We start from the raw sequence: 56504 nt of genomic DNA, 5'->3' as shown, positions 1-56504 counted from the left end.
AGCTGGGGCTTCTGGTCGTGGCTGGAGACGCGGGCGTAGAGCACGGCACGTGTGCCGCCCGCCGGAGCCTCGTCAGTCACCTCGACCAGGATGGTGCCGGTCTCGGTTTGGTGCGCCGGGGCCGGCAATTTCCCCGCCTTGTACCAGTTCCACGCGGTGCGGTACGCAATCCCTTGCTGCTTGGCCCAGGCACTGAGTTTGATGCGCTTCATGCAGAACAGAATAGCGCAAAAGGCTATGTCCGTCTATTTATTTGTTCAACGGATAGAACCCTCCACATTGCCGATCCGCTGCAGCAGCGCCTCTAAGGTTGCGCAAGACCTTGATGGACTAGGCAAACTGCTCTTGATCGACGAGCGTATCGGAAGGGCCGCTATCAATGCTATCATGCTGAACACCAAGTGAGCCTAGGTGGATGATGTGATGGCCGATCTATTAGTACGCAATGTCGATGCTGATATCAGCCAGGCGCTTAAGGAGCGTGCGAGTGCTCATGGCGTGAGCGCCGAAGCGGAGCACCGGCGCATTCTGGAGGAAGCCCTGCGGCGTCCGAAGCGTCGCAGCTTTCTGCAAGTGCTCGCAGACATGCCGGATGTTGGCCACGACGAAGACTTTGCGCGCAGGCAAGACGAGACTGCGCCGCCGGTCTTCGACTGAACAACACCCGGATGTATTTGTTCGACACCAATGTTGTTAGCGAGCTGCGCAAGGGTCAGCGGGCCAATGCCGGTGTCCTGGAGTTAGTCCGCGCTTTGGATGCCGATCATGCCCGCGTCTACCTCAGCGTTGTCACCCTTGGTGAGCTCAGGCGCGGGGTTGATCTGTTGCGGTATCGGGGAGATAGATCGCAGGCACAGCGGCTTGAACGCTGGCTCAATTCGCTGATGGATGACTACGCGAACCGAATTCTGGATTTTGGCCGCGCGGAGGCGTTGCTGTGGGGGCGACTGCGCGTCCCGCATCCCGAGAACGTACTCGACAAGCAGATCGCTGCGACGGCGCTGATAAATGACCTGACCTTGGTCACCCGCAACATCGATGATTTCACTTTCACCGGCGTCAAGCTCCTGAATCCGTTCTACTCCTGAGCGTTCGGCCGGATGGATGCTCATCATCCTTCTTCTCGACAGCGACGCGCTACCGCCCTAGATGCAGCCCCTCGATAGGGCAGGCTCTCAGCACCCATGCCCAAGCTCTCCCTCGCCAAGCTCGAACGCCACCTGCTCTCCGCTGCCGACCGGCTGCGCCAAGAAGGACTGGATGCCGCCACCTACAAGGACTACATCTTCGGCCTGCTGTTCCTGAAGCGCTGCTCGGACCAGTACGACGCCGAGCGCGAGCGCATCGTCAACCGCAAGGTGGCGCAAGGGTTGATGCAAGATATCGCCGAGCAGCGCTATGGCGAGAACCCGGACTTCTACGACAGCTTCTTCGTGCCAGAACGGGCGCGCTGGACCTACCTGCAATCCAAGCTCAGCGACGCCAGCAAGCCCTTCGGCAGTCGGCTCGACGAGGCGCTCGCGGCGCTCACCGAGAGCAACGACTCCCTGACCCATGTGCTCGACCACATCCAGTTCCAGCGCATGCAGGGCAACAAGCGCGTGGTCAGCGACGATGCCTGCGCCGACCTGGTGCGCCACTTCAGCAAGCACCGGCTGCGCAACGAGGACTTCCAGTTCTCGGACCTGCTCGGCAGCGCCTACGAATACCTGATCAACATGTTCGCCGAATCCGCCGGCAAGAAGGGCGGCGACTTCTACACCCCGCGCGATCTGATCCGGCTCATGGTGCGCATCCTCAAGCCCGCCGCCGGCATGCGCGTCTATGATCCCACCTGCGGTTCCGGCGGCATGTTGATCATCAGCCGCGAGTATGTCGAGCAATCCGGCGGCGACCCGCGTGATCTGGTGCTCGCGGGCCAGGTCAACGATGCCTCCGCCTGGTCGATCTGCAAGCTGAACATGTTGCTGCATGGCGTCGAGGGCGCCGACATTCAGCTTGAGGACACACTGCTGCACCCCCAGCACCGGGAGGCCGGGGAGTTAGAGCGCTTCGATCGCGTCATCGCCAATCCGCCCTTCAGTCAGAACTACAGCCGCACCAACATGGAGTACCCCGAGCGCTTTCGCTGGGGTTGGTGCCCCACCACTGGCAAGAAGGCCGATCTGATGTTCGCCCAGCACATGCTCGCGGTCTGTCGGCCCCATGGCATGGTCGCCACGGTGATGCCGCACGGGGTGCTGTTCCGCGCCGGCGCCGAGCGCGAGATCCGCCAGAAGCTACTGCAACAGGACCTGATCGAGGCCGTCATCGGCCTGCCGCCGAATCTCTTCTACGGCGCCGCAATCCCGGCCTGCATCCTGGTGATGCGCCCGAACCTGAGCGGCCAGCCAGAGAACCCCAACAAGCCCGAGGGCCGTCGTGGCCGGGTGCTGTTCATCAACGCCGATGCCGAGTATCACGCCGGTCGCGCGCAGAACGCGCTCAGGCCGGAGGACATCGAGAAGATCGTCACTGCCTACAAGCGCTTCGAGGATCTGCCCGCCTACGCCCGCGTCGTGCCGATCGCCGAGATCGGCGACCCGAGCAACGACTGGAACCTGAACATCCGCCGCTATGTCGACAACGCCCCGCCGCCCGAGCCGCAGGACGTGCGCGCGCATCTGCATGGCGGCGTGCCCGCGGCGGAGATCGACGCCCAGCGCGCGCTGTTCGAGGCCATCGGGCTGGACCCGAGCAAGCTCTTCGTCTCCCGCGATGAGCGGCGCCCCGCTGGCAACCCAGCCGACAGCGACCAGCTCCCGCCAGCCAGCGACACCACCGGGCGCGTCACGGCGACCCGACAACTGGAGCTTCGGCTCGCCCAGAGCGCCTATCGGGACTTTGCCCCAGCCCTGACCGAACGCGCGGCCATCCGAGCGCTGATCGAGCAAGACCCCGGCGTCCAGGCCCGCCTCCAGAGCGTCCAGGAACAGCTCGCCAGTTGGTGGCGCGCGCATGCCCCCAAGCTCACCGCGCTGAGCGAGCGCCGCAACCTCAATGCCGTCCGCGCCGAGATGCTGGCCAGCTTCGCCGAGGCCCTCGCCCCGCTCGCGGTGTTGGACTATTTCAAGCTCGCCGGTGTGGTCGCGGCTTGGTGGACTGACAGCCTCGCCGATCTCAAGACCCTGATGGAGCGCGGCTTCGCCGGCGTCATCGACGGCTGGATCGACGCCATCGCCGATGCCCTGGACGACGAAGACAACACCGGCCCGGCGTTCGATCCCTTCAGCCACAAGCTGGTGCTGGCCACCATGGGCGATTACCTGGAGCGGATCGCCGAGACCCGCGCCGAGGTCGCGCGCCTGAAGGCCGACAAGGCCGCCTTCGAGGCCGACAACGCGCCCGAGGATCTGGACGAGGATGAGCTGAGCAACTGGAATCAGGCCAAGGATCTGGAGCGCCAGGCCAAGGAGCTGCGCGCCGAACATCGCGAGCCGTTGAAGGCGATTGGCAAGCTCGCGACCCAGATCGGACGGCTGAAGGCGCAGCTTGAGCTGCCTGTCGCCGACAATGCCCGTGCCCGCGCGGCGGCACGCAAGCGCGAAGAACAGCTTCGCGACGCTGAGGCGCGGCACCGGACGCTCGAGAGGCAACTGGCTCCGGTCCATGCCGAGCTGAACCGGATCAGTGAGGCACTAACGCCTTACCAGACAATCCTCGACGACCTCGCCAAGGCCCGCAAACGCTACCGCGCCCTGCTCGCCGCTTTCTTGGAGGAGCTGAAGTCACGTTGCGGGGTGATGAGCGAGGACGAAAAAGAGGAGTTGGTGTTGATGCTGTTCGCGCAAGACCTGCAAGCAGGGTTGGATGCGGCTTTGGCGGAGCAGCGAGCTGCAGCAGTCGGTTTCGCAGAGAAGACTTGGAACAAGTATCGCATCACACTGACAAATTTGCGCCAAGACCGCGCCCGCATAGAGGGGCGGATCAATTCCGTACTAGAGCAATTGGACTACACGTAATGGAAGACGGGTCAAGCCTCGCAATACTTGGAGCCTCGCAAGCCCTGACCGAAGCAGCGGCCTTAGGCAGCGCTCATGGAGTCGACTGCCCAATTACTGATATTTGTTCAGTGAATCCGGAATCCTTAGGCTCTGGCTCTGAACAACCAGCGCAGTTTCGCTACTTGGATATCTCCTCGATCAATCAGGGTGTGATCGACTGGTCCGTTACCAGGGTCTGCTCCAGGGTTGATGCACCAAGTCGAGCCCAACGCGTGGTTCGACCTGGCGACGTTCTCCTTTCGACCGTCCGACCCGGACTAAAAGCACATGGCATCATTCGCACCCCCGTCGACCTTCCATTAGTCGCGTCGACCGGCTTTGCTGTGCTGCGTCCACATCAAGAGTCAGACAGCGCATATCTGTTCCACCAGTTGTTTGGTAACGCTGTTGCAAGCCAGCTTCGCGCAAGGGAGGTTGGCTCGAACTATCCGGCGGTGAACGAGCAAGATGTGGAAGCGCTTCGCCTTTACGCACCTCCAGCAATCCAAAGAGAACATATCGGCGCTTTCCTGGATCACATGGACGAGGCAATACAGCAGTCGAATGCGGTGATTGTCAAGCTCAAGCAAATCAGAATTGGACTGCTCCATGACTTGCTGACTCGCGGCATCGACGAGAACGGCGATGTGCGTGATCCCGGAACCAAACCTGAGCATTTCGACCATACACCACTCGGTCGACTTCCCAAGCAATGGACTGTGCTTTTGGTTGAAGAGGCGGGCCAAGTTCGGCTGGGTCGGCAGCGATCACCGGCTCATGAAGCGGGATCGCACATAAGACCCTACCTGCGCGTCGCCAATGTATTCGACGGTTACATCGATTACACTGATGTTCTATCCATGAATTTCGATCCTGCGGAGCAAAAAATTTACGGCCTTGAGCCTGATGATATCCTCTTAAACGAAGGGCAAAGCCTGGAGTTGGTCGGCCGCAGCGCCGTTTACAGGGGCGATCCTGGTGCCTTCTGTTTTCAGAATACGCTCATTCGGTTTCGCTGCAACAGCAGATCCGTGCCCGACTATTGTCAAGCTGTTTTTCATCATTGGTTGCATACGGGGCGCTTTACCAGGGTAGCAAAGCAGACAACATCTGTGGCACATCTTGGCGCGGATCGCTTCGCCAAAATGCCCTTTCCGTTGCCACCGATTCAAGAGCAGGAGCGCATCGTTCAAGGCATCCGTGCCTGCGACGATACGATAAGGGCCGAGGAGGATGGAGCAAAAAAGCTTCGCAATCTGAGGGCTGGACTGTCGAAGGATTTGCTCAGCGGCCGAGTCACCCTCCCTCTGGACATGACAATGCCCTGATGCCCGGTCAACCGCCGAATCCGACGTGGGTGTATCGCCTGATCCACTTGGGCAGCCTGCCCACGCTGCTAACACGCGGGGCACTACATGCCCCGAATCACACGCCCCAGGACGGGCTACCCTACCAGGCGATCCACAACGTCGATGTCCAAGCGAGCCGTCGCGTCAGGACGGTTCGCTGCGGCCCTGGTGGCAACGTTCACGATTATGTGCCCTTTTATTTCGGTCCGCTGTCTCCGATGCTGTTGAATCTGAAGACCGGCCGCGTAGACGGGGCTACGCTGAGGGTCAGGAGTTGTTGGTCTATCTGGTCACCTCGGTTCAGGCTGTCCAGCGGTCCGGCGCCCGGTTCGTCTTCACAGACGGCCATGGCCTTGCGACTTTCACCATCTGGTATGACGATGTCCGCGAGCTGCATCAGGTTGACTGGGGCCTGGTCGGCGCGCGGTACTGGACGGACACATCGGAGGACAACGACCGGCGACGCCGCAAGCAAGCGGAGTTTCTGGTGTGGCAGTCGCTGGATTGGTCGCTCATCCGCGGCATCGGCGTCTTCGATGGGACCGTCAAGGCCCGAGTAGCGACGACGCTTGGCCGTTTTCCGGATCGCCAACAACCGAAGGTCGCCGTCAAGCGCGACTGGTACTACTACTGAGGAGGTGTCCGATGATCGAGATCGCCAAGGGCAACTTGCTCACCGTTGACGCGGACGCGCTGGTGAACACCGTGAACTGCGTCGGCTTCATGGGCAAGGGCATCGCGCTTCAGTTCAAGCAGGCATTCCCAGCCAACTTCAAGACCTACAAGCGTGCCTGCAAGGACGGGGAGATGGTGCCGGGCCGGATGTTGGTGCACGATAACGGGGGGCTCGTCAATCCGCGCTGGATCATCAACTTCCCGACCAAGCGCCACTGGCGCGGCCAGTCGCGTATTGAGGACATCGAGTCCGGATTGATGGCGCTCGTAGCCGAGGTGCAGCGGCTGGGAATCGGTTCCATCGCCGTGCCGCCGCTTGGTTGCGGCCTTGGCGGACTCGACTGGGGCGTTGTGCGGCCGATGATTGAGGCGGCGTTCTCGCGCTTGCCCGACGTTCGGGTGTTGTTGTTCGAGCCCAGCGGGACTCCGCAAGCAAAGTCCATGCCCGTCGGCACCAAGCGGCCGACGATGACCCAGGCTAGGGCCTTGTTCATCCGACTGATGGACGCCTATGCCGCGCTCGACTACAGCCGCACGCTGCTGGAGGTGCAAAAACTGGCCTACTTCCTTCAGGCCGCCGGTGAGCCACTGCGATTGCGTTACGAGGCCGGGCACTACGGCCCCTATGCGGCGAACCTGAATAAGGTGCTTGAGGTGATGGAGGGCCACTTCATCCGTGGCTATGGCGATGACCAGAAGCCCGATACCGAGATCGAGCTGCTGCCAGGCGCTGTGGAGGCGGCAACAACCTTCCTTGCGGATAAGCCAGAATCTCGGCAGCGCCTGGAGCAGGTCGTGGATCTGATCGAAGGCTTCGAGACGCCCTATGGCATGGAATTGCTCGCGACCGTGCACTGGGTCGCGCACCATCCGAGCGGAGGCGCGGGGATGCCCGCGGCGAGCATCGAGGAGGCCGGTGAGCGGGTACGGACCTGGAACAACCGCAAGGCTCGTCTGTTCAAGCCTGAGCACGTCACAGCCGCTTGGCGGCAGTTAGAAAACGCTGGGTGGCTATCTACCCCATCGGGAAGTGAGTAACGGGAGCCAGGAGGCCATTGAATCTGAATGCAAAGCGGCTCCCCGGTTCGACAGCCTGGTTGGCCACCGGGTCGCTTGGCTGCGGCAAGCGCTGTCGGGAGCCGGATTTAGCACAAGCGTTAACACAAGTAAAAACCTGGACGAAAACGGCGTCTCGACGTAAAAACAAGATCTTACCAGAGCCATGCGGCCGATTTAGCACAAGTGCGACCGAGTGGTTAAGGTACTTTTTCAGGCCATGAAGCCAGGCTTACCCTGAAACAGCAGCCTTCATCCGTCGGGGCGGCCGAGTCCATGGGTGTCAGACTGACCCAATCCGAAACAAGGAATGCCGACTGATGAGCAAGATCGAATGGGAACGGGATTTGGTGGAGCGTCCCTTCTGCCAGCAGCTCCAAGCCATGGGCTGGGACTGGATCGAGGCGGACCCCGACCTGCCCGAGTCCAGCGAGCGGACTAGCTCGCGGGAGGTCTTGCTCAAGGGCCGCCTGACCACGGCCCTGCGCGCGATCAATCTGCGCGATGGCCAGCCCTGGCTCGATGATGCGCGCATCGAGAAAATGATCCGCGACCTGGAGCAGGCGTCGGGGCATCGGGCGATGGAGGTCAACCAAGCAACCACCGAACTGCTGCTGAAGGGCACGGTGGTCGATGGACTGCCAGACTGGGATCAGGGCCGACCGCAGCCGGTGCGCTACATCGATTTCGAGCACTGGGACCGGAACGACTTTCTGGTGATCAATCAGTTCAAGGTCGAGCTGACCAGCGGACAGGGCCATGTGCTGCCGGATGCGGTGCTATTCGTCAACGGCCTGCCGCTGGTGGTGGCCGAGTTCAAGAGCCCGGCCATCGAAAGTCCCATCGCCGCGGCCATCAACCAACTGCTGCGCTATTCCAATCAGCGCCGCGAGGTCTGGCCAAGCCTCTATCAGGAGCACGAGGGCGTCGAACGCCTGTTCCGTACCAATCAGCTGTTGATCGCGAGCGATTTCTTCGAGGCCCGGGTCGGCACCCTTGGCGCGCCGCCCGATGCCTATCTGGAATGGAGCGAGACCAGCCCGGTCGCGCCCGCGCGGGTGCTGGCCGAGGTCCAGCAGGCGCGGGGGGATGCCGAGAACGGCGAGGTCAACAAGGAACTCGCATCCACCGATGCATCAGACGCGACGCTCGCCCCGGTTGCCGCCGAGCAGCTCGCGGCGCTCGGCCCCGAGCAAGCCGGACGCGCTGGCACGCCGTTGTTCTTCCGCGGCGAGGATCAGCGACCGGCGGCGGCGCGCGATGCCGCGGCCGCGCTATCGAGCCAGCAACTGTTGGTGGCGGGCATGCTGCGCCCCGCGCACCTGCTCGACCTGATGCGCAATTTCACTGTTTTCGAGCAGATCGATGGCCGCACGCGCAAGATCGTCGCCCGCTATCAACAGTTTCGCGCGGTGCACAAGATCATTCGCCGCTTGTTGGACGATGGCGCGGCGGGCTGGAACGACCAGTCCATCCGCGGCGGCATCGTGTGGCACACCCAAGGCTCCGGCAAGAGCCTGACCATGGTGTTCCTGGTGCGCAAGCTGCGCATGACGCCGGGCTTGCAGCACTACAAGGTGGTCGTGGTCACCGACCGCACCGACCTCGAAGGCCAGCTCAAGGCAACGGCGCGGCTGTCCGGCGAGACGGTGCGTCCCAATCAACAGGACCTGGCCCGTCGGCTGACGCCAACGGCGCTGACGCAAGCCATCCTGCGCGAGTCAACGCCGGATATCGTCTTTGCCATGCTGCAGAAGTATCAGGAGCGTGGCGAGGAGGCGGCGGATCGGATCGCCATGACCATCCGGCGCAAGGAGAAGCGCCCGGGACGCGAGCAGCCGGTGGTCGAGAAGGAGATCCGGCTCACGCAAGACGTGCGCGAAGAGCGCTTTCCACTGCTGAACGAATCCCGCGACATTTTGGTGTTGGTCGATGAGGCACATCGCGGCCACTCCCTGACCCTGCATCGGAATCTGCGCCAGGCGCTGCCGAACGCGGCCATGATCGGCTTCACCGGCACGCCGATCCTGGCCAAGCACAAGAAGCGCACGGCGGAGATCTTCGGCGACTTCATCGACTGCTATGTGCTCAAGGATGCCGAGCTGGACGGTGCGACAGTGCCGATTCGCTACGAGGGCCGCACCGCCGACGGATTCATCAAGGATGCGGCGACCCTCGATGACCTCTTCCTGGATATGTTCCGCGACTACGAGCCCGAGGAGCTGGCTGTCATCAAGGCCCGCTACGGCACCGACAGCGACGTGCTGGAGGCGCCGCTGCTGATCGCCCAGAAGGCCCGGGACATGATCCAGCACTTTGCCAAGGTCATCCTGCCCGAGGGCTACAAGGCCCAAGTCGTCGCCGCCAGCCGGCTCGCCGCGGTACGCTACCAGCAGGCGCTGAACGAGGCGCGTGACGCGCTGGTGGCGGAGTTGGAACAGCTACCCGCGGCCTTGCTCGATCTGTCCGAGGACGCGATCGAGGCCTTGGAGGAGCCACAGCGCGAGCTGGTGCGACTGCATCCACAGTTGCCAAGACTGCGGGCGCTGGAGGTCGCCGCGATCATCTCACCGGATCACAACGATCCAGAATCCTGGAAGAACTGGTCGGACAAAGGCAACCAGGCAGCGCTGATCCAGCGCTTCAAGCGCCGCTTCGATGCGCGGCAAAGCGACAAGACCGATCCGCTCGGGATGCTGGTGGTCTTCAACATGCTGCTGACCGGCTTCGATGCGCCGGTCGAGCAGGTGCTGTATCTGGATCGCAAGCTGGTCGCGCACGACCTGCTGCAAGCGATCGCGCGGGTCAATCGCACCGCAGGCGCCAAGCCTTGTGGCTATGTGGTCGACTACATCGGCGTCGCCCGGCATCTGAACAAGGCGCTTGAGGAGTACGACGACGCCGACGTCGCCGGCTCGATGTTGGACATCGCCGTCGAGCTGCCTAAGCTCTTGGATCGTCGCAACCGCGCCGTCGAGGTGTTCCGATCGCGCGGCATCACGGATCTGTTCGCGCAGGTTCAGCAGTGCGTTCAGCTCCTCGCGGATCTGCGCATCCGGGCCGAATTCATCAACGCGCTCCGCCAGTTTTACGAGACGCTGAATCTCTTGGAGCATCGCCCGGAGGTGCCGCCGGATGTGTTTCGCGATGCCAAACTGTTGGGCTTCATCAACAAGGTCGCGGCCAACCTTTATCGTGATCCCCTCTTGAACCTGCTCGGTATCGCCGAGAAGGTCAAGGCGCTGATCGACAAGCACGTCTCGGCGCGGGGTGTCGATCCCAAGATCCCGCCCACCACCATCACCGATGCCGCCTTCGAGCAGGTGCTGGCCAACGAGCCGAATAGCCGCGCGCGGGCCGCGCAGATGCAGCATGCGGCGCGCTTTCACATCACCGGTTTCGCCAATCAAAACCCCAGCTATGCGCGCCAGATGAGCGAGAAGCTCGCGGCCATCCTGCAACGCTTCAAGGACGACTGGGATGCGCTGGAGCGCGAGCTGAGCCGTTTCATTGATGAGCTGAAACGCGGTGACACCGCTGACTTCCCGGGCTTGGAGTCGAAGACCCAGGTTCCCTTCGTGCGCCTGATGCTCGAGTTCTGTTTTCCGAACGCCGATGCCGACGACCGCCAACGACAGGCCCTCATTGCAGCAACGCTCGACCTAGTCGAGCGCATCCGGCGCGAGATCCGCCTGGTCGGCTTCTGGCGCAACGCCGATGCCCGCGAGCGGCTAACCAAAGGGCTGGTGCGCGCCATCGATGAAACGGGGCTCTGCCCCCTCGGTCAGGAGCGGGATCTGGCCCAACGCTTGGTGGCCCTTGCCAAGGAGAATCACGAGGCGCTGATTTGCATGGGAGAGCAACCAAGCACATGAGCGAAACCCTGGAACTGGATGGTCTCACCTTCAAGGTGCGACGCAGCGCAAGGCGGCGAACGCTCGGTTTGACCGTTGATCGCGGCGGTCAATTGGTGCTGCACGCGCCCGAGGCGACTGAGCAGGGCGCACTCGCTCAGTGGGCCGCGCAGCGGCTGCTATGGGTGCATCGAACCCTGGCGCGCAAGGATCAGAACCGCCCGCGGCAGAGCGAGCCAGAGTATGTCGCAGGGGAGACCTTTCGTTACTTGGGCAAGCCCTATCCGTTGATCCTGGTCGCCGAGCAAGACAAGCCCCTGCTGTTCGACGGTTGCCGCTTTCTGCTCCATCGACCTCGACGCGCCATGGCCGAGCAAGCCTTTCGGCGCTGGTACATCGATGCCGGCAAGGCCTGGGTGCCCGAGCGGATCGAGCGTCTGCTGCCCCGGGTGGGGCGAGCCCCCAGCAAGATCGTCGTCCGCGATCTGGGCTTCCGCTGGGGATCATGCGGACCAACCGGCACCATCAATCTCAACTGGCGGGCGCTTCAGCTACCCACCCAGCTGATCGACTACCTGCTGATCCATGAGCTGTGTCATCTCATCGAGGCCAAGCACAATCCGGCCTTTTGGCAGGCCGTTGAGCGCGCCCTGCCCGCTTGGCGCGACAGGATGCAGGAACTCGACACTCAGGCCACCTCGGTGTTTTGGTGCCAGATCAAGACAGGCAACACTTCTTGTACTTCTGACCACTGCCGCAGGGACAAGGATCATTGCGTCCGACCTTGACGCTCGTCGCCGGCGATGACGGTCTGGCCGGCTGGGGCGGCGCCTGATCCCTCAGCGACGCTTGCTCCTGCCGCGCCTTGTGCCGGTCTGGGAATCGCTCAGCCTCGCGCTCCGCGGCATCGAGCTCAAAGCAAAGCCACTGTTCCATCTCCGCCACTATGTCATGGATCAGTCCAGGCTCGCGCTGCCGGGTCTCCTCCAGAGCCGCCTCCTTGCCTCTGGCCAGGTGCTGTTTAAAGTCGTGCAGGCCGATGAACCAGGTATCAATCAGCTCATCCGCATAGGCCTGCTCGATATCCTCCATCAGCTCCTCTGGGTAGAGCTCATAAGCCACCAGGACCAGGCTGGTCCAGAACGGATCGTACTCACGCTCGAGTTTGCCGCGAAACAGGGTCGCCAGATAGGCAACCGCCTCGTCACGCGCGAGTTGGCCTTCGCAAACCAGAATCGGTAGCGTCCTCAAAGCGGCCCCGCGCACATACTCGTTGACCGTCGGCGTCTCGATCAGCCCTTTGATCGGCTCAAGATCACCAGCGCAGACCGAGGCGAGGATGCCGCAGAGATCGTCGGTCACCAGATCGCCGGTGATCTCCAGGCTGATCTCGCCCGGGGTCGAAAACAGCTTGATCAGCAGCGGATAGGCGGCCGGCTCGCGAAACTGCGCCAAGAGATACATGGCATAGAGGTGCGTCATCCGCGTCGGCTCATCGACCAGGGCCTGCGGGTCATCGGCGCACTGCGCCAGTTGCTCCAATAGCCAGGGCGTGATGGCCTCGCGCTGCGCGATCGCGGCGTGCACGGCGTCGCGCGGAAATCGTGGTGTCACAAATTCAAGTTGCTGTTTGATGTCGTCGATATCCAATGCACTCTCCGAGTCCTGTGCTTAGTGGCTGCCCATTTTCTATTTCCCGATAATCGCCCTCCTTGAGCCCTCAAATCGGGAAACAGTTGATGGACCGTTTCTTAGTAGCTGTGCATCTACTTGACGCCATAGCGATCGGCGATCGGCGATCGGCCCTCATCCACCACGCAACGGCTTGCAAAGGCAGACCGGCTTCAAGGCTAGACTCATCAGGTCAGTTTGCTGATGCGCGCTCGGCTTGCCCATAATCAGCCTCATGAGCAAACGAAGCTTCATGCGCGGACGGCGGCCGAGCCTAGAGCGGCTGCGACTGCAGCTGGCGCGGCCGGATGCATTATTCTCACATGCGCTGCTTGGACTCGTCACCGGCCTCGCCACGGGGATTGTCATCGTCGCCTTTCGTCTCGCCGTGGAGGGGATGCAGGCGCTCATGCTGCCCGATCATGGCGAGAACTACGAGGCCATCGCGCCGCTGTGGCGCTTCCTGCTGCCGGTGCTGGGCGCGGTGCTGATCGGACTGCTGTTCCTGCGCTTCGCCAAGGGCCTCTATGTGCTTGGCGTCGCCCGCGTGCTGGAGCGCATGGAATACCATCAGGGTCACATGACTCCGCGTGGTTTCATGCTGCAGTTCCTGGGCGCGGCCATCGCCATCATCAGTGGCCACTCGGTCGGGCGCGAGGGGCCGCATGTCTATCTCGGCGCGGCCAGTGGCAGCCTGCTCGGTCAATGGCTGAGCCTGCCGAATAACAGCATCCGCACCATGGTCGCCTGCGGCACCGCGGCAGGGATCTCAGCCTCGTTCAATACGCCACTCGCGGGCGTCATCTTTGCCCTGGAGGTGCTGGCGCTCGAGTACAGCATCACTGGTTTCATCCCCATCATCCTCGCCGCTGTCAGCGCCAATGCACTCTCGGTGTCGCTCTTCGGCAGTGCCCCGACCTTCGTCATCCCGCCGTTCTTGCTCACCTCGCTGTCGGACCTGCTGCCGGTGTTGCTGCTCGGTCTCTTCGCCGGCGCCATCTCCGCCGCCTATATCCAGCTTTTGCAGTCGATCGCCGGTGTCAGCAAGCCGCTCAGTTTCTTCACACGCGTCTGCCTGGCGGGTCTGGCCGCGGGTGCCTTTGGTGTCCTGGTCCCCGAGGTCATGGGGCTCGGCTATGACTCGCTGGGCGACCTGCTGACGCAAACCCTGCCCTGGACCTTTCTGCTCGGGCTGCTGATCGCCAAGCTGTTAGCAACCTCAACCAGCGTTGGCCTCGGCATCCCGGGCGGCACCATCGGGCCGGCGCTCTTCATGGGTGCCACCGTCGGCCATCTGACCGGCGTGATGGCTGCCAGCTTAACCGGCGCTGATGCGTCGTACGTCAGCTTCTATGCCCTGCTGGGCATGGGCGCCATGATGGGCGCTAGCCTACAAGCACCGCTGGCGGCGTTGACGGCGGTGGTCGAGCTGACCCATAGCCCCGGTGTCATCATGCCGGGCATGCTGACCATCATCCTGGCCGCGGTCACCAGTAAGCAGCTATTCAGAAAAGACTCGTTGTTCGTGACCATGCTCAGGGCCAACGGCTTGGATTATCGCTCCAATCCAGTGGTCGCGATGCTGCGCCGCAGCGGCGTGACCAGCGCCATGAACACCCGCTTCTCGCGCCAAGAGACTCGGCTCAGCCGCGAGCAGGCGCAGCGCTTGATGAGCGAGAACCTGGATTGGATCATCGTCGACCGCGACCGCAAGCCGGCCTTTGCCATGCCTGGCATCGCCATTGCCAGCCATCTCTCACAAGCTGGGCAGGCCGAAGAGATTGACCTGCTGGAGATCCCGGCCGACCGTCTCGAGCTCACCCCGGTGCATCTACAGGCGACACTACAAGAGGCCCTGGACATCCTCAATCGCGAGGGCACGGAGGCGCTCTATGTGACCCGCCCCATCGCGCCTGGCATCAACCACGTCTATGGCGTGCTAACACGGGGCCGTATCGAGTCGGCGTATCGGTATTGAGGAGGCATCAACCTGAAGTTGGCAACAGGCCAATCGTAGGGCCTGTGATGGTCGAACGATAGCCCTCAGCTGCCGTTGCAAGAATCAAACGCTCAACGGCGCTGCGTCCGCCAGCGCTCGCTCAGCCAGCCGATAGCCAGTCTCGATGAGTTCGCGCGCACGATGAAACTCGTGCGCTTCGCAAACATCGCGTGGCACGTTGATCAGCACATCTGGCGCATAAGCGGCGAGCTTCATTGCCGAAATCGCGTTCTGCATGGTCTCGAACGAACGACTCATCAGCTCGAACATCCCCAGCTCGCGGGCTTCCACGTCGTCAGATTTCAGGCTTTCGCCGATGCCATCCAAGAACTCGAGGATGCGTCCGCGGAGATCATCGTCCCGCTTTTGGTTAGACGACCTGTTGGACGCAGATGCGGGACCGGGAGCGAGCGTTGCGGTTGACACGGGGGCCTCCTCGGGATCGCCGTTGAGGTTCACGGCGATGGTCAGATCGGTGAAATCGCGGAAGGTAGGCGCGATCGGAACCGGATTCAGCAAGCCACCATCGACCAAGGTGAGGCCGAGATAGCGATGCGGGGTGAACAGCGTCGGCACCGCGATCGAGGCGCGGATCGCATCGAAGAGCGGCCCCTTGGTGATCCAGACCTCACGCTGGCGCTCGATATCGGTCGCGACCGCGGTATAGGCGATCGGTAGTTGCTCGATGTCGTGCTCGCCCACCATCTCCCGCAGACGGTCCATGATCCGATCGCCTTTGATCAGACCTGACGAATGGAAGGCGAGGTCCAGAAAGCGCAACACATCAGTACGCCGCAGCGCGCAGACCCAGTTGCGATAACTGTCGAGCTTGCCGGCAGCATGGATGCCGCCGACGAGTGCCCCCATCGAGCAGCCGGCGATGGACTCGATCCGATAGCCCTGCGCTTCTAGCCATTGGATGATGCCGATGTGCGTCAGCCCACGGGCGCCACCACTACCGAGGACCAGAGAGACGCGTGGACCAGGCCGATCATTCATTCGGTTTGACTCCGGCCGGCCGGATACACTCGAGCGCTGAAGCAGCCTGAACGATCTGCTGATCGATGGTGGTGATCAAAACGGGGGCGAGCAAACAAAAAGGCCATGGTGCTCAAAACGAAAAACGGGTTAGCTGATTTCTCGGCTAACCCGTTATTCTAATTGGCGTCCCCACGGGGATTCGAACCCCGGTTGCCGCCGTGAAAGGGCGGTGTCCTAGGCCTCTAGACGATGGGGACATTGGTGGAGCCAGGCGGGATCGAACCGCCGACCTCAACACTGCCAGTGTTGCGCTCTCCCAGCTGAGCTATGGCCCCGTCACTGAGCCGGTTATATTAGTCACCTCTGGCCGCGTTGTCTAGCGAAAAGTGATGCAGCCATCAGCCCAGCGAACAGGCCGCATGCGCATGGCCTCTGCAGGCCGAATCTTTCCGCCGAGCGAAACCTTGTCAACTCCCTACAAAACCTGCATGTTTAGTCCGTTTTTTTCATGCAACCGACTGCTCGGCATTGGTTCTGATGACTCTTCTCAGCAATCGCCGGCTTTCCGCTGCAACACGCACATCGCGCATCGCCACCCTAGGCGGCGATGAAAGGCTTGATTCACACACCATAACGTCTTTATCAACTCGACGAGATCTAAACACCATGATGCGCATCCTTCTGTTCTTGGGCACCAACATCGCGGTGCTCGTGGTCATCAGTATCGTCTTCAACCTGCTGGGAATCGGCGGGCTGCTGGCGGCAAACAACGTTGATCTGAACCTGGGAGCCTTACTCGTTTTCGCGGCAGTGATCGGCTTCTCCGGCTCGCTGATCTCGCTGTTCCTCTCCAAGTGGATGGCTAAACGTTCGATGGGGGTGCAGATCATCGAGCAGCCCTCGACCCCGTTCGAGCATTGGCTGATCGATCTGGTCCGTCGCCAGTCCGAGCAGGCCGGCATCCGCATGCCCGAGGTCGGCATCTTCGATCAGCCCGATCCGAACGCCTTCGCCACCGGCTGGAACAAGAACGACGCGCTGGTCGCGGTGAGCACCGGCCTGTTGCAGCACATGAGCCAAGATGAGGTCGAGGCCGTGGTTGGCCACGAGATCAGCCACGTCGCCAATGGCGACATGGTCACACTGGCGCTGATCCAGGGCGTGGTCAACACCTTCGTGGTGTTCTTGGCGCGGGTAATCGGCCATACGGTCGACCGGGTGGTGTTCAAGAATGAGGAGGGCCATGGCATCGGCTATTTCGTCGTCAGCATCCTCGCCGAGATCCTGCTCTCTGTGCTCGCCTCGATGATCGTGATGTGGTTCTCGCGCTATCGCGAATTTCACGCCGATGCCGGTGGCGCCCATCTGGCTGGACGTCAAAAGATGATTGCCGCGCTGCGCGCCCTGCAGCGCGTGCACGAGCCACACGACCTGCCTGCCGGTGAGTTTGCGGCCTTTGGTATCTCGGGCAAGATTGCGCAGGGCTTTATGGCGCTGTTCGCCAGCCATCCACCGTTAGAGCAGCGCATCGCCGCGCTGGAAGCGGCAGGCTAAGTCAGGACGCACAAGCCAAGAAAGCGCCGGCCAGGGACATGGTCCGGCGCTTCGCGGAGGCGAGGCGCTCGCGAAACTGATAATGGATATTGGGAATTGGAACGACGGCAACAGGATGCTCTGCGCTAAACTCAGGAGTCTCATCCAGGGCCCTGGCAGACATCTGGCCAGCGCCCAAGACCCATTCCGACTGCCGTCGATAACGTCATGAGCGCGCTTCTCGAGCTATTCCGAAACTCGTCCGCCTACTACGGCGGCAACGCAGCCTTCATCGAGGACCTCTACGAGCGTTTCCTGAAGGACCCGGAGAGTGTCGATCTCGCCTGGCGCCAGCGCTTCGAGCTGATCCATCAAGAGGCCGCCAATGAAGTCCCACATGGACCGGTGCGGGAGAACTTTCAGCGCCTCGCCAACGAGAGTCGCAACCGTGCTCAAACGCGCTCACTGAGTCGCCTAGAGCCTGCCGCCGCTGAGAAGCAAACCGCGGTTGTACGGTTGATCAACAGCTTCCGCTACCGCGGTCATCAGATCGCAAACCTGGACCCACTGAAACTGCGACCAGCGCCGAAGGTTGCGGATCTGCTGCCAAGCTACCACGGTCTCGAAGACGCCGACCTCGACCAGGTCTTCCACACCGGCTCGCTCTACGCCCCGGATCGGATGCCACTGCGGGGCATCATCGACCTGCTGCAGCGTATCTATTGTGGTCCGGTCGGGTCTGAGTACATGCACATGACCTCGACCAGCGAGAAGCGCTGGCTGCAAAAGCGCATCGAGGGCTACCAAGCGCGTCCGGAGCTGAAGGCCGCCGATCGGCGTTGGCTGCTGACCTTGCTGACCGCCGCCGAGGGTCTAGAGAAATACCTACACACCCGCTATGTCGGCCAGAAGCGGTTTTCGCTCGAGGGCGGTGAGGCGCTGATCCCGTTACTCGACGAGCTGATCCAGCGCGCCGGACGCAAAGGCGTGCGCGAACTCGTGATCGGCATGGCGCATCGCGGCCGGCTCAATGTGCTGGTGAATATCCTCGGCAAACCGCCGCAGGAGATCTTTGCCGAGTTCGAGGGCCAAGTGCGCCTGAGTCCGCGCCAGCTCGCCGGCGATGTCAAATATCATCTCGGCTTCTCGACCGACATCGACACACCAGGCGGCATCACCCATGTCGCACTCGGCTTCAATCCCTCGCATCTGGAGATCATCAACCCAGTCATCGAAGGCTCGGTGCGCGCGCGCCAGCGCCGCCGCGGGGATCGCAGCGGTGATCAAGTCATGCCGGTGCTGATCCACGGCGATGCCGCCTTCGCTGGCCAGGGCGTGGTCACCGAGACCTTGCAGCTCTCGCAGACCCGCAGCTACGGTACCGGCGGCACCGTGCACATCGTGATCAATAATCAAATCGGCTTTACCACCAGCAACCCGCTCGATACCCGCTCGACCTTCTATTGCACCGACGTCGCCAAGATGGTGCAAGCACCGGTCTTCCATGTGAACGGCGATGATCCGGAGGCAGTGATCTTCGTCACCCGACTGGCCTTGGACTACCGTAACCAGTTCAAGAAGGACGTCGTCATCGACCTGATCTGCTACCGTCGCCTCGGCCACAACGAGGCCGATGAGCCGGCAGTCACCCAGCCGATGATGTATAAGCGCATCCGCCAGCATCCGACGGCTCGTGCCATCTACGCTGATCGGCTGATCGATCGTGGTCAGCTCAGCCGCGATGATGCAGTGGCGCTGATCGAGGACTACCGCTCGAATATCGAGCACGGGATCGTGGTTGCCCGTCCTGTCCTCTGCGGCCTCGAGCATAGCTACCGGGTCGATTGGAAGTCGCGCTTTGGCAACGACTGGCACCTGCCAGCAGACACCGGCTTTCCGCGTAAGCGGCTGCGCGAGCTGGCCGAGCGCCAGCTGCAGCTCCCGGATGGCTTCGAGCTGCATGCCCGCGTCGCCAAGGTCTGGACCGAGCGGCGCAAGATGGCACAAGGCGATCAGCTCGCGAACTGGGGCTTCGCCGAGAACCTGGCCTATGCGACGCTGCTCGACGCTGGGTATCCGGTCCGGCTCTCGGGTCAGGATGCGAGTCGCGGCACCTTCGTGCATCGCCACGCCAAGGTCCATTGTCAGCGCACCGGCAACGACTACACCCCGTTGCAACACCTCGCCGCGCCTCCCGGTCTAACGCTCGATCAGCCCGAGCAACAGGCTCCGTTCATCGCCATCGACTCGATCCTGTCGGAAGAAGCCGTATTGGGATTCGAGTATGGCTTCGCCACTGCCGAACCGAATGCCCTGACGCTCTGGGAGGCCCAGTTTGGGGATTTTGCCAATGGCGCCCAGGTCGTCATCGACCAGTTCATCAGTTCGGCGGGCAGCAAGTGGGGGCTCGACTGTGGACTGGTGATGTTGCTGCCGCATGGCCTCGAAGGACAAGGCGCCGAACACTCCTCGGCGAGGCTGGAGCGCTTCCTGCAGCTCTGCGCCGAACACAACATCCAGGTCTGCGTGCCGACCACCCCGGCGCAGATGTTCCATCTCTTGCGCCGGCAGCTGTTGCGCGATTATCGACGGCCCTTGGTGGTGATGACGCCGAAGAGCCTACTCCGGCATCGGCTCGCGGTCTCATCCCTAGACGAACTCGCGCATGGCGCCTTCCTGCCGGTTATTCCAGAGCCTGACCCGCTCGACCCGGCAGCGGTCGAGCGCCTGATCTTCTGTTCCGGTAAGGTCTACTATGACCTATTAGAGGCGCGTCATGCTCGGGGCCTGACCGATGTCGCCATCATCCGTATCGAGCAGCTCTATCCGTTTCCGAAACAGGCCTTCGCTGCGGTGCTGGCCGATTATCCGGATACCCAGGAGATCATTTGGTGCCAAGAGGAGCCCCAAAACCAAGGCGCTTGGGATCAGATCAAGCACCGCTTCCATGGGCTCATCCTGAGCGGCAAGCAGGCGTTTTACGTCGGCCGGCCCGCGGCCGCCACCCCCGCCGTTGGTCACCGCGCCGTACATGTCGAACAACAAGAGCGTTTGATCGACGAAGCCCTGACCGGGCGTATCAATCCGAACATGAATCGTCGCATCCCGATCCCGCTCGACACCGGGCTTGGATCGGATGACGATCAACCCTAACAGCCGTCCGCGCAACCCATTACTCGATCAACCGAAGCCCCATGCCCACTGAAGTTCGTGTCCCTGCCCTACCCGAATCGGTTGCTGATGCAACGGTACTGACCTGGCATTACAAGCCCGGTGATCAGGTCCGCCAAGACGAGAACCTAGTCGATCTGGAGACCGACAAGGTCGTGCTCGAAGTGCCATCACCGGCCGATGGCATCCTGCTCGACATCACTGCCGACGAGGGCGCTCTGGTCACGAACGACAGTGTTCTTGGCAGCATTGAGCCACAGGTCTCTGGGCCGGCAGACAACAAGAGCCCGACGGCCACAGAGCCGGATGCCACGGCGCATGAGACGCGCACGCCTCACGACATGAGTCCGGCGACTCGCGTCGACCGCGGCGTCGGCTCCAGTGCCGAAGCCGATGCCGGCGAAGCCGCAGGCACTGAGAACAAGGCGACTGATCCGCGCTCGGCGCGCCCTGGCGACCCGGTTCTCGCGCCCGCTGCAAGACGCCTGGTCAAGGAGATGAACCTCGACGCCAGCCGTATCCCTGGCAGCGGCAAAGGCGGACGCATCACCAAGGCTGACGTGATCGCCTGGCTCGATGTACAGGAAGCGGCCGAGCCGGCGATCGACCCCGACGCCGCAGCCCTGGCCAAGAAGCGGGCCATTGCCCATGAGCTCGAGTCCGAACCGCTCGGCAAACCCCAGTCACCAAGACTCACCGGCGAGGCAGGGCGACCCGAGCAACGGGTGCCCATGACTAGACTGCGGGCACGGATCGCAGAGCGCTTGGTCGAGGCGCAACAGACGGCCGCGATGCTGACCACCTTCAATGAGGTCGACATGGCAGCGGTACTGGCACTGCGCCATCAGTACAAAGAACGCTTCGAACAGACGCACGGCGTGCGCCTCGGGCTGATGTCGTTCTTCGTTAAAGCGGCGGTCGAGGCGCTGCAGCGTTTCCCGATCATCAACGCCTCAGTGGATGAAAACGACATTATCTACCATGGCTACTACGATATTGGCATCGCGGTCAGCTCAGAGCGCGGGCTCGTCGTGCCGATCCTGCGCAACTGCGACCAGCTCAGCATGGCTGATGTCGAGCGTGGCATCGTCGACTTCGCCAACAAGGCCAAGGACGGCTCCCTGAGCTTTGAGGAGCTCACCGGCGGCACCTTTTCGATCACCAACGGCGGGGTCTTCGGGTCAATGCTCTCGACCCCCATCCTGAACCTGCCGCAAAGCGCCATTCTCGGCATGCACAAGGTTCAGGAGCGTCCAATCGCGGTCGACGGAGCCGTCGTCATCCGCCCGATGATGTATCTCGCACTCTCCTATGATCACCGCATCGTCGACGGGCGCGAGGCCGTGCGGTTCCTTCAGACCATTAAGGACACCCTGGAAGATCCCGCACGGCTCCTACTGCGGATCTAAGCGGGGCCAGAGGAAACGAAAAGCGCCGGAAGCCTAGGCTTCCGGCGCTTGCTGTTTTCGGCCTCGCAGCCAAGCCTTAAGCCTGACCGATTCGCCGGCAGCTCATCGAATCGCGTCAGCTCGCCGGGATGACCTCGATGCGAACGGTCACTGCGACATCAGAATGCAGATGCAATTCGACATCGTAGTCACCGACGGCCCGGAACGGACCATCCGGCAGGCGAACCTCACTCTTCAGCAACTCCATGCCGAGACCGCCTTCAGTGATGGCGGCAGCGATATCGGCGGTGCCGACCGAGCCGAACAAACGCCCTTCATCGCCCGCCTTACGCGGGATCGTGACAATCACACCCTCGAGCTTCGCCTTGCGTGCTTCAGCAGCCGCGAGTGCCTCCGCGGCCTCGCGCTCAAGCTCGGCGCGACGCTCTTCAAAGGCCTTCAGGTTGTCGGCGGTGGCAGGCTTAGCAAAGCCCGACGGGATCAGGAAATTGCGGCCGTAGCCAGCGCGCACCGAGACCTTGTCTCCGAGTTCGCCCAAGCCACGTACCTTCTTCATTAGGATCAGGTCCACTGGGTATCTCCTTCGTGAATGCGTTTAGGGATTCAGCTCAGGCTCAGTGGCCGTCGGTGTACGGCAACAGCGCGACGAAACGTGCGCGCTTGATCGCCGTCGCGAGCTGGCGCTGATAGCGCGCCGAGGTGCCGGTAATACGGCTCGGAACGATCTTGCCTGACTCACTGACGAAGGCCTTGAGCAGGTTGAGATCCTTGTAATCGATCTCGGTGATACCTTCAGCGGTAAACCGGCAGTAGCGTTTGCGGCGGAAGTAGCGTGACATGGGATGCCTCGACAGAATGTAGACTGGGGATTAAGGATGCGGCTAGCGGAACGGATTGCTCATACGGAACGGCTAGGCTTTAGCCCGAAACAGGTGCTTCATCATCTGAGCTGGTGATGCACACTGTGAGTTTCCGAAAAACAAGCGCTCCAGCGTCCGAGGTGGCGATGCGTTCTATGGGTTAGTCGCGATCCGCATCGCGGTCTGAATCACGCGACCGCTCGCCACCGCGCCCCTCGCTACCCTCCTCGTAGCGTCTCGGACGCCGCTCGCCTCGGTCTCCGCCGTCCTCATCGCCTGCACTCTCACGCTCATCGCCACTCTTCAGTAGCGGCGACGGCTCGGTGACCGCCGCATCACGCTTGATGATCATGTTGCGTAGCACCGCATCGTTGAAGCGGAAGGCACTTTCGAGTTCGGCCAAGGCCTCCGCATCGCACTCAACGTTCATCAGCACGTAATGCGCTTTGTGGATCTTGTTGATCGGATAGGCTAGCTGGCGTCGCCCCCAGTCCTCCAGCCGATGGATCTGGCCGCCGCGCGACTCGATGCTGGTCCGGTAGCGATCCAGCATGGCTGGCACCTGCTCGCTCTGGCTCGGATGAACCAGAAAGACGATCTCGTAATGACGCATAATGCTCCTCACGGATAATAGAGCCCCTAGCGACGCATCCTGTGCCGTGCGTGCTATGGAGCAAGGAGTAACGCCCTTTTCGGACGTAGCCGGCTATTATGCGGGGTCGCGATCGAGTTGGTCAAACCAATTCAGCCGCCCCCTAGCAAAGAACAGGACGAACGCCACCTCAAACCGACACCAGCAGCTTTGGAGACTTTTATGCAACGCGTGACCATCGTCGGCGCCGGATTCGGCGCGCTGACGTCCCTGAAAACCCTCCGCGACGAGGGCTTCAAGGGCCAGATCACGGTCGTCAGCCCCCGCCCTGAGTTCGTCTACTATCCGGGCCTGATCTGGGTGCCAAGCGGACTGCGCAGCGGCGAAGATCTGCGGCTCGATCTCAAGCATTTCTTCAGCAAGATGGATGCCGAGCATCTGGCCGCCTCGGCAACCGGTTTGAGTGACGGCGGCCGCCTGTTACAAACCGATGCTGGCCCGATCGAGAACGACGGCCTGATCATTGCCAGCGGCGGGCGCTTCATCAAGAAGCTGCCCGGCATCGAGCATGCGATCACACCCTGTGAGGGCATTGCCGCGGCCGAGGCCATCCGCGACCGCCTGCGGGCGATGGACGGTGGCACCGTCGCCATGGGTTTCGCGGGGAATCCGAACGAGCCCTCGTCGATGCGCGGCGGACCGATCTTCGAGTTCCTGTTCGGCCTCGATCGGCAGCTACGCAAGGAGGGTCGCCGCGAGCGCTTCCGCATTGTCTTCTTCACCCCGGCCGAACGGCCCGGCAATCGGCTCGGCCCCAAGGCGGTCGACAAGCTGCTCGGCGAGATGCGGCGGGTCGGTATCGAGACGCATCTCGGACATAAGCCGAAGCAGTTCACCGCCGAGAAGATCATCACCGAAGGCGGCGAATTCCCCGCCGACCTGATCATCTTCATGCCCGGTATGACCGGCAATGCCTGGTTCGACGACACCGACCTGCCGCGCTCACCCGGCGGACTCCTGCAAGCCAATGCGCAGTGCCGGGTGCCAGGCTTCGAGCGCACCTATGTCGCCGGTGATTCAGGCAGCTTCCCGGGGCCGGACTGGATGCCCAAGCAGGCGCACATGGCGGATTTGCAAGCGCGCGCCGCCGCCAAAAACCTAATCGCCGAGCTGGCGGGCAAGACGCCGAGCGAGACTTTCAAGGTCGAACTGCTTTGCATCGTCGACGCCAACGATCGCGGCATGTTGGTCGCCCGCACACCGAAACACAACTTGGTGCTACCCAGCTCGCCAGCCTTCCACTGGCTCAAGCGACTGTTTGAATGGTGGTATCTGCGCCGTTTCCGCTAATGTCCGTCACTCGCTACCAGAGCCGGCCACACGCCTCGTGATGCGCTAAAAGCCGGCGGCGGCCGCTTCCGCAAGCTGAATCGCTGAGCTCAGAATCGCTAATACGTCAATACACGGGCTTGGCGCCAAAGCGGCGCTTCAAGTCCCTACCGAGGGGTTTGACAATGTCGTCGAGGGCGTCACGGTTACCCGACGCCTTGCCTCGGTAGCGCTTGCTGAAACCATCGCCAATGTGATTCTTGCGGTAAGCGCGTACCTGCAACAACAAGTGCTCGAACCCCCCACGACTCGGCACTGCCTCGACCACGACCGGCTCGATCAGGACCTCGACCTCCGTGCTCTGATGCGGCGAATCCAGCGGATACAGGCCGGCGAAGGCAGCCATTGGGTCAAGCCCGGCGATCAGACGACGCTGCACGACGGCTCCCCGCGCCCCAGGCGGGCGCACAATGCCAGCGGCCGCCTGGCCATCGTAGACCTCTTGTCCGGCCACCCGCGGCCCTGAGGCGCAGGCACCAAGCATGGCGGTCAGAGCAAGAGCGAGCAAAAGCCTGAGAAATCGATTCATGACAGATGCATCTTCGACGCTTGGGAGTATCGAACCATCGACACAGGGTTCGGGGGCTGAGATTTCAACATAACCCAAAGGTCGAAGCGATCTTTTGCAAGCCGTCCGCTTTCACCGCCGATGTCGATGCCGAGCCTGTCACATCGTTGAAGGCGGCAGTGCCGAGTGCCGCACAACCGCGTTTCGTGCAAGCCAGCAGCGCCTATGCTCAATCAGTATGACCGAGCAGCGGAGCGAGTACCGACCAAACCGTCTCGAGGATCATCGGCTGGGCTTCAGCGGTCGGATGCAGACCATCGGCTTGCATCAGCGCGAAATCCTCGGCGACACCAGCAAGCAGGCGAGGAACCAGGGCGACCCCTGTCCGCTCCGCAGCGGTTGCGAACAGTTGTTGAAAGCGCTCGGTGTAGGCCGGACCATAGTTAGGCGGGAGACGTAGGCCAATCAGTACCACTTGCGCATTGGCGGCTTGCGCTTGCTCAACCAGAGTCACCAGATCGTCTTCGATCTTTGACGGCGGAAAGCCGCGCAGCCCGTCATTGGCACCAAGCTCGATCAGCACGATCTCCGGCTGGTGCTCGACGAGCAAGGCGGGCAGCCGGCTCAAGCCACCGGCAACCGTATCACCCGAGATCGCGGCATCGACCACCCGATGAGGAAGACCGCGCTCATTGATGCGCGCCTGCAACAGATTCACCCAGCCCTGGTCCAAGGGCAAGCCATAAGCGGCGCTCAGGCTATCGCCGAGCACCAGCAGCACCGGCTCCTCGGTGAGCCCCGCGGCCGAGACCGACTCTGCAGCCTCGGCTCGCTCTGCGGCCTTAGCTGGTGCTTTGGCCTCGGAGACCTCCGTGGCGTCGGCGATTGGCGCCTCGGCAACGCGATCGATCTGCCCCTGATCGAAGGCACGGGCCGCCACAGGCTCGCTCGGCGATGCCTCGGTCATGGCCGCGAGGGTCAGTGACAACAGTAATGAGAGGAGAAGACGCAGCATGTTGGATCAGGCTCCCAATAACGACGGTTTCAAGGCCAATGCGAGCAAGGGTACCGACCCAGCGCCAGCCAAGCCAGGCATTGCCGCCGCGGCCGGACCGATCTGTCGCGTGCGCGGCCTGTCCAAGCAGGTCATCGGCCCGACCGGCGCGCTGGAGATCCTCAACGCGGTCGATCTTGAGGTCGCGCCGGGCGAGGCGGTGGCGATCATCGGCGCCTCCGGCAGCGGCAAGTCGACCCTGCTTGGGCTGCTCGCTGGGCTGGATCGCGCCAGCAGCGGATCGGTTGAACTCTGCGGCAGCTCGCTCGAGCCACTTGACGAAGATGCTCGCGCCGCCTTGCGTGCTGGTCGGGTCGGCTTCGTGTTCCAGAGCTTCCAGCTGATCCCGACCTTGACCGCGCTCGAGAATGTGTTGTTGCCATTGGAACTCGCCAGCGGCCTCAACGCCGGCTCAGCCAAGCGCACCGCCGAGGCCGCACTCGAGCGTGTGGGGCTGAGCGAGCGACGTGGCCATTATCCGCGCCAACTCTCCGGTGGTGAACAACAGCGAGTGGCGATTGCCCGTGCCTTTGCGCCCGGCCCCGAGGTACTGTTCGCCGATGAGCCCACCGGCAACCTGGACGAGGCCACCGGCACGCGTATCATCGATCTGCTGTTCGGACTGCGTGAAGATGCAGGCGCGGCGCTGGTGCTGGTCACCCATGACCCCGCGTTGGCCCGCCGTTGCGACCGCCGGCTCAGCATGAGCGGAGGACGCCTCGAGGTGGCGGCATGATTAGCGAGCCTCAAGACGGTAACCTCATGAGCAATCGTGCGATGTTCAATCGGGAAGCTCAAATGGTGGGGGCCGCGCCGGGCTCAATTGCCGCCTGGCGGCTTGCGCTGCGCCTGCTACGTCGCGACTGGCGCAGTGGAGAGCTGTATCTACTCGCCGCCGCGCTGATCTTGACCGTCGCGGCGATCACCGCCGTCGGCTTCTTCACCGATCGCATCGAGACGGCGATGCAACGTCAAGGTGGCGAGCTGCTCGCGGCTGATCTAGCCATCGACGCGACTAGACCTATCTCGGCCTCGCTTGCCGATGAGGCTGAGAAACGGGGGCTGAAGCTGGCGCGCACCCTGACCTTCCGCAGCGTGGTCTTCGCCGGTGACACCAGCCAGCTGGTGCAGGTCAAGGCCGTCGATCCCGGCTATCCGCTGCGCGGCGAACTGCGGCTCAAACAGCGTTCGAGCGGCCTTGACACAACTAATCGCGTCGAAAACGATGGTTCGACTGATCCCGCAACCTCAGCCCCGGCCGCACACGCAGCCGAGATCCCAGTTGCGACCGGCCCTGCGTCCGGCGAGGTCTGGGTCGAGCCGCGCCTCCTGCATGTACTGGATAAGCAGGCCGGAAGCCCGCTGACCCTGGGAGCGCGCGAGCTGCCGATCAGTGCCGTCATCGCCTACGAGCCTGACCGTGGGGGTAATTTCTTCCAGATCGCGCCGCGCGTGATGATGGCGCTGACCGATGTGGAGGCGACCGGGTTGGTCAACGAGGCGAGCCGTGTCAGCCATCGGCTGCTGATCGCCGGTGAATCAGATGCCGTGGCCGCCTATCGCGATTGGGTGGCGACGCGACTGCCACCGGATGCGGAGCTGATCGACGCGCGTAACGCCCGCCCGGAGTTTGAATCGGCGGTTGATCGGGCCAGCCGCTTCTTGCATCTAGCCGCGCTGACGACGCTGCTGGTCGCCGGCGCGGCGATGGCGTTGGCCAGCCGACGGCTAGTCGAGCGCCAGACCGATGCCGTTGCGGTGATGCGCTGCCTGGGCGCACCGCGGCATCTGCTGACGCGGGTATTCGCACTACGCTTGCTCTTCTTCGGCCTGGTCGCAGGCATGATGGGTGTTGCGCTCGGCTGGCTGGCGCAATTTGGGCTGGCAGCGTTGCTCGCGGACTGGTTCCCCGGTGCTTTACCCGCTGCCGGCAGCACGCCGGCCTGGGTTGGACTCGGCACCGGCCTGGTGGCGCTGGCCGGCTTTGGGCTACCGCCACTGCTACAGCTTGCCGATGTACCGCCGCTGCGGGTGCTGCGGCGCGATCTGGGTCCGCCGCGGGCCTCGGTCGCGGTCAGTGCCGCCGCCGCGCTAGGGGCACTGGCGTTGTTGATCCTGTGGCAGGCCGGCGATCCGGCGCTCGCCGGCAAGCTGCTCGGCGGTGTCGCAGCGGCCGTGCTGGTGCTCGGCCTGGTCGCGAGCCTACTGGTCTGGCTCGCTGGTCGCGCCACCAATCATGCCCGCGGGATCTGGCGACTCGGGCTCGCCGGGCTGTCGCGACGGCCGACGGCAGCCGTGTTGAGCATCGTCGGTCTGGGGCTCGGCATCTTGGCGCTACTGCTACTGGCCGTGGTGCGCCTCGACCTGCTGCGCAGCTGGCAAGAGACCCTCCCTGAGGGCGCACCAAACCGCTTTTTGATCAACATTCAGCCGGGCGAGGTCGATGCCCTCGCTGCCTTTCTGCGCCAGCAGGGCCTGAAATCCTCCGGCATCTATCCGATGGTGCGCGGCCGTCTGCAGGCCATCGACGGTGAGGCCGTGAATCCAGAAGAGGACTTCGAGGACCCGCGCGCGCGGCGGCTCGCAGAGCGCGAGTTCAATCTCAGCTTCGCGGTGCAGATGCAGGGCGATAACGAGATCGTCGCCGGACGTTGGTGGGCCGATGCCGAGGCGCCAAGTCAGTTCTCGGTCGAGGAAGGCATCGCCGAGACGCTCGGCATCGAACTCGGCGAGACGCTGCGTTTCTGGGTCGCTGGACGCGAGCTGGAGGCACCCGTCACCAGCCTGCGCCAGGTGCAATGGGACAGCTTCAACGTCAACTTCTTCGTCATTGCCTCGCCCTCGCTGCTTGCCGCCGAACCGGCAACCTATGTCACCAGCTTCTATCTGGCCGATGGCGAGGAGGCGCTGGTCAGCGAGCTGGTGCAAGCCTTCCCCAGCGTCACCCTGATCGATGTCGGCACCCTGCTCGAACAGGTCCAAGGCATCATTCGACAAGGGATTCAGGCGGTTGAATTCGTCTTCCTGTTCACCCTAGTTGCCGGCCTGCTGGTGATGTATGCCGGCATTCAGGCCAGCCTGGCGGTGCGGCGCGCCGAGCATGGCGTGCTGCGTGCACTCGGGGCACAGCGCCGCCAGCTGCTGTTGGCGCTCGCCGTCGAGCTAACCACAGCGGGGCTGCTGGCCGGGCTCATTGCCTCGCTGTTCGCCGAGCTGACCGGCTGGGTGCTGGCGCGCGAGCTGTTCGGGCTACCGTTTGCCTTCAACCCCTGGCTGTGGATCGGCGGCGTGCTCGGCAGCGGGCTGCTGGTCGGCGCCGCTGGCACCCTGGGCACCTATGGGCTGTTGGTGCGTCCACCCTTGGCCGCGCTGCGCCAATCGGGCTGAACGCCATGAACCGCTATCAGGATGAGCCACAGGGCAACCGAATATTCCATGAGTTCAGAACGATGACTTGCGATGCCGATAAGTGATGTCTCCGAGCCAGCTTTAGATTGACGATGGTTGTGATTACTGCAGCCATGGTCCATGCTGAGGCACGACGAAGTGTTGATGCTCACGATAGACGACTAGGCTTTGTTTACCTCCAGCCTTGCCAGTTAAGAGAACAACTGTGAACGACCTACTCAACGCCTTTTCGGAATACTTCAACGTCATCCCGGCGAACTCGCCTGACCTGTTGGAGGAGGCCTACCGGCTGCGCTTCCAGGTCTACAGTCAGGAGATCAAGCTCCCTGGCTTTGAGTCGTGGCGGTTCAGCGACCAGATGGAACGCGACGAGTATGACGGTCACGCCGTCCACTGTCTGATTCAGCATCGACCGAGCGAGCAGTTGGCGGGAGTCGTGCGACTGGTGCTGGCGAAGCCGGGCGAAGAACCTCCTCGCTTTCCGATTGAGGCCTTTGCCGAGGATTCACTCGATGCCTCGGTGCTCGTCAACATGCCCCGGGAAACGACAGCCGAGATCTCGCGCTTGATCCTGAGCAGCGCGTTCCGTCGGCGCAAGGGTGAAGCGGCGACTGAATTCGGCAGCGAGCAAGGGATTCGACCACCTGGAGACCAGTGCCGACTCCATTTTCCACATCCTGTTTTGGCTCTGATGGTAGCCACAATGCGACTATCCGTCGAGCATGAGGTCACGCATTGGCTGGCTGGCATGGAGCCTAGACTCAATCGTTTATTGGGGCGTTTTGGACTCGATCTGATGGGCCTTGATCATCGGTTCGTCCACCTGCTGCCTCAGTTCTACTGGAAGCGGCGCAAGGCACTGATTTTTTGAGCATAAAGCCGAAAAAATTGAGTAAGCCACGGGGTTATGGGCGAAGCGATGATCAAGGCCATCTGATGCCGATCGGGCCTGAGATTGAGTACCATGGCATCAGACGATCCTATTTCGGCTCGGTGTACGACCTCATGTCCCGGATTTATCACAATAACAAACCTGTGTGGGAGCTCCTGACCGATGGCGGACACCTTTTTCCGCCACCGCTACCGACGCCAACGGCGGCTTGAATGCATGCGCATCGAAAGAGGCCATTTTCCTTTTCTTAGACTCGCTCTTGGCGCGCGTCGGATAGGTCAAGTCGTTCTCTTTCTCACAAGCGTTGTTACTCATGCGGCCGCGCTTGAGATCACCGCCAATCAGGATGTTGGAGTTAGGGAGCTTGACCTCACGACCGCCCGTTTGATTTTCGGTATGCGCCTCCTGAAATGGCCGGATGGTACGCCGGTACGGGTCTTCGTCCTGGAGGGGGATTCCGATATCCACCAGCGGTTCGCCAAGGAAAAACTACAGGTCTTTGCCTATCAGCTCCAACAAGCCTGGGACCGCCTTGTTTTTTCAGGAACCGGCCAGGCTCCAAACCAGGTCGCTACAGTCGAGGAGATGCGAAAGCGTGTCACGATGACGCCGGGCGCAATCGGCTATCTTCCGGATGATTACTTGCGGGACGACGTCAGTATCATTGAGATCAAGGCACAATGAAACATGGAATACTGTTACTGGGTCTAGGGCTGATGACAAGCGTCAGTCTTGCCACCGAGATCCCAAAAAGCGTTCAGGTGCATGGCTTCGCCGCGCTCAATCCGTTGGTTACGACTGGCAACAATCTATTCGGCCAGAGCAAGGATGAATTATCGCTCGATTTCTGGGAGCTGGGGGTCAATGGCTCGTGGCGCCCGCAACAAGATTTTCTCATTTCCGCCCAGCTCACGTCTCGTAAAGCGGGCGAGAATGACGACGGCAAAGTGCGATTGGACTATGGCTTGATCGATTATTCCCCTATCTCCACGCCTACACTGAAAGTTGGCGTGCGCGGAGGGCGCGTGCTGAATCCCTTGGGTTTCTTCAACGAGACCCGCGACGTTGCCTTCACCCGCTCCAGCATCCTGCTGCCGCAATCGATTTACTTCGATCGCACGCGCGATTTTTCCTTGGCCTCCGATGCGATCCAGTTCTACAGTGACATTCGATCAGACATCGGCGATTTCTATTTTCAGGCGAATATTGGCTATCCCAGGACAGGGGCCGTGGGTGTCGAGCAAGCTTTATTGGGCCGGGATTTTCCTGGAAGGCTCGACAGCAATCTTTCGTTTCTCGGGCGTTTGCTGTACGAGCGTGACGGGGGGCGCTGGAGGCTGGGGATGTCGGGTGGCCACGTCGGTGTGAGCTATGATCCAGACGGTCTTAGCGATCCGCTTCCGTCGGGTGAAATTCTGTTCAAGCCCCTTATCTTCTCCATACAATATAATGCCGAGCACTTCAGCCTAACCAGCGAATTCGGTCCCCGCGCATTCAATACCAAGGGATTCGGCCGAGCGAGGTCGCAAACTGTTGGCGAAAGCATGTATGTGGAAGGGCTATACCGTTTCACGCCTCGCTGGGAGGGATTCCTTCGTTACGACGTCTTGTTCAGTGACCGAGATGACAGAGACGGCAAGCAATACCAGGCTACCACTGGATTGCCGAGCTATTTCAGATACGCCAAGGATCTGACAGCCGGCGTGACTTGGCGTTTCAAACAATGGGGTTTGGCTCGTCTCGAGTATCATTACGTGAACGGTATCGCTTGGCTACCTTTGGAGGACAATCCAAACCCTAGCGATATTTCTAGATACTGGTCCATATTCGGCCTTCAATTCGCCGTGCGGTTTTGAGCGCGCCCGATTTGTAATGACCGTGCACTCGCGTACCGCAGCGCACACCCTTAATCGTTGTCCTTCAGGGTAAGGGAATATCATGATGTGTTGCTTGCAACGGTGTCCGGCTCCAAGACCAAAGAGTTTAGGTTTTCTACACTTCGCCAACCGGGGCGCGCCAGCATCCAGCGCTTCACACACCTTGCAGCTCGGGCGCACCGAAACGCGCGCTACCTGGATGGAACCCTACCGCACTGAGCGACGACCTCGACTTCCTTCATGTCGCACTGGGATGAGGACCGCTGCACCTTGCGCACCGGACACGGACCAGAAACATCATGCGGCGGCACCGATTAATCGTCGGGCTGATCAAGACTCAAGAGCAACGACTCGGTCTCGACGACAATCGCAGCACTCGCGCACAACCTCCACCGCATCTTCGATGATCTCGCCATGACCCGCAACTCCATGCCTCAGGCTCATCACGCCACTGGCCTGCAGGCGAGAACGGATTTGCCGGAGAATGAGCGAGCGGCGGGCCGCTTAGCGTTCCTGCTATCATCTCAGCTTATTTTGACTGCCGGGAAACCCCATGCGCCGACTCAGGTTCTGCCGCCCCCATGCCATCGGTCTGCTTGGCGGCTGCGTCGCGGTCTTGACAACGACCGCCTGGGCGCAGCCATCGCTGAGTGAGCTCGATCTGCGTGTCACCGAGGCCGATATCGCGCCTCAGGTGCGCGTTCGTGATTATCAGAACCGCACCGTCGAGGAGTTCAGCGTCAATAATAACGTCTACATGGTGCGGATCACCCCCACGGCCGGCGCCCCCTACTATCTGGTGGATACCGACGGCTCCGGCAATATGGAATGGAACCGCGGACGACCGGGCTTCCACATGCAAGTGCCGCAATGGGCCTTGCTGTCCTGGTGAGCACTGACTAAGACCCCCGTTGCTCGCCCGCCCGGGCGCGATCAACGGAGAGCGCAGTGCCGAGAAACCTCCGTCAGCCCTTTGTTTAGGTTTTTAGGAACAGGATTCGATCAATGCAACTCACGACCTACAGGCTCCTCGGGCTTTTGCTCGTTCTGCTCCTCGCCCCGCTCGCAGCGGCCGCTGACCAACTGGATGACGTCCGCGAGCGCGGGCTGCTGCGCTGTGGCGTCAATGGCGAGATCCCCGGCCTCTCCTATCGGGATGACGACGGCGACTGGAGCGGCATCGATGTCGACCTCTGCCGCGCCGTTGCCGCCGCTGCCCTTGGCTCAGCCGACAAGGTCGAACTGATCCCACTGACCACAGCCGAGCGTTTCGATGCGCTGCGTGACGGCAAGATCGACCTACTCGCGCGTAATACCACTTGGAATCAGGCGCGCGACCTGACCCAAGGCGTCAGCTTCGCCGCCATCCTCTACTACGACGGCCAAGGCTTCATGGTGCCGCGCTCGACCAACACCCTGAGTGCACTCGAGCTCGGCGGCGCCCGGATCTGCGCCATCGCCGACACCACCAGTATCGATAGCGCCAAGCGCTACTTTCAACGCCATCAGATGCCGATGGAGCTGACGCAGTACCCGGATCTCAAGGCCGCCACCAAGGCCTACCTTGACGGCGAGTGCACGACCCTGACCAGCGACCGCTCGCAGCTCTACGCGCTACGCGCTCGGCTCGAGCAGCCCGAGAGCCAGCGCATCCTGCCGGAGGTGATCTCGCGTGATCCGCTCTCGCCCGCGGTCGTCAAGGGCGAGACGCGGATGCTGGATCTGGTGCGTTGGACGCTCTACACGCTGATCAACGCCGAGGAGATGGGCATCAGCTCGGATAATGTCGTCACCGCCAAGGCGCGTGCGCAAACGGATGCGGTGCGCACCCTGCTCGATCTCGACGGCGAGAGCGCCAAGGTGCTCGGCATCGAGCCAGAATGGAGCTATCGGGTGATCCTTGCGGTTGGCAACTATGCCGAGCTGTTCGAGCGCAACCTGGGCAAGGCCTCTGGGCTCAACATCAAACGCGGCCTGAACGCGCTCTGGACCCAGGGTGGCCTCCTCTACGCGCCGCCACCGCGCTGAGGCCGCCTCCGCCCTAAGAAACTATCCATCAACTTCTTCCCGATTTGTGGGCCATCGTTGAGCGATTATCGGGAAGTAGAAAATGGACAGCCACTAAAGCGATCGTCCCAATAAGCCAGACTGGATTGCCAATGAGCCTGATTGCACCCTTTGCCGGTCTCCGGCCGCGTGCCGAGCTCGCCGCCGAGGTGGCCGCGCCGCCCTACGATGTGATGAGCACCGCTGAGGCACGCGCGATGGTGCAGGGGCGGCCGTTGAGCTTCCTGCACATCTCGCGCGCCGAGGTCGATCTACCGGAGGGCACCGACCCCTATTCCGAAGCGGTTTACGCCAAGGCGCGCGAGAACCTAGAGCGGCTGCGCGCAGACGGCACCCTGCAACAAGATCCAACACCGCGCTACTACGCCTATCGCCTGAGCCTTGGCGAGCACCAGCAGACCGGGTTGGTCGCCGCCGCCTCGGTGGCAGCCTATCTCAACGGCCAGATCCGCCGGCATGAACTGACCCGCCCGGCAAAGGAGCAGGACCGCGTGCGCCAGATCAGCGCGCTCAACGCCCAAACCGGTCCGGTGTTCCTCGCCTATCGTGCGGCCTCGGCCATCGACAAGCGGCTGCAAGCCATCTGCCAAGGTCCGTCGGCCATCGACATCCGCGCCGCCGACGGCGTGCGTCATCAGCTCTGGTCAATCGATGCCGACGATGAGATCGCCGCCTTCGATCAGGCGTTCGCCGCAGTCGATCGACTCTACATCGCCGATGGTCATCACCGCGCCGCAGCCGCCGCGCGCGTCGCCGAAGCACGACAGCAGAGTGCGACCGCCAAGGCAACGCCAAACGCAAACGCGAACCCAACCACACATACAACCGCAACGACACAGGCAACAGCAACGGCAACGACAGACGCGACCACCACCGACAAGACAACGGCAGCCGCAACGACAGACGGCGAGGCGAAGCCGCAGCCGAGCGATCACTTTCTGGCCGTGCTCTTCGCTCATGATCAGCTCCGCATCCTGCCCTACAACCGCGTGGTGCGGGATTTGAACGGCCTCAAGCCTGATCGATTCCTCGACCGTATCGCGGCATCCTATCGCATCGAGCCAAGCGCGCAGCCGGTGGCGCCGACCGAGCGTGGAGAGGTCGGTCTCTATCTAGCGGGACTTTGGTATCGGCTCACCCTGTCGCCTGAACGTATCCCAGCCACCGATCCGATCGGTCGACTCGATGTGAGTCTGCTGCACGATCAGCTGATCGAGCCGGTGCTCGGTATCACCGATCCACGCCGCGATGAGCGGATCGACTTCGTCGGCGGCATCCGCGGACTCGAGGGGCTCAGCGCGCGCGTCGACAGTGGCGAGATGGCGGTGGCCTTCTCGCTGCCCGCAACGCGGATGGAGGACCTGCTGGCGGTGGCCGATGCCGACGCGCTGATGCCGCCCAAGTCCACCTGGTTCGAGCCCAAGCTCGCCGATGGCCTGGTCAGCCATCTACTCGAGTAAGGCGCCGATCGGCTCCATGGTCACACCGCGAACAGCCCTCCCCACGGCCGAGATCGACGACGACACCGCCGCCGCGCTCTGGCTCGAGCAGATCCCAACGCACTACGGTGAGCAGGGCCGCGCCCGCATCGCCGATGCCATCAGGCTGATGCAACGCTGCGTGGGAGACGAGCTGCTCGAGACCGGCGAGAGCGCCGCGCGCCATCGGCTTGGCACCGCCGACATCCTGATGGGGCTGCGGCTGGATACCGAGACCCTTTGCGCCGCCCTGCTTGGCGGCTGTATCGGCCGCGCCGAGATCGATGCGGCAACGCTCAATGCACACTGCGGTCCCGGCGTTTCCCGCATGGTTCAGGATCTGGGGCGCATCGCCCAGCTCGCCGAGCTGGAGCCGAAGGCGAGCAGTGGGCCGCGTGATAAACCGCGCGACAAGCCCCGTGAGCACGCGCGCCGCGAAGAGAACCTCAGACGCATGTTGCTGGCGATCGCCGAAGACGTGCGTGCCATCCTGATCGTGCTCGCCGAGCGCCTCTATCTCATGCGCGCGGCCAAGCATCTGTCAGCCGAACGGCTGCGCGAGCTGGCCAAAGACACCACGCGACTCTATGCCCCGCTCGCCAACCGGCTTGGGGTTTGGCAGCTCAAGTGGGAGCTCGAAGACCTGTCCTTGCGCTATTCGCAGCCCGGCGAGTATCAACGCATCGCGCGTCTGCTGCACGAGCGTCGTGAGGAGCGTCAGCAGTTTATCGCCGAGGTCGTCGACAGCCTACAGCGCGAGTTCAGCCGCATCGGATTGCAGGCAAGCATCACCGGCCGGCCGAAACACATCTACAGCATCTGGCGCAAGATGCAGCGCAAGCGCGTCGATATCGACGGCATCTTCGACCTGCGCGCGGTGCGCATCATGGTCGACAGCGAGGATGACTGCTATACGGCGCTGAGCGTGGTCCATAGCCTCTGGCCGTATATCCCGGAGGAGTTCGACGACTATATCTCTAAGCCCAAGGGCAACCTCTATCGCTCGCTGCATACCGCGGTCACCGGACCCGATGGCAAGGTGCTCGAGGTGCAGATTCGCACCCCAGAGATGCACCAGCATGCCGAATACGGTATCGCCGCACATTGGGCCTACAAAGAGGCCGCTGGGCATGATGCAGCCTTTCAGCGCCGCATCGTGCTGATGCGCAACTGGTTGGAGCGCACCCTGGAGGCCGAGCCGAACGGCGACGCAAGCGCTGGTGGTGAAACGAGCGCGGATGCGAGTGCCGGCTCAGGTACTGGAGAAGGCGCACAGGCCGATATTGGTGCTAGCGGTGATCCAGCACCAACCCGAGCGCGCGCGGCAGCGACGCACCAGGAGGTCGCCGCGAGCATCTATGTGCTGACCCCGCAAGCCAAGGTGGTGGAGCTACCGCCGGGGGCGACGCCGCTCGACTTTGCCTACGCGATCCATTCCGAGGTCGGTCATCACTGCCGGGGCGCGCGGGTCGATGGGCGCATCGTGCCGCTGACGCATAAGCTCGCCAATGGCGAGACAGTCGAAATCATCACGCAGAAGAACGCCTCGCCGAGCCGCGACTGGCTGAGCATTCATCACGGTTATCTGACCACCTCGCGGGCGCGCAACCGGGTGCGGCAATGGTTCAAGCAGCAGGACTTTGAGCGCCATCTGACCGAGGGCCGCAATCTGCTCGACAAGGAACTCACGCGCCTCGGCATCGATGCCAAGCCACCGCTAGATCAGCTGGCGGAGCGCTTCAACCTGCAGCGCGGCGATGACGTGCTGGCCGCGATCGGCCGTGGCGATCTGTCAGTCGGCACCGCCGCTCGTCAGGTCGGTGAGCCGCGTCACGAGCGCCGCGACGCGCTGACGGAGTCCGAGCAGGGCGCGCAGCTTGCTCAGAGCCGACGCAAGCGCCAGCACCAGGGACAGCCAGAGGTCGTGGTCGCCGGCGTGCCGGACCTGATGACCCAGATCGCGAGCTGCTGCCATCCAGTCCCCGATGACCCGATCATCGGCTTCATCACCCGTGGCCGCGGGGTCGCTGTGCACCGCGCCAATTGCAGCAACATCACCAATCTGACCGACGAGGAGCAGGAGCGACTGATCGACGTAGAATGGGCCGAACAGCCCAACCATGCCACCTACCCCGTTGACATCGTCATTACGGCGGCTGACCGCAAGGGACTCCTGCGCGATGTCTCCTCAGTGCTCGCCGACGAGGACGCCAACGTCATCGCCACCGAGACCCAAACCGATGCCACTAATGACCGCGCCAGCATGCGCTTTCGGGTCGAGGTCAGCGACATCGATCAGCTCGAGCAGGTGTGCGCCAAGCTGCGCCAGCTCAGCGATGTGATCGAGGTCCGCCGCACCGGTGGTTGACTGGGGCAGAGCATCGTAACGAATCACGCCAGCGAAAAGCGACTTCGGCCCAAGGCGCCGAGCAGGAGCATCAAGCCCGAAGTGGTATCATGAGCGTCTTGTTCAGGAAGGCTCCATCATCAGATTATGAAAACACTCCTCGTCACCGGTGGTGCCGGCTTCATCGGCGGTAACTTTGTTCACCTCAAGATGCGCCAAGGCGATGAGCGGGTGATCAATCTCGACAAACTCACCTATGCCGGCAACCCGGATACCCTCGCCGAGTTTCGCGATGATCCGCGGCACGTCTTCATCGAAGGCGATATCGGCAACCAGGCATTGGTCGGACATCTGCTGCGCGAGTATCAGGTCGATGCGGTGGTCAACTTTGCCGCCGAGAGCCATGTCGACCGCTCGATCGATGGCCCCGCCGCCTTTATCGAGACCAATGTGCTCGGCACCTTTAGTCTGCTCGATAGCGCCAAGGCCTACTGGAGTGCGCTGGATGCGAGCCGGCGCGAGGCGTTCCGGTTTCTGCACGTCTCCACCGATGAGGTCTACGGCTCGCTGGGACCGAGCGGCAAGTTCACCGAGACCACCGCCTATGCGCCAAACTCGCCCTACTCGGCCTCCAAGGCCGCTTCGGATCATCTGGTGCGCGCTTGGCATCACACCTACGGGCTGCCGGTGCTGACGACCAACTGCTCGAACAACTATGGTCCGTACCAGTTTCCGGAAAAGCTGATTCCGCTGATGATCGCCAAAGCGCTTGCCGGCAAGCCACTGCCAATCTACGGCGACGGCGGCAATATCCGCGATTGGCTCTATGTCGAGGATCACTGTCGCGCGATCGATCGCGTACTCGAGGCCGGAAGGCCGGGCGAGGTCTACAACATCGGCGGTGACAGCGAGCGCACCAATCTCGAGGTGGTCGACACCCTCTGTCGCCTGCTCGATGAGACCCTGCCCAACTCACCGCATCGCCCGCATGACCAGCTCAAGGAGTTCGTCACCGACCGCCCTGGCCATGATCGCCGCTACGCCATCGATGCGACCAAGATCCAGACCGAGCTCGGCTGGCAGCCCATTGAGACCTTCGAGACCGGGCTTGCCCGCACCCTGGCCTGGTATCTCGACAACCAAGCATGGACCCAGCGCGTAACCGACGGCAGCTATCGCGGCGAGCGCCTTGGCGGCCAGGCATAAGGAGCAAAACCAGATGAAGCGAAAGGGTATCATCCTCGCCGGCGGCTCCGGCACCCGGCTGCATCCGCTCACGCTGAGCATCAGCAAGCAGCTGCTGCCGGTCTACGACAAGCCGATGATCTACTATCCGCTCGCGGTGCTGATGATGGCTGGCATCCGCGAGGTGCTGGTGATCACCACGCCGCACGATGCGCCGGCCTTCCACAAGCTGCTGGGCGATGGCAGCCAGTGGGGCGTCCAGATCACCTACGCGGTGCAGCCGGAGCCAGGGGGGCTGGCGCAGGCCTTCATCATCGGTCGCGATTTCCTGGCCGGTGCGCCGTCCTGCCTGATCCTCGGCGACAACATCTTCTATGGCGGCGGCCTGCGCACCCATCTGCGCGCCGCCGCAGCCCACACCGAGGGCGCTAGCGTCTTCGGCTACTGGGTGCGTGATCCAGAGCGCTATGGCGTCGCCGAACTCGATGCCGAGGGGCGGGTGATTGGGCTTGAAGAGAAGCCGCCCAAGCCGCGCTCCAATTACGCCATCACCGGCCTGTACTTCTATGACGAGCAGGCCTGCGACTATGCCGCTGAGCTCGAGCCGTCGGCACGCGGTGAGCTCGAGATCACCGATCTCAACCGCCGCTATCTGCAGCAGAGTCAGCTGCATGTCGAGCGTCTGAGCCGCGGTATCGCCTGGCTCGATACCGGCACCCATGAATCGCTGATCGAGGCGGCCAATTTCATTGAAACCATCGAGAAGCGCCAAGGGCTGAAGATCTGCGCCCCGGAGGAGATCGCCTACACCAACGGCTGGATCGACGACGCGGCCCTGCGCGCAGTGGCCGAGCCCCTGCGCAAGAGCGGTTACGGCGACTATCTGCTCGGACTCATCACGCGAGGACCTGCGCCATGAAGATCACGGCCACCGCCATCCCCGATGTCTTGTTGATCGAGCCCAAGGTCTTTGGCGATCATCGTGGCTGGTTCTGCGAGACCTGGCAGCAAGAGCGGTACGCCGAGCAGGGCATCGGGCCGGTCTTCGTGCAGGACAACCAGGCCTTCTCGGGGTATGGCACCCTGCGCGGGCTGCATATTCAACATCCCCACGGACAGGGTAAGCTGGTGCAGGTGATCACCGGCGCGGTGTTCGATGTCGCCGTCGATGTGCGCAAGGGCTCGCCCACCTTTGGGCACTGGGTCGGCGCCGAGCTCAGCGCCGAGAACAAGCACCAATTCTGGGTGCCGCCGGGTTTCCTGCATGGCTATCTGGTGACCAGCGACACGGCGATCTTCAGCTACAAGTGCACCGATACCTACCATCCGGAGACGCAGTTTGCCGTGCGCTGGGATGACCCCGACATCGGCATCGACTGGCCGACAGGCATTCAGCCGATTCTGTCGGACAAGGATCGCGACGCCCCCTTGCTGCGCGAGATTCCGGCCGAGCAGCTGCCGAGCGCTGGCTGACTTCAGGCTTAATGCGCTGCACCAGCTTGCATGGTCTGCGCGAGCGTTTCAAACACCTCGCGCCAAGCGGCCAGCCCTTCAGCATCCAGCTCATCGCCTAGCGCATCACCTAAGGTCTCGATGAGGACCCGCTCGAATTTTGCATAATCCTCAGGCTGGACCCCATAGTCTGCATGGCGCGCCCCCAGGATCTCGATCAAGGGCCGTACTCGCTCAGGATGCTCGAGTGCGCTGATCACGGTGTTGATCATCGTGACAAAGAGATCGGCTTGCTCGCTGATCTCGCCCTTGAACAGCGGCCTAAGCTCGGGAAAAAGACCGAATAGGCGTCGGTAGAAATCGCAACAAACAGTTTTTCGCTGCGGCAGGATCAGCGCCCAAGATTGCCGAACGCGCGAGGCCGTATCAGGATGCATTGAGGGTCCACCGATGCTGGTTGGTGCGCTGTGGTTGCGCACTACCTTGATACTAGGCCAGCCTGAGCAAGGCTTCAACGCACGCTCGGACCGACACGCGGCGATCTGTTAGCGGCAAATGATCTATGTCGGTATTCGCCCAGATTGCAATCGGCCAAGCGAGGCACGCCGGGTTTCAGTAGCATTAGCAAGAGCATTAGCAAGAGCATTAGCAATAGCATTAACAAGCTATCAGCGTCGCCACTCAGTATAAACCGAGCAGCGATCCGACCGTCTTGGCGTGATCGCAGGTCTAGACCTTAGGAGAATTCTTGCATGGGTAAACTGCTGAAGGGGATCAGCTTCACCGACCTCGCCGGCGTCGTGCTGGCGGTCTTCGCGATCTGGCTCGCCGGGCAGGTGCCCTCGATCGAGATCGCCTGGGTGATGGCGGTCCTAGTGCTCACGGTCTTCCTGTTCGCATTCGAGGTGGTGCCAGTTGACGTGGCCGCGATCAGCATAATGGTGCTGCTCGGGCTGACCACACTCGCTGCGCCGCTCATGGGTCTGGAAACCGGTCTGGTGCCCTTGGCCAATCTCTTCGATGGCTTCGCCTCGAATGCGGTGATCTCGATCATCGCAGTGATGATCATCGGCGCCGCTCTGGACAAGACCGGCCTGATGACGCGGGTCGCCGGCTTCATCATGCGCATCGGCGGCAGTACCGAGGCGCGCATCATCCCCTTGGTCTCGAGCACCGTCGGCGTCATCTCGTCGTTCATGCAGAACGTTGGCGCCGCCGCCCTATTCCTGCCGGTGGTCAGCCGCATCTCGGCCCGCACCGGTCTGCCGATGTCACGGCTGCTGATGCCAATGGGCTTTTGCGCCATCCTCGGCGGCACCATCACCATGGTCGGGTCAAGTCCGCTGATCCTGCTCAACGACCTCATCAAGACCACTAATCAAGGACTCCCCCCAGACCAACAGATGGAGACCTTCGGGCTGTTCTCGGTGACGCCAATCGGCCTTGCACTGGTGGCAACCGGCATCCTCTACTTCGTGCTCGCCGGCCGCTTCGTGCTGCCCGCGCGCGGCACCGACAAGCTGCTGCAGGCCCGCGACCCGATGGATTATTACGCCGAGACCTATGGCGTCAGCGACTTCAGCATTCAGGAGGCGCGGGTTCCAGCCGACAACCTGGTTGCCGGACTCAGTGTCGATCAGATCGAGCGGCGTTGGAACCTGCGTATCGTCGCCGTCGACAAGGGCGACGGTGTGCGCCTCGGCGCCTCTGGGGTCGATCGTAGTCTCGGTATCGAGCAAGGCACGCTGCTTGGCATCCTGGCCACCGCGGAGCGTTTCAAGGCCTTCCTCGCCGAGACCGGGATCGAGCCACGCCCCGAACTCGAGACCTTCGCCGAGGCCCTCTCCGCGACCAAGGCCGGTATCGCCGAGATCGTCATCCCGCCAGGCTCCGCATTGGTCGGCAAGTCAGCGCGCGATGTCTATATGCGCAAGGTCTATGGCCTCTCGCTGTTGGCCATTCGGCGCGGTGACGAGACCCTGACCTATGCGACGGGTGGCGTACGCGATATGCCATTCAAGCCTGGCGACACCCTCGTCGTGCACACGGCCTGGACGGATCTGGCCCGGCTCGAGACCGACCGCGACTTCGTCATCGTCACCACCGAGTACCCGCACGAGGAACTGCGTCCGCACAAGCTACCGATCGCCTTGCTGTTCTTCGCGATCACCCTCGGGCTAGTTCTCTTCACTGACCTGATGCTCTCAGTCGCGCTGCTGACCGGAGCGGTCGGCATGATCCTGAGCGGGGTGCTATCGATCGACGAGGCCTATGAGGCGGTGAGCTGGAAGACGGTGTTCCTGCTCGCATCGCTGATTCCGCTCGGCCTCGCGGTCGAGACCTCGGGCACCGCGGCCTGGATCGCGCAGGAGACACTGGTGGCGCTCGGCGACGTGCCGATCTGGGTGATCCAAGCGGCACTCGCACTCTTGGCCACTTTCTTCACCCTGGTGATGTCGAACGTCGGCGCGACCGTGCTGCTGGTGCCGTTGGCGGTCAACATGGCGCTTGGCGCTGGCGCCAATCCTGCGGTGTTCGCGCTGACGGTCGGCATCGCCACCTCGAACTCGTTCCTGATCCCGACCCATCAGGTCAACGCCCTGATCATGGGCCCAGGCGGTTATCGGGTGCCGGACTATTTGCGCGCTGGCGGCATCATGACGGTGCTATTCCTGGTGGTCTCTTTGTTGATGCTGAACCTGGTGTTTTAAAAGTAAAGGCGCCACCAACGGCGGCATAGCCGAAGACGATGTCGCCAGTGGAGCCGCTTGCCATCCAGAGCTTGCCAATGCCATTGCGCCCGGTCTGATCGAGCACGATCTGCGCCCACCCTTCCCTGCCGTCATCGCAGCGGAGACGAAAGACGGCTTCTGTATCGCCCGCAAAGGCGTTATAGCGCCCACGACAGATCGACTTGCCGTTGCTCACTGAGAAGGCGGCGGCGAAGGGATTCGAGACATAGCTGCCGCGGTAAAGCTGCTTATCGATGAAGGCGACGAAGGGACCATCAACGGCCTCCATCGGCGCAATGTCCCGGTTTCGATGCTCGCGATAGTGGCCAACCACCGAGGTCATACAGGTATGGCGCTCGACCATCGGCTCGAGCTGACAGAGGATGCGCGCGTAGTCCATCGGCGTCACCTCAACGAAGACCAGATTGAGGTCCACCGGAGCATGACTCGCCGAGCAACCGGCAAGCGAAACGGCAAGCGCATTGACGCAGAGCAGCGCCAGTGCCAACCGCCGCAGCCATCGCCACGCAGCCTTCGCGGAGCAACCCGCGGGTGTCGTCACGTACAACCGCCCCTGGCTCCTGGATGGGACTTGTCGGCGCGCAGTCGTCAACATGGCCAGCTGCCCCAGATCACCCGCAAAAATCGAGCACTCACCCTGACGCTGGACGCTCGAACAGATAGTGCCCGACGTACCATTCCTGCCCTTTGTGAAGCCCAAACAGCTCGGCACAGGCCATGAAGAACAGCCGCCAGCGCATCCACCAGATGCCGACCTGATTCTTGCCATAGGTGGTCTCCAGGATCGGCCAGACCTCGGCCCGCGCGGCATCCATCTGCGCCAGCCAGGCGTTGAGCGTCTTCTCATAATGACGCCCATCCCAGCGCCAGCGAGCGATCAGCTGCAGCCGTTGCTGGAAGTGCAGGGGCAGATCATCGCTCGGCATGATGCCGCCGGCGAAGAAGTAGTGGCTCATCCAGTCATCCGGCCCGGTGTCCTCGTAGGGATAGGGATGGTCACGATGACAGAACACGTGCATAAAAAAGCGCCCGCCGGGCTCGAGCCAGTCGTGCACGCGACCGAATAGGGTGCGCCAGTTGCGCATATGCTCGAACATCTCGAGTGAGACAATGCGATCGAACCCCTGATCGATCGCGAAGGCGTTCATATCGGCGGTGATCACGGTGAGATTCTCGATCCCGCGTCGTTTGGCCTCGCCTTCGATGTAGGCGCGCTGCGAGCTGGAATTCGACACCCCAGTAAACTGGCTCGACGGGAAATGCTCGGCGGCCCAGAGACTGAACGAGCCCCAGCCGCAGCCCAGTTCCAGCACAGCCATGTTGCTGCCGATGCCTGCGCGGCGCGCGGTCTCGGCCAGTGACGCCTCCTCGGCCTCGGCCAAGGTGCCCACTCCATCTGGCCACCAACAGCTGCTGTATTTGCGCCGCGGACCCAACACCGTCGCGAAGAACTCGGCCGGCACCTCGTAGTGCTGCTCGTTGGCGCGCTCCGGCACGGCCGCGACCGGGGACAAGTCCATCATCGTAATAAAGGCCTCCTTGTGCTCAGCGGCGCGCTCACAATCATGCATCGGCAGCTCGGCCAGGGTCTTGCGCAGGCGCTGACGAATGCCAGCGCGGATGATCGGATCGGGCACGATGCCGCGCTCCACCAGCGAGATGATCAGGGTCTCAGAGATCGGCATTCATGACTCCGGTGTCGACGATTTCAGCATAAACCGTCAGGTATTGGCGCGGGCGTTTGTTTACAATCAGGGAGCGATCGGTTCTGAGCCGTGATACTCGATCGCCAGCAGGGTGATGTCGTCGGACTGGGGCGTCTCGCCGGCAAAGGACTGGACATGGCTCAGCAGCATCGCGAGCAGGCTCACCAGATCCGGCTGCGGCGCGGATGCAAGGGTGTCGAGCAGACGTGCATCGGAATAGAACTCATCCTGCCCGTTCATGGCCTCGGTGACGCCGTCGGTATACAGCAGCAGCCGCTCGCCGGGGGACAGACGCAGCGAAGCCGACCGATAGACCACGCCCTCCATGATGCCGAGCAGCAATTGCGGCCTGCCTTTGAGCCACTGCGGGTGGCCATTCGTCCCGATCCGCACCGGCGGATTGTGGCCGGCATTGGTGTATTCCAGATCGCCGGTGCGCACATCGAGCACAGCGCAAAAGACAGTGACGAACATATTGCTGGCATTGTCGGCGGCCAACTCGGCATTGACCTGAGTCAGAATCTCAGCCGGGCCGTCTCTATCGCGCGCGGTCGCCTTGATCAGCGTCTTGGTCACGGCCATGAACAGCGCCGCCGGCACGCCCTTGCCCGAGACGTCGGCGATCAGAAAGCAGAGACGATGCTCATCGAGCGGGAAGACATCGTAGAAGTCACCGCCGACCTCGCGCGCCGGCACGATGAGCGCGCGCAGATCGAATTCGTCCCGATTCGAGATCGGCGGAGTCAGCTTGGGCAGAATCGACATCTGGATGTCGCGCGCGATGGCCAGCTCGCTCTCGATACGCTCCTTGGCCGCTGTCGTCGTCTTGAGCCAGTCGATGTGCTGGCGCAGTGCCGTGCGCATGGTGGCGAATGAATCGGTCAACTGCCCAACTTCGTCGTCTCGTTGCACCTTTGGCAAAGGGGCCTCGAAATCGCCCTTCGCGATGCGCTCGGTCGAGCCGGCGAGCACGCGCAATGGTCGACTGATGGAGCCAGCGATCGACAGCACGACGAGCAGCGAGAGCCCCAAACCCAGGCCGCCAACGATGGCGGCGTTGAGCGTCAGACGATTGATGTCACGAAACAGTTCATCCTCGGGAAACACGATCGCGAGCGTCCAGTCGGAGGCGGCGATGGGGGCGTAATAGATGTGCGCCATCACCCCTAACAAGGGGGTGCTCTGAATGAAACCCTCGCCACCTCCGATGATGGTCCGTGCCTGTTCGCGCAACGCGGGATCGCGCCAGGCCGCCGCCAGACTGAACAGGTTTTCATTCATGATGCTGTCGGTATCGGGATGGCTCAGGACGGTGCCGTTACGCGAGATCAGAACCGCGAAGCCATGCTGGAGCACCTTGAATTCGGCCAGTTCGCGCGTGAGCCAATCGAGGGCAATATCGGCGGCCAGAATCCCGCGCGGACGTTGGTCATCCGGCTTGGGTTGCATCACCGGTAGCGAAAACGTGGCGATTAACTGCACATTGCCATCATCGAGCTCGTAATAGGGCTCGCTCCATTCCGGCAGCCCCAGTTCACGCGGAATTTGATACCAATCCTCGAACAGATAATCATGAGCGCCGGGTTCGACACTCAACTCGATCCCCCCATCACGACGAAAGACATAGGGCACGTACCGTTTATCAGGATGGCCGAGAACCGATGGCTCGAAGCCCATGACGATCCCGAAGATAGGAGGGTTCATCTCCAGGGTATGGCGCATGAGTCCAGGCACGTCATCGCGACCGAGAGACGCCGATTCAAGCGTGCCGGCCAGGGTCTCGATCGCGAGCCGCACCGAGGACAGGACGAGTTCCACACGCTGCACCAGCGCCAGTGAGCGATTCTTGGCATTCTCCTGCAAGCGCTGCAACAACAGCTCACGCGCCTGATAGTGATAAAACCCCAGACTGGCGCCAAGAATGACCGCCACGCACAGCGTCACGTAAAGCGCCAGGCGCGCGCCAATGCCGGAGAAGGAGAAACGCGCCATCATTCGAGCATCAGGCGCTCGATGTCGGACGGAACGGCATCGATCATCTCCAGGCGTTGCATCAGCCGAGCGACCCGCTCGACATCCTCGCGACCTAGCCGCCAATCCCAGCCGTTCTCGCCCGGCTCGCCCATGACGGCGCGGATCTGCTCCAGCATCCAGCGCTGATGCGAGCGATTGGCGGGCACATACTCTGCGCGCTGGCGCCGGAGCACGATGTCGAGCGCGCCCTCCGGATCGGCAAAGGCCTGCTGCCAACCGCGCCGGGTCGCGGCGACGAAGGCAGCGATCACAGCGGATTTTTCGCGCCGTGTCTGTTCCAACACATAAAGCCCATCCTCGGGAAAATCGATCCCATGCTCAGCCAGCGGGAACACCATCACCTCTTCTGGCTCCAAGCCGGCATCGATCAGCCAATGGTATTCGTTGTACAGCATCCCCGACATGGCCTCGACCCCGCCACGCAGAAAGAGATTGATCGTGGTCGACTGCGGAACGCGCTCGACCTCCAGATTCTGCTTGCGCAGCAGCGCCTCGACCGGAAGTGCTGCATCACCCCTCCACACCCCGACGCGCCGGCCGCCAAGATCGGACAGACGCTGCACGCCGGAACTGACGCGGGCGATCAGCACCACCGAGGAACGCGGCAACAGCTGTGCGACATTGACCAGTGGCGTACCCTCCGCACGCGCCCGGATGGCGGCCGCTAACCAGACCACTGCGAGATCGACCTCGCCCGCACGCAAGGCGGCCAACGCTGAACGTCCCCGGTCCGCGCTCAGGATGGTCAGCTCGATTCCAGCCTCGCGGTAGAAACCCTGCTCAAGCGCAACATAGTAGCCAGCGAACTGGGCCTGCGGCTGCCAGGCCAGCATGAGCCGCAGCGGCGTTAGCGGCGCCGTCGCGTCACTCCCTGCCCAGATCTGGGGAGCGATGACCAGCAGCATGGCCAGCGGCACCCACCGCCATGCGCAACCCAATGCTCCACGGGACATGCCGCGCCCTCCTTGAGACAGCGCGCGCCATCCTGGCAGCGGCTCAACCATGCCCAGGAGCGGACGCAGACCGTTCCTCGTCCGCCAGCCGCATGATCAACGAGACCAGATTGCGCCCCTGCTCCCGTCGACAGCGCAGTTCACTCACCATCTGACGGGTCAGGAACCAGCCCAGCCCACCGATCGGGCGCTGTGCCAGCGGTGCCGACAGGTCGGGTTCCAGCAGGGTCTCGGGCTCGAAGGGTTGCCCATCGTCGAGCACATCGAGTATGAAACAATCGCGGTCGGCGCTGATCCGCAGCTCAATCTCGCCCGGCCGATCGGGAGGATAGGCATAGTGGCAGACATTGACGAAGACCTCCTCGAGCGCCAATCCGAGACGCCCGATGAGCCGCGCATCGAGTCCCGCCTGCTCGGCCAAGGACTTCAGAAAGGCCCGTGCCTCGATCAACTGCTCGAGGGTGGCCGGCAAGCGCCGCGACACGACGCTCATGGCGCTTGCACCAGCGCAATGGCCTCGGCCACCGAATCGCAGACCTGGAACAGCGACAGCAAGCCGGTCATGTCAAAGATCTCGCGCACGCTGGGTTGGAGATTGGCGTAGACCAGCACACCCCCCTGAGCCATCAGCGGCTTGCTGGTGTTGAGCAGGGCGCGCAGACCGGCGCTGCTGATATAGACCAGCGGCCCGAAATCCACGACCAACCGTCTTGCCCCCTCGGCCACGAGACGATTGATTTGTTGCTCATAGTCCGGCCCACTGAGCGCATCGAGTTGACCGGAAATTGTCAGGACATGAAGACCGTCCTGGAGACTGACATCGATTTCCATCCTGTATCCCCTTCGCCTTCAAATGAATGGGATCAGCGCCCCTGATCGTGGGACGCTGCCTCCCCCTGTTTCTGCAAACGCGATCGCAGGGCCTGCTCCAGCGCCTTGAGCTGTGTCTCCATGCTGGCATCGACCACGCCGATCTCGGTCTCCAGGATACAATCACCGCGTCCCAGACGAGGATCAGGAACCACCTCGACCATTCGCAAGCTGTTGTAACCCACCAGCAGCTCATTGAGCCGCTGCTGGAGCTGTTCGGCCTGCGCTGGACAGACTCTGATCGTCGCCTGCGGCTGGTTGCGCACCACCTGCAGCGCCTGGCGCACCAGGCGCGCGCTCAGCTCCGCATCCTCGAAGTCGCCGAGCACCTTGCGCACCGACATCATGACCAGCTCCACCACTCGGTGCTCGACGGCGCCGAGATAGTCCACCGTGCGCTCGACCGTTTCGAGCATCCGCGCGGCCATCTCCAGGCGCGCTTGCGCCAACCCCTGCTCATAACCTGCCTGAAGACGCCGCGCCTGTTCGCGCTCGGTCTCGGCACGCTGTTGCTCGGCCTCGTGCTCGGCTGCCGCGAGGATCTCGCCGGCCATGACGAAGCGCTGATAATCGGCTCGTTTCAGCAGGCGCGTCTCCGGGGCCAGATTCAGGACGCGATCGGTCAGGCGAACAAAGGGGTCCATGCCGGCGGCAACTCCCGAAGTAATCGACGCAGGATGGGCGGCAATGCGCTCGAGCCCGGCACCCAGGCCGCACTCAAGGTCGGCGCCCAATCGGCGGGCAGCTTCAGCGCCAGACGGCGGATCAGCGCTGCGTCCATGGCGCCGAGTCCCTGCAGCACGCAGAAGTGCGCTCCGATCAACGCAAACCGGGTCGCGGGATCGGCGTCCGGCACGCGCGGCTCGGCATCGAAGACCGGAATCGGACCCAGCAGCGGCGTCTCGCGCATCACGAAGTTCCAATCCTCGGCGCTCAAGGCCGACTTGAAGCGCCGCAAGCGCTCGCCCGAGAGTTCGAGCCTAAGACGCGACGCCTGCAGCGCCAGACCGATCCGGCGCAGAAGACGCTCAATCCAGGGGCCTTCGAGCAAGGCCAGCCGCGCCCAGGGGTTGCTGAAATCCTCCACGTAGCGCCCTTCGAGTTCGAAGGACTGCAGCAGATAGCCTGATAGCGCGGCTTCGGCGCGCGCGCAGGCCATCAGCCGCCGCGCCAGTTCACGATGTGGTAGCCGCTCGCACCAGGAACGGTGCAGATAGCACGTCGGCTGTGTGTTGAAGATCAGCGCGCGCTCACACCAGGGTGATCCGGGAAGCCCGAGACAGGCGTCAACCATCGGTGGCCGTCTCCGACACGCGGCGCGGGTGACGCATCCTCCACCCGAGATACGCCGCCGCGCCCAACGACGCGGCCAACAGCATCGCCAGCACGATGGCAATGCCTGGCCAAGGCGATCGCGGCGGATGCTCCGGCGGCTGGATGCCCTTACCGTCCAGAAACGCATCGGCGCTTGGGAAGAGCGCGACCGAGATGTTGTCGTAACTCAGACCATCGACACTGTTCTGCACCAACGTCTTGATGCGTGGGACGGACTCCTCGACCGCCATGCCGGGCAGGTACTTGAGGAACACCGAGGCCGACGCGGGTGGCGCTGTCTGACCGAAGGGCGCGTCTTCGGGCAGCACGATGAGCACGCGCGCCGAGAGCACGCCATCGATCTGAGTCAGGGTCTCGGCGAGCATCTGCGACAGCCCATAGGTGTAGCGCACCCGCTCCTCCATCGGCGACGAGATCAGGCCCTGTTTCTGAAAGATCTGCCCGAGATCGGTGAAGCGCTCGCGCGGAAGCCCCTGGCGGAGCAGGACTTCGATGGCATAGGCCACATCGGCCTCGGGTACGCTGATGGTCACCAACTCCTTGGTGACGGTCTTGGCGGCGGCAATGTCATGATCCAGCAACACGGCCAGGATCTCATTGCCCTCGCGCTCGGAGAGGTTGGAATACAGTTCGACCTTCTGACAACCCGTCAGCAACGGCAGCAAGCACAGGCAACCGATCAGCCAACGCCTCAGTCCACGACCGATCTGATGCATCGAGCGGGACACGCCACTCAGGAGCCTTTCAGCAAGGTATTCAGATTCTGCTCCAGCTTGCTCGCCACCTGACCAATCAGTTGCGTGCCGAGCGTGACCTGTGCCATCTGCATCTGTAACCCGATGAGTTCCTGCGGCGAGACCGAGGTGTGTTGATTGGCGACGGCCGTCATCTCGGCGGATACCTCGCGATAGTTGCCGCGCAGACGCTCTAGTCCTTGCAGGATCACATCGCCGGGCGAGGCGGGAAGGTCGGTCGGAACCGATAGCGGACTCGGCACGAAAGGCGGGTTATTGGGTGCTTCGAGAGGCTGTAGGGCGCTCTGGAAGCGCCCCTGATCGGCGGCGCCGACGGCCGGCAGTGCCGCCGGCACCATCATCAGCGGCACGGGCTCCAAGCTGGCCAACGGCCCCGTCGCGTAGGGGGCAATCGCGTCGATCATGACACTCAGCCAGGCGCCGTGTTCAGCAGACGGCGCGCAAGCCTCGCTGCATCCTCATCGCCATCTTCCCCATCCAGCGCCGCACGCAAGACCTGATCGCGCTCGGCAATCCGCCCTTGTTGATGCAACACCAGCCCCAGATAGGCCATCGCCATGCTGCCGGCTGGGTTGGTCTTGAGCGCGCGATCGCGCAGGACGCGCTCCGCGCCCTCGGCATCACCCAGATTCAAACAGGCCAGCGCCTGAATCAGGTCAGGCCGCTCGCTGTCGGGTCGCAAGACCGCCAGCGCCCCAACCAGCGCCTCGGTCTGCTCGGCGAGACAACGCCCGCCAGCGATCGAGGCCAACTCGGCCAACAGTCGAACCAGATCTTCATCGATATCCATGCCCGCGCCTCTGCGTCATGCCGTCACTGGGATCAGTGATCTAAACCTTTTGAATCACGCCTTGCGCGGCCTGCTTCAGGTCGCTGATGATCGCGGAGGTGATGCCGCTGATCTGTTGGTAGTTGCTGAAGCGCATCTGAATTTCGAGCATTTGCTTCGAGTCGGTCGCCTTGAAATCCGGATCGTTGAGTTTGTCCTGGATCGCCTGCTCTTCCTTGCCAAGCGCGCCAATCAGTGAGCCAACGCTGATGGTCATACGATATCTCCCATTGATCGATGGATGAAAGGTCATGTCGCCATGATCGACGACCGCTGTTCAGGCCGGTTCGTTCAGGCACGCGGGTGGTGCACGCGCCAGACGCGCTGGATCACGTCGATTCCGGCCTCCAATCCCTGATGGATCGCTTGCAGTCCGCCGAACTCCGCTGTCGATACACCGACGTCCATCTGTCGCTTGACGGCACGTGCCGCCTCTTCCAATCGCTGCTGGAGCGCGTCGCGCTCACGCCCCTCGTCATCGTCGCGCAGGCGGCGCTCAATCTCGAACCAGGGCTCATCTTGATCTTGGTGATGCTCGGTCATCGGTGACTCACTCCCACGGGAAAGATATGCTGCTGCCCATCCGCGCTCGCGATCACGCGATCGAAACGGATCTCCTCGACGACATAGCGTCCGCCGATGCGCTCGCCGCGCCTGACCTGTTCGCCGCTCTCGAGTACCGCGTAGGCCGCCGTGCCGCTCCCAATCAGGACGCCGACCACCCGAATCGGCGGCTCTGTCATGGGGGCCTCCGAACTGGACGCGTCGGACAACGCCGGAGGCGCCCGATATTCATCAAGCATGACGCCTGATACCAGCGGCGGCAGCTCGGGATAACGCGCGGCGAGCCGCTCCTGAATCGCATTCCAGTGTTTCATCTCACGCGCGTTCAATAGCCCACTCAGGGTCACGGGCGGTTCCTCAGAGGTGAACGCCACCTTCTGATCAAGCCTAGCCGCGCGCAATTCCGCCCGCAAATCCTCTAACAGCGGCTCAATCGGCTGCAACTCGGTGTCGACGCGGCGGATGCCAGGGATATCGGCCTGCAGCGTGCGCGCGAGTCGCTCGGCCGTGAGCCCGGGGCGGAGAATACCCTCAACACCGACCTCGCCCTGTCCTCGATAAGTATAGCTCAGATGCTGAGCGCCAAGCCGTTCCAGCGTGACACGCAGCGTCTCCCGCAGGCGATCTTCGGGCCAGAGCCGGTTATCCACGCGCACCCCCTCGGCGAGCAAGGCCTCGGTCAAGGCGTCGCGCTGGGCGCGTGTCGCGCTATAGCCGCGCAGCGTCAGTACGCCAGAGTGGCCGACGTCGATCTCAAGGTTGTCGATACCGGCGCGTTCGGCCAACGCACGAGCGTGCTCGACGCGCTGAGCCGGTGTCGCATCAGTCGAAGGAACTGCCTCCGGCGTCGACCCTGCCGCGAAGAAGACGCCAAGCAGGATCAGCAGCACAATGAGCAAGATGCCGACCAGGAGCAGAGCCGTCATGCTAACCATCGGCGGCCAGGAGCGGATCACGGCCAACGCGCTCGGGGGCTCGCTATCCGGTGAATCAGCGATCGTCTCAGGTGCCTCGCGCGTTAGCGGAGGTTTCGCGGCGTCTGACTCCGTCAGCGTTTCCAGTGGCTGATCGGGGGCCTGGTTCGATCCGGCAGGCGATGGCGTATCGGGAGGCATGAGTCCGGACCAGTCGGTGTCGGGCGGTCCCACCGCCAGCACCAAGGCGCCCGCGCGCAGTGTCGCGGCGGTCGCGAGTTCGAGCACGCCATCTGGCTCCAGGAGCTGATCGCGCAGCACGAGCGGCCGTTCCAAGGCCCGCACCCGCAGCATCCCTCCGGATTCGGCGCGCAACAGCAGATGGCGCGGCGCGACCAACTCGTCCCAGAGCACCAGGTCGCACGCCTCGTCGCGGCCAAGCACATAGTCGATCCCGTCCGACAAGGGGGCCTCGGCGCCCTGCTGCAAACCCGTGAGCAGACGAACCACCCAACCGGCCGAGCGCACCTCGAAGGCCATCGAGCGATCAGCCGATGCGCCCATCTAGAATTAAGGGAAAAACAGTTGCAGGGCTGGGAGGGGCGGCGTCGTCGGAGCCGAGGATGACGCAGGTTGGGAGAGTTCGCGCGTCCAGCGCTCGAGCTGGTTGACGAACCTTTCGAGCGCGCCCTCAAAATCCTCCAGTGTCTGGCGGTCGGCAGGCAGGCGCCTGAACAGCACCAGGGTCTCGTCCTCGGGATTCAGGGTCAACACCTCCTCCAGCTCGGACATCGCCGTCAGTTGGAGATGTAGCGTCCGCTCCAGCTGCTCCGGCGGGTCATCCGGTGGCAAGGGTCCGAGTGAACTCTCCAGCAGGATCTGTCCGCCGCTCTGAAACAGCCTGATGTCGAGGCGCTCGTCGATCCGCAAATGGTAACCGCCATCGGCATCTGCTGTGAGCGGATCGAGAGTGTGACGCGCGGCAAAGTGCGTCATGAGCGATTCGAGTGTCGAGGCCGGCATTTGCCCTCCTGGTTCTCGGCGAAATCCTTGAGGTGGCGACGATTGAGGTTATCAACAGAGCCAAGATGGCGGGCTCTTTCGATCTTGAAATCCATGATTCAAAATCCTCGCTCAGGGTTATCGTCAATCAATCAACACATGACGTTCCAACAGCTCGATGGCGCGCGCCAGCCGCTCGGCCGTCAAGCCAGCGACCGGCAGCCGCCGCCACAGCACTGGCGTCCGGGTGACCGGATCGAGTCCGACCGCTGCGCCGCTGAACCCCTGTCCCAGATACCCGGCCTCCAGCAGGCGCAACGCCTCCTGACCCTCGATCGGATGCGTCCCTGCGGTCAGCGGCAGGATCAACAGAGCGTCGCCATCGAACTCGTCGAAGGCCAGGATCAGCGTCAGATCCTCGCCGAGCGGGAGCAACGCTTGACCATCGGCATCGAACAGCGGCTCCGGTAACCCGAGCTGCCGCGCGCCGGCTCGCGCGATGGTCTTGAAGTCTTCCAGATCGTCCATTGCGTCATCCTCGGGGCGGGCGACTCATACGAAAGCCGAGGGCGGTTGCGCGACCATCGCCGCCGCCGGGACTGCCTGACCGTCGTCCGCCGCCGACGCCCCGACGAGGGTCTTGAACTCGGCAGCCCAGCGCTCGGCGGCATCGATGGTCGCATAGAGCTGCTGCCGCAGCGCCTCGGGGTCCAGCGCCGCGAGATCCAGGCGCACCCGAAGCAGCGCCCGCTCACCATCCGGCTCCAGCGCCAGGGCGCCGCCGGCAACCTCGCGCCAAGACAGATTGGCCATCAGCATCGCCTGATGCAGGGCAGCGCGCCGCTCCGGCCGGCCGACGGCGGGATCGCCCAGATCGGCGATCAGCACCAGGAGCGCGACTTCGGGTTCGTCGATCGCCTGGAGATAGAGTGTCGCGCCCTGGATGGCGACCGCGGCCAGGCCGGCGTCATCGAAGGCGAGTTCGGGCAGATCCAGCGCCTCGGCGAGCAAGCGCCGGCAATCGGACCATGAAAGAGCTGCGGTCGTCATGACGATCGCTCCGGATGTTTGAAGGCCATGATGTTTGAGTAATCGAGCGTCCGGGCGAAGTCGGGGATCCGGTCGACAGGGATTTTGAGCGTCAGGGTCCGCGAATAGCCGGGGCCATGTGCACGCTCGACACGGCCCTGCATCCGTTGGCCATCGTCCTCCGACAAACCCTGATGCTTGGCGAAGCTATCGAGCTGCGCCTGGACCCGGGCGATCTGGGTCTGGCTGCCGCGCACCTGGAACTCGACATGAGCGGGATCCGCGGAGTTTTGGCGAACATGCCATTCGACCCGATCCTTAGACGAGGCCACCTGCGGAATAGCCAAACGAATGCCGCTGGCGGTCTGACCCTGGGTGCGGGAGCTGAGTTTCTCCAGTCCGTCGAGCAGATTGAGGGTCTGATCAACACGGGTCTTGTGCCCCGCCGAGCCGACCGCTCCGGCATTGCCCAGCGCGAACCCATCAACTTTGAGGCGTTCATCGAAGACCTCCAGGAGATGGTCGCGCCGTCCCTCGAAGTCGGTACGCATCCGGTCGATCCCGGCGGCAAAATCGAGTGCCTCGCGATGCCGGGGATTGACCTGACCCTGACCGTCGAAGGACTGTCGGTAGGTATCGAAGATCCGGACGTCGTCCCCCGAGGCCTTCAGCCGCACGATGTCGCGCACGCCCTCCATCTTGTCGGCCAGGGAGCTTTGATCGAAGAGCGAGAAATTCTTATAGCCCTTAGAAGTACAGGAAAAATCGCTGCCGACATCGCCGCGCTTGCTGATCAGCTTGTGTTCGAGCGCATGACCGGGGTCGATGCCGACGAAGCGCTCGCCGACATAGCCTTTGTTGGCGCCCTTCGATCCCAGGGCATCGCGGTCGGCCAGCAGCAGCAAGGCGATCTTCTTGCGGCCCAGTTGCT

Annotated in this window: 52 protein-coding genes, 2 tRNA genes and 2 pseudogenes (1 of these 56 only partly in view); 27 read left to right on the top strand and 29 right to left on the bottom strand. The window is 62.7% G+C overall.

All coding sequences use genetic code 11. From position 1 onward, the window contains the following. Positions 1–212: pseudogene (locus tag CCR96_RS18435) on the bottom strand (recombinase family protein); the annotation flags it as partial. 211 nt (positions 213–423) lie between these two features. Here CCR96_RS18435 and CCR96_RS18430 point away from each other — a divergent pair. The 9 genes and pseudogenes from CCR96_RS18430 (at position 424) to CCR96_RS18395 (ending at position 11744) form a co-directional block, all read left to right on the top strand. Further along, positions 424–657 carry a FitA-like ribbon-helix-helix domain-containing protein gene (locus CCR96_RS18430; RefSeq protein WP_201222051.1) on the top strand — a complete coding sequence of 78 codons (234 nt, stop codon included), beginning with the start codon at positions 424–426 and terminating at the stop codon, positions 655–657. Positions 658–668: 11 nt separating this feature from the next. After that, positions 669–1088 (top strand): type II toxin-antitoxin system VapC family toxin, encoded by a 420-nt coding sequence (locus tag CCR96_RS18425; RefSeq protein ID WP_201222049.1) that lies wholly within the window; start codon positions 669–671, stop codon positions 1086–1088. Positions 1089–1184: 96 nt separating this feature from the next. After that, complete coding sequence (locus CCR96_RS18420; protein WP_201222047.1) at positions 1185–4001, top strand: type I restriction-modification system subunit M; 2817 nt, start codon at positions 1185–1187, stop codon at positions 3999–4001. Next, the gene (locus CCR96_RS18415) at positions 4001–5350 is read left to right on the top strand and encodes a restriction endonuclease subunit S (RefSeq protein ID WP_201222045.1); all 1350 of its coding nucleotides are present in this window, start codon (positions 4001–4003) and stop codon (positions 5348–5350) included. Before CCR96_RS18420 ends, CCR96_RS18415 begins: the two co-directional genes overlap by 1 nt. Beyond that, positions 5350–5613: pseudogene (locus CCR96_RS25655) on the top strand (DarT ssDNA thymidine ADP-ribosyltransferase family protein); the annotation flags it as partial. The gene CCR96_RS18415 and the pseudogene CCR96_RS25655, both read left to right, overlap by 1 nt. Continuing rightward, a complete protein-coding gene (locus CCR96_RS24735) occupies positions 5529–6005 on the top strand; it encodes a DUF4433 domain-containing protein (protein WP_274601150.1) in 477 nt (158 codons plus the stop codon). The pseudogene CCR96_RS25655 and the gene CCR96_RS24735, both read left to right, overlap by 85 nt. Positions 6006–6016: 11 nt before the next feature. Continuing rightward, a complete protein-coding gene (gene darG, locus CCR96_RS18405) occupies positions 6017–7084 on the top strand; it encodes a type II toxin-antitoxin system antitoxin DNA ADP-ribosyl glycohydrolase DarG (protein WP_201222041.1) in 1068 nt (355 codons plus the stop codon). A 338-nt stretch (positions 7085–7422) separates the two neighbouring features. Beyond that, on the top strand, positions 7423–10977 hold the full coding sequence (locus CCR96_RS18400; RefSeq protein ID WP_201222039.1) for a type I restriction endonuclease subunit R: 3555 nt from the start codon (positions 7423–7425) through the stop codon (positions 10975–10977). Next, positions 10974–11744 carry a M48 family metallopeptidase gene (locus tag CCR96_RS18395; RefSeq protein WP_242519190.1) on the top strand — a complete coding sequence of 257 codons (771 nt, stop codon included), beginning with the start codon at positions 10974–10976 and terminating at the stop codon, positions 11742–11744. The genes CCR96_RS18400 and CCR96_RS18395 overlap by 4 nt, the downstream gene beginning before the upstream one ends. Here the strand turns inward: CCR96_RS18395 and CCR96_RS18390 are convergent. Continuing rightward, a complete protein-coding gene (locus CCR96_RS18390; RefSeq protein ID WP_201222065.1) occupies positions 11674–12606 on the bottom strand; it encodes a DUF1186 domain-containing protein in 933 nt (310 codons plus the stop codon). The genes CCR96_RS18395 and CCR96_RS18390 overlap by 71 nt on opposite strands. 256 nt (positions 12607–12862) lie before the next feature. Between CCR96_RS18390 and CCR96_RS18385 the strand changes: the two genes are divergently transcribed. Next, positions 12863–14605: a chloride channel protein gene (locus tag CCR96_RS18385; protein ID WP_201222037.1), complete on the top strand. Its 1743-nt coding sequence runs from the start codon at positions 12863–12865 to the stop codon at positions 14603–14605. Positions 14606–14689: 84 nt separating this feature from the next. Here the strand turns inward: CCR96_RS18385 and CCR96_RS18380 are convergent, their stop codons facing one another. From CCR96_RS18380 to CCR96_RS18370, 3 genes are all read right to left on the bottom strand, one after another. Continuing rightward, positions 14690–15625: a patatin-like phospholipase family protein gene (locus CCR96_RS18380; protein ID WP_201222035.1), complete on the bottom strand. Its 936-nt coding sequence runs from the start codon at positions 15623–15625 to the stop codon at positions 14690–14692. Positions 15626–15788: 163 nt separating this feature from the next. Beyond that, a tRNA-Glu gene (locus CCR96_RS18375) sits at positions 15789–15864 on the bottom strand. 2 nt (positions 15865–15866) lie between these two features. Next, positions 15867–15942 (bottom strand) — tRNA-Ala (locus tag CCR96_RS18370). 331 nt (positions 15943–16273) lie between these two features. Here CCR96_RS18370 and htpX point away from each other — a divergent pair. The 3 genes from htpX (at position 16274) to odhB (ending at position 21720) form a co-directional block, all read left to right on the top strand. After that, positions 16274–17161: a protease HtpX gene (gene htpX / locus CCR96_RS18365; protein ID WP_201222033.1), complete on the top strand. Its 888-nt coding sequence runs from the start codon at positions 16274–16276 to the stop codon at positions 17159–17161. A 207-nt stretch (positions 17162–17368) separates the two neighbouring features. Further along, positions 17369–20293, top strand: coding sequence for a 2-oxoglutarate dehydrogenase E1 component (locus CCR96_RS18360; RefSeq protein ID WP_201222031.1), 2925 nt, complete (start codon positions 17369–17371; stop codon positions 20291–20293). 41 nt (positions 20294–20334) lie between these two features. Next, positions 20335–21720 (top strand): 2-oxoglutarate dehydrogenase complex dihydrolipoyllysine-residue succinyltransferase, encoded by a 1386-nt coding sequence (gene odhB / locus CCR96_RS18355; protein WP_201222029.1) that lies wholly within the window; start codon positions 20335–20337, stop codon positions 21718–21720. 115 nt (positions 21721–21835) lie between these two features. On the opposite strand, the gene rplI is transcribed toward odhB, so the two are convergent. From rplI to rpsF, 3 genes are all read right to left on the bottom strand, one after another. Further along, positions 21836–22291 (bottom strand): 50S ribosomal protein L9, encoded by a 456-nt coding sequence (gene rplI, locus CCR96_RS18350; RefSeq protein WP_201222027.1) that lies wholly within the window; start codon positions 22289–22291, stop codon positions 21836–21838. A gap of 43 nt (positions 22292–22334) precedes the next feature. After that, entirely contained in the window at positions 22335–22559 is a 225-nt protein-coding gene (rpsR, locus tag CCR96_RS18345; protein ID WP_200244815.1) for a 30S ribosomal protein S18, read from the bottom strand. A 181-nt stretch (positions 22560–22740) separates the two neighbouring features. Further along, entirely contained in the window at positions 22741–23193 is a 453-nt protein-coding gene (gene rpsF / locus CCR96_RS18340) for a 30S ribosomal protein S6 (protein WP_201222025.1), read from the bottom strand. 201 nt (positions 23194–23394) lie between these two features. On the opposite strand from rpsF, the gene CCR96_RS18335 reads away from it, so the two are divergent. Further along, positions 23395–24522: an NAD(P)/FAD-dependent oxidoreductase gene (locus tag CCR96_RS18335; protein WP_201222023.1), complete on the top strand. Its 1128-nt coding sequence runs from the start codon at positions 23395–23397 to the stop codon at positions 24520–24522. Positions 24523–24628: 106 nt separating this feature from the next. Here CCR96_RS18335 and CCR96_RS18330 read toward each other — a convergent pair whose 3' ends face one another. Together CCR96_RS18330 and CCR96_RS18325 are read right to left on the bottom strand one after the other, a co-directional pair. Further along, entirely contained in the window at positions 24629–25090 is a 462-nt protein-coding gene (locus CCR96_RS18330; RefSeq protein WP_201222021.1) for a hypothetical protein, read from the bottom strand. 208 nt (positions 25091–25298) lie between these two features. After that, positions 25299–26084: an arylesterase gene (locus tag CCR96_RS18325; protein ID WP_338035910.1), complete on the bottom strand. Its 786-nt coding sequence runs from the start codon at positions 26082–26084 to the stop codon at positions 25299–25301. On the opposite strand from CCR96_RS18325, the gene CCR96_RS18320 reads away from it, so the two are divergent. The 12 genes from CCR96_RS18320 (at position 26083) to rfbC (ending at position 40850) form a co-directional block, all read left to right on the top strand. Continuing rightward, entirely contained in the window at positions 26083–26859 is a 777-nt protein-coding gene (locus CCR96_RS18320; RefSeq protein ID WP_201222019.1) for an ABC transporter ATP-binding protein, read from the top strand. The genes CCR96_RS18325 and CCR96_RS18320 overlap by 2 nt on opposite strands. A 62-nt stretch (positions 26860–26921) precedes the next feature. Further along, positions 26922–29510, top strand: a complete 2589-nt coding sequence (locus CCR96_RS18315) for an ABC transporter permease (RefSeq protein WP_207192005.1) — start codon at positions 26922–26924, stop codon at positions 29508–29510. A 226-nt stretch (positions 29511–29736) separates the two neighbouring features. Further along, positions 29737–30402 (top strand): PEP-CTERM/exosortase system-associated acyltransferase, encoded by a 666-nt coding sequence (locus tag CCR96_RS18310; protein ID WP_201222017.1) that lies wholly within the window; start codon positions 29737–29739, stop codon positions 30400–30402. Positions 30403–30585: 183 nt separating this feature from the next. Further along, the gene (locus tag CCR96_RS18305; RefSeq protein WP_201222015.1) at positions 30586–31107 is read left to right on the top strand and encodes a hypothetical protein; all 522 of its coding nucleotides are present in this window, start codon (positions 30586–30588) and stop codon (positions 31105–31107) included. 32 nt (positions 31108–31139) lie between these two features. Next, positions 31140–32279: a hypothetical protein gene (locus tag CCR96_RS18300; protein WP_201222013.1), complete on the top strand. Its 1140-nt coding sequence runs from the start codon at positions 31140–31142 to the stop codon at positions 32277–32279. Between the two features lie 574 nt (positions 32280–32853). Continuing rightward, positions 32854–33192 carry a DUF2782 domain-containing protein gene (locus CCR96_RS18295; protein WP_201222010.1) on the top strand — a complete coding sequence of 113 codons (339 nt, stop codon included), beginning with the start codon at positions 32854–32856 and terminating at the stop codon, positions 33190–33192. 113 nt (positions 33193–33305) lie between these two features. Continuing rightward, the gene (locus CCR96_RS18290; RefSeq protein WP_201222008.1) at positions 33306–34328 is read left to right on the top strand and encodes an amino acid ABC transporter substrate-binding protein; all 1023 of its coding nucleotides are present in this window, start codon (positions 33306–33308) and stop codon (positions 34326–34328) included. A 131-nt stretch (positions 34329–34459) separates the two neighbouring features. Beyond that, positions 34460–35827, top strand: coding sequence for a DUF1015 domain-containing protein (locus CCR96_RS18285; RefSeq protein WP_201222006.1), 1368 nt, complete (start codon positions 34460–34462; stop codon positions 35825–35827). After that, positions 35799–38213 carry a RelA/SpoT family protein gene (locus tag CCR96_RS24730; protein WP_242519189.1) on the top strand — a complete coding sequence of 805 codons (2415 nt, stop codon included), beginning with the start codon at positions 35799–35801 and terminating at the stop codon, positions 38211–38213. Before CCR96_RS18285 ends, CCR96_RS24730 begins: the two co-directional genes overlap by 29 nt. Before the next feature lie 126 nt (positions 38214–38339). Continuing rightward, a complete protein-coding gene (gene rfbB, locus CCR96_RS18275) occupies positions 38340–39398 on the top strand; it encodes a dTDP-glucose 4,6-dehydratase (protein ID WP_201222004.1) in 1059 nt (352 codons plus the stop codon). A 13-nt stretch (positions 39399–39411) separates the two neighbouring features. Further along, positions 39412–40296, top strand: coding sequence for a glucose-1-phosphate thymidylyltransferase RfbA (rfbA, locus tag CCR96_RS18270; protein WP_201222002.1), 885 nt, complete (start codon positions 39412–39414; stop codon positions 40294–40296). After that, positions 40293–40850 carry a dTDP-4-dehydrorhamnose 3,5-epimerase gene (gene rfbC, locus CCR96_RS18265; protein ID WP_201222000.1) on the top strand — a complete coding sequence of 186 codons (558 nt, stop codon included), beginning with the start codon at positions 40293–40295 and terminating at the stop codon, positions 40848–40850. The genes rfbA and rfbC overlap by 4 nt, the downstream gene beginning before the upstream one ends. Positions 40851–40858: 8 nt before the next feature. Here rfbC and CCR96_RS18260 read toward each other — a convergent pair whose 3' ends face one another. Next, positions 40859–41266, bottom strand: coding sequence for a globin domain-containing protein (locus CCR96_RS18260; RefSeq protein WP_201221998.1), 408 nt, complete (start codon positions 41264–41266; stop codon positions 40859–40861). Positions 41267–41581: 315 nt separating this feature from the next. Between CCR96_RS18260 and CCR96_RS18255 the strand changes: the two genes are divergently transcribed. Then, positions 41582–43540, top strand: a complete 1959-nt coding sequence (locus tag CCR96_RS18255) for an SLC13 family permease (RefSeq protein WP_201221996.1) — start codon at positions 41582–41584, stop codon at positions 43538–43540. Here the strand turns inward: CCR96_RS18255 and CCR96_RS18250 are convergent. The 18 genes from CCR96_RS18250 to CCR96_RS18165 all read right to left on the bottom strand — a co-directional run. Beyond that, positions 43485–44129 carry a hypothetical protein gene (locus CCR96_RS18250; protein ID WP_201221994.1) on the bottom strand — a complete coding sequence of 215 codons (645 nt, stop codon included), beginning with the start codon at positions 44127–44129 and terminating at the stop codon, positions 43485–43487. The genes CCR96_RS18255 and CCR96_RS18250 overlap by 56 nt on opposite strands. Positions 44130–44214: 85 nt before the next feature. After that, entirely contained in the window at positions 44215–45267 is a 1053-nt protein-coding gene (locus CCR96_RS18245) for a cyclopropane-fatty-acyl-phospholipid synthase family protein (protein ID WP_201221992.1), read from the bottom strand. A 66-nt stretch (positions 45268–45333) separates the two neighbouring features. After that, positions 45334–47280 (bottom strand): SpoIIE family protein phosphatase, encoded by a 1947-nt coding sequence (locus CCR96_RS18240; RefSeq protein WP_201221990.1) that lies wholly within the window; start codon positions 47278–47280, stop codon positions 45334–45336. Beyond that, the gene (locus CCR96_RS18235; RefSeq protein ID WP_201221988.1) at positions 47280–48275 is read right to left on the bottom strand and encodes an ABC transporter substrate-binding protein; all 996 of its coding nucleotides are present in this window, start codon (positions 48273–48275) and stop codon (positions 47280–47282) included. Before CCR96_RS18235 ends, CCR96_RS18240 begins: the two co-directional genes overlap by 1 nt. Before the next feature lie 43 nt (positions 48276–48318). Next, entirely contained in the window at positions 48319–48768 is a 450-nt protein-coding gene (locus CCR96_RS18230; protein WP_201221986.1) for an ATP-binding protein, read from the bottom strand. Continuing rightward, positions 48765–49106: an STAS domain-containing protein gene (locus CCR96_RS18225; protein WP_201221984.1), complete on the bottom strand. Its 342-nt coding sequence runs from the start codon at positions 49104–49106 to the stop codon at positions 48765–48767. Before CCR96_RS18225 ends, CCR96_RS18230 begins: the two co-directional genes overlap by 4 nt. Before the next feature lie 32 nt (positions 49107–49138). Next, positions 49139–49789 carry an HrpE/YscL family type III secretion apparatus protein gene (locus CCR96_RS18220; protein ID WP_201221982.1) on the bottom strand — a complete coding sequence of 217 codons (651 nt, stop codon included), beginning with the start codon at positions 49787–49789 and terminating at the stop codon, positions 49139–49141. Then, positions 49768–50439, bottom strand: a complete 672-nt coding sequence (locus tag CCR96_RS18215; RefSeq protein WP_201221980.1) for a SctK family type III secretion system sorting platform protein — start codon at positions 50437–50439, stop codon at positions 49768–49770. The genes CCR96_RS18220 and CCR96_RS18215 overlap by 22 nt, the downstream gene beginning before the upstream one ends. After that, the gene (sctJ, locus tag CCR96_RS18210) at positions 50432–51196 is read right to left on the bottom strand and encodes a type III secretion system inner membrane ring lipoprotein SctJ (protein WP_201221978.1); all 765 of its coding nucleotides are present in this window, start codon (positions 51194–51196) and stop codon (positions 50432–50434) included. The genes CCR96_RS18215 and sctJ overlap by 8 nt, the downstream gene beginning before the upstream one ends. Before the next feature lie 17 nt (positions 51197–51213). Continuing rightward, positions 51214–51639 carry an EscI/YscI/HrpB family type III secretion system inner rod protein gene (locus CCR96_RS18205; RefSeq protein WP_201221976.1) on the bottom strand — a complete coding sequence of 142 codons (426 nt, stop codon included), beginning with the start codon at positions 51637–51639 and terminating at the stop codon, positions 51214–51216. A gap of 5 nt (positions 51640–51644) precedes the next feature. Next, positions 51645–52025, bottom strand: a complete 381-nt coding sequence (locus tag CCR96_RS18200; protein WP_201221974.1) for an HrpB1 family type III secretion system apparatus protein — start codon at positions 52023–52025, stop codon at positions 51645–51647. 40 nt (positions 52026–52065) lie between these two features. Next, the gene (locus CCR96_RS18195; RefSeq protein WP_201221972.1) at positions 52066–52281 is read right to left on the bottom strand and encodes an EscF/YscF/HrpA family type III secretion system needle major subunit; all 216 of its coding nucleotides are present in this window, start codon (positions 52279–52281) and stop codon (positions 52066–52068) included. Positions 52282–52355: 74 nt separating this feature from the next. After that, the gene (locus CCR96_RS18190; RefSeq protein ID WP_201221970.1) at positions 52356–52607 is read right to left on the bottom strand and encodes an EscE/YscE/SsaE family type III secretion system needle protein co-chaperone; all 252 of its coding nucleotides are present in this window, start codon (positions 52605–52607) and stop codon (positions 52356–52358) included. Beyond that, positions 52604–54082 carry a type III secretion system inner membrane ring subunit SctD gene (gene sctD, locus CCR96_RS18185; protein WP_201221968.1) on the bottom strand — a complete coding sequence of 493 codons (1479 nt, stop codon included), beginning with the start codon at positions 54080–54082 and terminating at the stop codon, positions 52604–52606. The genes CCR96_RS18190 and sctD overlap by 4 nt, the downstream gene beginning before the upstream one ends. Positions 54083–54112: 30 nt before the next feature. After that, positions 54113–54565, bottom strand: a complete 453-nt coding sequence (locus CCR96_RS18180) for a CesT family type III secretion system chaperone (RefSeq protein ID WP_201221966.1) — start codon at positions 54563–54565, stop codon at positions 54113–54115. 123 nt (positions 54566–54688) lie between these two features. Beyond that, on the bottom strand, positions 54689–55072 hold the full coding sequence (locus CCR96_RS18175) for a type III secretion system chaperone (RefSeq protein WP_201221964.1): 384 nt from the start codon (positions 55070–55072) through the stop codon (positions 54689–54691). Between the two features lie 24 nt (positions 55073–55096). Next, entirely contained in the window at positions 55097–55594 is a 498-nt protein-coding gene (locus CCR96_RS18170; protein ID WP_201221962.1) for a CesT family type III secretion system chaperone, read from the bottom strand. Further along, positions 55591–56504, bottom strand: the final stretch of a protein-coding gene (locus tag CCR96_RS18165; protein WP_201221960.1) for a hypothetical protein. It continues 1120 nt past the right edge of the window; only the last 914 of its 2034 coding nucleotides appear in the window; its start codon lies off the right edge, out of view — the gene reads right to left on this strand; it ends in the stop codon at positions 55591–55593. Before CCR96_RS18165 ends, CCR96_RS18170 begins: the two co-directional genes overlap by 4 nt.

The sequence above is a fragment of the Halochromatium roseum genome, from assembly GCF_016653315.1.
GTDB classification, from domain to species: domain Bacteria; phylum Pseudomonadota; class Gammaproteobacteria; order Chromatiales; family Chromatiaceae; genus Lamprobacter; species Lamprobacter roseus.
Note: the sequence above shows the minus strand (reverse complement) of the source record. Positions and strands in the feature narration are given on the sequence as shown.

What these genes read in the sequence shown, in the direction of transcription:
- CCR96_RS18255 (WP_201221996.1), top strand. Translation starts at nt 41,582, where the DNA reads ATGGGTAAACTGCTGAAGGGGATCAGCTTCACCGACCTCGCCGGCGTC.
- rfbA (WP_201222002.1), top strand. Translation starts at nt 39,412, where the DNA reads ATGAAGCGAAAGGGTATCATCCTCGCCGGCGGCTCCGGCACCCGGCTG.
- CCR96_RS18325 (WP_338035910.1), bottom strand. Translation starts at nt 26,084, where the DNA reads ATGCTGCGTCTTCTCCTCTCATTACTGTTGTCACTGACCCTCGCGGCC.
- CCR96_RS18170 (WP_201221962.1), bottom strand. Translation starts at nt 55,594, where the DNA reads ATGACGACCGCAGCTCTTTCATGGTCCGATTGCCGGCGCTTGCTCGCC.
- CCR96_RS18205 (WP_201221976.1), bottom strand. Translation starts at nt 51,639, where the DNA reads ATGATCGACGCGATTGCCCCCTACGCGACGGGGCCGTTGGCCAGCTTG.
- CCR96_RS18295 (WP_201222010.1), top strand. Translation starts at nt 32,854, where the DNA reads ATGCGCCGACTCAGGTTCTGCCGCCCCCATGCCATCGGTCTGCTTGGC.
- CCR96_RS18315 (WP_207192005.1), top strand. Translation starts at nt 26,922, where the DNA reads ATGGTGGGGGCCGCGCCGGGCTCAATTGCCGCCTGGCGGCTTGCGCTG.
- rpsR (WP_200244815.1), bottom strand. Translation starts at nt 22,559, where the DNA reads ATGTCACGCTACTTCCGCCGCAAACGCTACTGCCGGTTTACCGCTGAA.
- CCR96_RS18290 (WP_201222008.1), top strand. Translation starts at nt 33,306, where the DNA reads ATGCAACTCACGACCTACAGGCTCCTCGGGCTTTTGCTCGTTCTGCTC.
- CCR96_RS18175 (WP_201221964.1), bottom strand. Translation starts at nt 55,072, where the DNA reads ATGGACGATCTGGAAGACTTCAAGACCATCGCGCGAGCCGGCGCGCGG.
- rfbB (WP_201222004.1), top strand. Translation starts at nt 38,340, where the DNA reads ATGAAAACACTCCTCGTCACCGGTGGTGCCGGCTTCATCGGCGGTAAC.
- CCR96_RS18320 (WP_201222019.1), top strand. Translation starts at nt 26,083, where the DNA reads ATGTTGGATCAGGCTCCCAATAACGACGGTTTCAAGGCCAATGCGAGC.
- sctJ (WP_201221978.1), bottom strand. Translation starts at nt 51,196, where the DNA reads ATGCATCAGATCGGTCGTGGACTGAGGCGTTGGCTGATCGGTTGCCTG.
- CCR96_RS18400 (WP_201222039.1), top strand. Translation starts at nt 7,423, where the DNA reads ATGAGCAAGATCGAATGGGAACGGGATTTGGTGGAGCGTCCCTTCTGC.
- htpX (WP_201222033.1), top strand. Translation starts at nt 16,274, where the DNA reads ATGATGCGCATCCTTCTGTTCTTGGGCACCAACATCGCGGTGCTCGTG.
- CCR96_RS18190 (WP_201221970.1), bottom strand. Translation starts at nt 52,607, where the DNA reads ATGACCGAGCATCACCAAGATCAAGATGAGCCCTGGTTCGAGATTGAG.
- CCR96_RS18230 (WP_201221986.1), bottom strand. Translation starts at nt 48,768, where the DNA reads ATGAGCGTCGTGTCGCGGCGCTTGCCGGCCACCCTCGAGCAGTTGATC.
- CCR96_RS18225 (WP_201221984.1), bottom strand. Translation starts at nt 49,106, where the DNA reads ATGGAAATCGATGTCAGTCTCCAGGACGGTCTTCATGTCCTGACAATT.
- CCR96_RS18200 (WP_201221974.1), bottom strand. Translation starts at nt 52,025, where the DNA reads ATGGATATCGATGAAGATCTGGTTCGACTGTTGGCCGAGTTGGCCTCG.
- CCR96_RS18195 (WP_201221972.1), bottom strand. Translation starts at nt 52,281, where the DNA reads ATGACCATCAGCGTTGGCTCACTGATTGGCGCGCTTGGCAAGGAAGAG.
- CCR96_RS18335 (WP_201222023.1), top strand. Translation starts at nt 23,395, where the DNA reads ATGCAACGCGTGACCATCGTCGGCGCCGGATTCGGCGCGCTGACGTCC.
- CCR96_RS24730 (WP_242519189.1), top strand. Translation starts at nt 35,799, where the DNA reads ATGGCCTGGTCAGCCATCTACTCGAGTAAGGCGCCGATCGGCTCCATG.
- darG (WP_201222041.1), top strand. Translation starts at nt 6,017, where the DNA reads ATGATCGAGATCGCCAAGGGCAACTTGCTCACCGTTGACGCGGACGCG.
- CCR96_RS18215 (WP_201221980.1), bottom strand. Translation starts at nt 50,439, where the DNA reads ATGGTTGACGCCTGTCTCGGGCTTCCCGGATCACCCTGGTGTGAGCGC.
- CCR96_RS18305 (WP_201222015.1), top strand. Translation starts at nt 30,586, where the DNA reads ATGGCGGACACCTTTTTCCGCCACCGCTACCGACGCCAACGGCGGCTT.
- rpsF (WP_201222025.1), bottom strand. Translation starts at nt 23,193, where the DNA reads ATGCGTCATTACGAGATCGTCTTTCTGGTTCATCCGAGCCAGAGCGAG.
- odhB (WP_201222029.1), top strand. Translation starts at nt 20,335, where the DNA reads ATGCCCACTGAAGTTCGTGTCCCTGCCCTACCCGAATCGGTTGCTGAT.
- CCR96_RS18180 (WP_201221966.1), bottom strand. Translation starts at nt 54,565, where the DNA reads ATGCCGGCCTCGACACTCGAATCGCTCATGACGCACTTTGCCGCGCGT.
- CCR96_RS18240 (WP_201221990.1), bottom strand. Translation starts at nt 47,280, where the DNA reads ATGGCGCGTTTCTCCTTCTCCGGCATTGGCGCGCGCCTGGCGCTTTAC.
- CCR96_RS18425 (WP_201222049.1), top strand. Translation starts at nt 669, where the DNA reads ATGTATTTGTTCGACACCAATGTTGTTAGCGAGCTGCGCAAGGGTCAG.
- CCR96_RS18245 (WP_201221992.1), bottom strand. Translation starts at nt 45,267, where the DNA reads ATGCCGATCTCTGAGACCCTGATCATCTCGCTGGTGGAGCGCGGCATC.
- CCR96_RS18300 (WP_201222013.1), top strand. Translation starts at nt 31,140, where the DNA reads ATGACAAGCGTCAGTCTTGCCACCGAGATCCCAAAAAGCGTTCAGGTG.
- CCR96_RS18420 (WP_201222047.1), top strand. Translation starts at nt 1,185, where the DNA reads ATGCCCAAGCTCTCCCTCGCCAAGCTCGAACGCCACCTGCTCTCCGCT.
- CCR96_RS18260 (WP_201221998.1), bottom strand. Translation starts at nt 41,266, where the DNA reads ATGCATCCTGATACGGCCTCGCGCGTTCGGCAATCTTGGGCGCTGATC.
- CCR96_RS18285 (WP_201222006.1), top strand. Translation starts at nt 34,460, where the DNA reads ATGAGCCTGATTGCACCCTTTGCCGGTCTCCGGCCGCGTGCCGAGCTC.
- sctD (WP_201221968.1), bottom strand. Translation starts at nt 54,082, where the DNA reads ATGGCCTTCGAGGTGCGCTCGGCCGGTTGGGTGGTTCGTCTGCTCACG.
- rfbC (WP_201222000.1), top strand. Translation starts at nt 40,293, where the DNA reads ATGAAGATCACGGCCACCGCCATCCCCGATGTCTTGTTGATCGAGCCC.
- CCR96_RS18430 (WP_201222051.1), top strand. Translation starts at nt 424, where the DNA reads ATGGCCGATCTATTAGTACGCAATGTCGATGCTGATATCAGCCAGGCG.
- CCR96_RS18415 (WP_201222045.1), top strand. Translation starts at nt 4,001, where the DNA reads ATGGAAGACGGGTCAAGCCTCGCAATACTTGGAGCCTCGCAAGCCCTG.
- CCR96_RS18220 (WP_201221982.1), bottom strand. Translation starts at nt 49,789, where the DNA reads ATGGACCCCTTTGTTCGCCTGACCGATCGCGTCCTGAATCTGGCCCCG.
- CCR96_RS18235 (WP_201221988.1), bottom strand. Translation starts at nt 48,275, where the DNA reads ATGTCCCGTGGAGCATTGGGTTGCGCATGGCGGTGGGTGCCGCTGGCC.
- CCR96_RS18360 (WP_201222031.1), top strand. Translation starts at nt 17,369, where the DNA reads ATGAGCGCGCTTCTCGAGCTATTCCGAAACTCGTCCGCCTACTACGGC.
- CCR96_RS18395 (WP_242519190.1), top strand. Translation starts at nt 10,974, where the DNA reads ATGAGCGAAACCCTGGAACTGGATGGTCTCACCTTCAAGGTGCGACGC.
- CCR96_RS18330 (WP_201222021.1), bottom strand. Translation starts at nt 25,090, where the DNA reads ATGAATCGATTTCTCAGGCTTTTGCTCGCTCTTGCTCTGACCGCCATG.
- CCR96_RS18380 (WP_201222035.1), bottom strand. Translation starts at nt 15,625, where the DNA reads ATGAATGATCGGCCTGGTCCACGCGTCTCTCTGGTCCTCGGTAGTGGT.
- CCR96_RS18385 (WP_201222037.1), top strand. Translation starts at nt 12,863, where the DNA reads ATGAGCAAACGAAGCTTCATGCGCGGACGGCGGCCGAGCCTAGAGCGG.